Here is a 43255-nt window from a genome sequence, read left to right as displayed (position 1 = left end):
ATGATAGAAAAATCCCTAAAATTACTTTTTCTAAAACTAAACAATGAAATAGCTATATATATTTAACAATACCATCTTTTGTATCGACAATGATGGTTACGGGACCATCGTTCGATAAATGAACTTTCATATCCGCACCGAAAACACCCGTTTTTACTTCATGACCTAATTGTATTTCTACTTCCTTGCAAAACAACCCGTATAATGGAATCGCAATATCCGGTTTCGCGGCGCGAATATACGACGGACGATTTCCTTTTTTTGTCGAAGCATATAAAGTAAATTGGCTGACGATTAAAATTTCTCCCCCGATTTCAAATACAGAGCGATTCATAACACCTTCGTCATCATCGAAAATTCTCATATTTACGATCTTTTTCGCCATCCGGAGAATTTCTTTATCCGTATCCGAATCTTCAAAACCCACCAATATCAATAGACCTTTACCAATCTCAGACCGTATTGTTCCATCAATCGTAACCGACGCGTGTTGGACGCGTTGTATGATTGTTCTCATATCACAAAAAATTAAATTCTTCCGCCTATATTTACTCCGATTTTTTAAAACTGTTTATTAAGATTCCCGCCTTACTCTCTCCAATCAATTCGATGAGTTCGTCCATCGGAGCTTCCTTAATCCGTTTTACACTCTTGTACTTTTTCAATAGCGCCTCTTTCGTCTTTTCTCCGATACCTTTAATTTCATCCAATTCCGAAATAATTTGCTTCTTACTTCGCATTTTCCGATGAAATGTAATACCAAACCGATGGGCTTCGTCGCGGAGATGTTGAATAACTTTCAATGTTTCCGAATTCTTATCGAGTATGAGCGGTATCGGATCGCCCGGATAAAAAATCTCTTCCAACCGTTTTGCTAATCCAATAATCGATATTTTATCCAACAAATTCAATTGCCGAAGTACTTCCGTCGCGGCATTCAACTGCCCTTTTCCTCCATCGATAACAACCAGCTGCGGAAGAGGCGAACCTTCTTCCAATAATCTTGTGTAACGACGTGTAACAACTTCTATCATGGAAGCGAAGTCATCGGGACCTACAACAGTCTTTATATGAAAATGACGATAATCCTTCTTCGACGGTTTTCCTTTTTTAAATACGACGCAAGCCGCAACAGGGTTTGTACCTTGTATATTGGAATTATCGAAACATTCTATCTGCATCGGCAGAACAGGTAAATGTAAATCCTTTTGAATCGTAGTCAAGAGACGAGTCGATCGCTGTTCCGGATTAAATTTATCCGAACGTTTCAACTTATCGATTTTGTATTGCTTTACATTCTGAATAGACAAATCAAGTAATTTCTTCTTATCTCCTCGTTGTGGAACCGTAAAAATAATGCGTTTCGAAAATACGCCTTCAGGTATGAAAGGAACAATTATTTCGGAAGCATTACTCCGAAATCTCTCTCTCATTTCTACAATACCCAAACCTAAAAGCTCCTCTTTTGGTTCATCCAGCTTTTTCCGATACTCAATCGTATATACCTGCACAATCGCTCCGTTCCCTATATGCATGTAATTGATATAAACGGATTGTTCGCTTTCATCCAACGAAAATACATCTACATTATGCAACATGGGGACAACCGTCGACTTCGACCGAAAATTTTCAATCAAATCATATTGATGTTTGATTTCCTGAGCTTCCTCAAAACGCATTTCCTCCGAAAGTTTCCGCATCCGATTTAGAAGAAGTGCACTTACCCGCGAGCTATTTCCTTTCAATATTTCCTTTATTTCGGAAATATTCCGATTATATTCTTCTTTGTTTTGTAATCCGACGCAAGGAGCTTTACATCGTTTAATATGATATTCGAGACAAACTTTATACTTTCCCGAAGCAATAGATTCGGGTGTCAAGGCATGTTTGCATGTCCGAATCGGATACAATTCTTTTATCAGTTGCAGCATGACTTTCGCAGCATAAGCAGAAGCATACGGACCGAAATACAAAGAACCATCCCTTACAATGTTTCTTGTTTGAAATATGCGTGGAAAATACTCGTTTTTAATAACGATGGAAGGATACGTTTTGTCGTCCTTCAATAAGACATTGTAACGCGGACGATACTGTTTGATTAAATTATTTTCGAGTAACAGGGCATCTTCTTCCGAATCTACTACAATATATTTTAAATCGTAAATATGTTTGACTAAAACACGAGTTTTATTATTTTCATGCTCTTTCTGAAAATAAGAAGAAACTCGTTTGCGTAAATTCTTAGCTTTCCCTACATAAATAATCGTTCCTTTACGATCGAAATATTGATAACATCCCGGCTTCTCAGGTATAGTAGAAAGAATTTTTAATATGTAGCTAAGCCTGTCATCCATTCTTATTTTATAAAAAATCACGTTCCACGTGGAACATTTCTATATTATCTACCTAATAGTACTAAAAGAATATTGACGTCGCTCGGAGAAATTCCGGGAATACGACTTGCCTGCGCAATCGTTTCCGGATTTATTTTATGTAACTTCTGGCGAGCTTCCGTCGAAAGAGATTTAATCGATAAATAATCAAACTTATCTTTGATCCGAATATTTTCCAATCGAGATACCTTATCCGCAATCTGTCTTTCGCGTCGAATGTATCCGCTGTATTTTATTCTGATCTCAGCCGCTTCTAAAATTTCATCCCGACGAGAAATCGGAATCACATCTGTCAACTGATTAAACTCCGGTATCACTTCTTTGATATCGGAAAACGAAACTTGAGGTCGAGTTAATATATTGGCCAGTTTATACGCATGAGGAATAGGAGCTGTTCCTAAAGAAATTAATGTAGAATTAATTTGAGTAGGTGTGACGGAAAAAGAATGAATAAATTCTGTAATTCGATCAATCATTTCTTTTTTCGTTTCCAACAAACCGTAACGATAAGTATCGGCAAGTCCTAATTGGTAAGCTCGTTCGGTAAGACGCATATCAGCATCGTCTTGACGCAAAAGAATACGATACTCCGCACGCGAAGTAAACATACGATACGGTTCATCTACTCCTTTCGTCACTAAATCATCGATCAGTACTCCAATATATGCCTCATCACGATTTAAAATAAACGTATCTTCACCATGACAACGAAGATGCGCATTAATACCCGCTACGATCCCCTGCCCTGCCGCTTCTTCATAACCGGTAGTACCATTAATCTGACCGGCAAAAAATAAATTCAAAATTTTTTTTGTCTCTAAAGTATGTAACAACTGTGTAGGATCAAAAAAATCATATTCGATCGCATATCCTGGACGATACAATTGAATGTCACGAAAAGGCGATATTTTTTGTAAAGCTTTCAACTGAATTTCAAAAGGAAGAGACGAAGAAAATCCATTCAAATAATATTCCTGTGTTGATTCACCTTCGGGTTCCAAAAATAATTGGTGTTGTACTTTATCGGCAAAAGTGACGATTTTTGTTTCAATACTCGGACAATAACGAGGACCTATACTTTGTATCTGTCCATTATACAGAGGTGATTCCGATAATCCTTTACGTAAGATATTGTGACACTCCTCATTCGTATATAAAGTCCAACAGCTTAATTGTTTAAGTTCTCTTTTGACATTGTCTAAATAAGAAAATTTACGAAAATCATTTTCGCCCGGCTGTTCAGTAAGTTCTTCAAAATGAACGCTTCTAGCGTCTATTCGAACAGGAGTGCCTGTTTTCATCCGATCGGAAATAAAACCGAGTGAAATCAACTGTTCGGTTAATCCACCTACAGCCGGTTCCGAAATTCGTCCGCCCGAAAATTGTACACGACCGACATGCATCAATCCATTCAAAAAAGTGCCGTTCGTCAAAACAACCGAATTTGCTCTAAATTCGACCCCTAAAGCCGTCTTTACACCACAAACACGATTTCCATTTAAAAGTAACTCAGCGACGGTATCTTGCCATATCCACAAATTAGGGAGATTTTCAAGAATCTCGCGCCAAGTTTGAATAAATTTGACTCGATCGTTCTGTGCCCGAGGACTCCACATGGCAGGTCCCTTACTGCGATTCAGCATCCGAAACTGAATAGCGGTACGATCGGTTACGATTCCCATAAAACCTCCCAAAGCATCGATCTCACGAACAATCTGCCCCTTCGCAATTCCACCTACAGCAGGATTGCAACTCATCTGGGCAATTTTATTCATATCCATCGTAATCAGTAACGTGCGCGAACCTAAATTCGCAGCCGCAGCCGCAGCTTCACAGCCTGCATGGCCTGCTCCCACTACTATCACATCATAATCGAATCTCATCTATTACTTAGCTTGATTAAAAAGAGGTGCAAAGATAATCAAAGACATACACAAATAAAAAACTCTTTAAAAAATATAGTTTCAATCAATAAGTAAACATTTTAAAATAGATAATTGTTATACCACCGTAAAACAAATTCAATAGAGACAATTATTTATTATACTTAGCGACAGACATAAGGATGAAAACTATATACCATCTATTATTCATATTTAGCCTTTTCATATCGGTAAACAATGCTATGGCACAAGTAGAAAGTATTAATACAGACAGACCCGACCAAAGTGACGGAGTATATACAATTCCCAAAAATACATTTCAACTTGAAAACGGTATAACAGTAGCTAAACAGAAAGTTATAAATAACTTAATGTTACGTTACGGATTAACTCCTTCAACTGAAATACGTCTGTTATTAGATGTAGGCAAAGAATTTGAAAATAAAGGATTATTACCTATTTCACTTAGTTTTAAACAAAGAATCATAGAACAAAAAGAAATCATTCCGGCTATGACCTTAGTAGGTTACGTAGCATTCGAACAGCTTGCAAGTAAAGATTTCAAAGGAAACAGCATACCTTTTGAAATCAAAATGGCTTTTGAAAATGAAATCAATGACAAATTTTCGATCGGATATAATTTGGGAACTTCTAATCAATTTAAAGACTTAAACTTATCATCAGCTCTCGGATACAATATAACCGACAAAATATCTACCTTTATCGAATATTTTTCTACTCTTTCAAAAAACGGAAACGAACATAACATAGATGCAGGAATCTTGTATATCATCAATCCGAAACTACAAATAGATATCGCCTATGCGCAACCTATTTATGGTTTAGAAAATAAACCTTTCGGGACAATCGGAATAGCTTATTCCTTTCAATAAACCGGAAAACATAAAAATAAGTCCGTTGTAAACTATAAAAATAGTTACAACAGACTTATACCTATAAAAAAGTATTTCCGACCAGTTCCGAAATACCCCCTACTCTATTCAAAACTTACCTATAAATCTGCTACTTCATTTAACAGAGAAGATAAGCACTTAACATTTCATCGAGTCCTTCCCAAACACGTTCAGTCGTCAATAATTCAAAACGTTCTTCTTTTGTCATCGTTCCGTCATCAGGAAGAATATCATCCGGACTTATGCCTTGAAAACGTACATAATATCCCGGAAGCCAAAGGCTTTTACGTATTCCTGGAGGATAAATGGCAAAAGAAGGTACATCTAAAGCCTGAGCAATATGACGAGGACCTCCTTCGTTTCCAAAAAAGAAATCACAAAGCGACGTAAGCGCACGTAATTCTTGAAGCGAACTTGCTTCTATATTCATAAAAATATGAGGATCTTTGCCTAAATCCTCATATAACCGATTACAAATTTTTTTCTCACGTTCTCCAGCATAATTCAAAATAATCTGCGGATGATATCTTTCGATCATTTTTTCAATAATTACCTTCATACGTTCCATATCCCAGCCTTTCCCCACAATACGGGTAGCAACAGCCGCAAGGACTATGGGACGCTTAAAATCGATTCCCTGACGCTCCATATAGGAACGATAAACAGCTTTCTCTTCATCCGGAACAAATAAACTAAACGAAGTTTCATATTTAACATCGGCAATCTTTTCCAAAGGTTCCAACAATCTTAAATTACACTGTACCATATCTAACGAACTATCATCCCGATTAGGCACTCGATAATTATTCAGAAAAAGACTATAGGCCTTCTTTGTCCCTATGCGAAAAGGTGTACGTAACGAAAAAAGACTGAAAAATAGGGTCTTTACCGTAGCACGCATATCAATAATCACATCGTAATACGTCTCACGCATTAAACGACGGACACGTTTCAAATACTTAGGTAAATTATAGTTCTCTTCGTCACTGAAGGTAATGATCCGATCTATATCGGGATGACCTTCGTACAAAGAGGCTATATTGTCATTTAAAACAAAATCGACCTGAACTCCGGGAAATGTTTTTTTCAAACTCTTGCATACGGAAACAGCCAAAACAGAGTCTCCCACTCGTCGGAAACGAATCACCAATGCTCTTTTAACCGAAATTCGTGGTTTCATTGCCGAAGTTTTACTTCTTACCGTATAATACAGGATTAAGCGACGGATCGTTATACATCTTCATTTGTTTGTAAACTTTCATGTATTTCCGTCCCTCGCTGATATCGTTCAACAACTGATCTAACGCCGTCGAAAGGTCTTTCTTCTGTTCAAGCAATATATCCAGTTTACGGCGACAAGTCTCAAGATGATCAGTCTCAGCATCCGTACGATCGGCTTCAGCTTTCATGTGATAAATCTTCAATACCAAAATAGAAAGACGATCAATAGCCCATGCAGGGCTTTCGGTATTGATAGTTGCATCAGGTAAAATAGATACATCTTTATATTTATCAAGAAAATAACTATCAATTCGTTCGACTAAGTCCGTACGATCCTGATTGGATTTATCAATACGTCTTTTAATAACCAAAGCTTCGGAAGGATCTATATTTGGATCTCGAATAATATCTTCAAGATGCCACTGTACCGCATCAATCCAATTTTTTAAATAGAGATAACATTCAATTTTTTCTTGCGGGTAAGGGTTTCGAATCATGGCATCAACGTCGTCTGTTAAGTGGTAATCGTTCGTAGCCTGTTCAAAAATCGGATAACATAGTTCACTAAAACGTTCCATAAACATTAATTTTTAAAGTCGACAAATATACGTAACTCTTTCCAATATACCAATTGTCTATTTTAAATTACGGCAGATAAACCCAAAGCACAGAAAGATTTCAACCAATTTTTATGGATATATACATCAGATTAATTTTTAAAAATCTAAAATGATGTAGATGATAGGCTGTTTAAAGTGTTGATATTTTTTTCTATGATTTTTTGTATTTCATTCTTTCAAATAAAAGGATTATTTTTTGAGTAAGATATAAACAAGATAAGTTATTTATAAATAGTATTTAGAGGTAATTTATAAACAAAGTTTGAAAACTTTTTCAGGGGATATTTTAGCATCGTAAAAATCATTTTTTTTGTGGATTTTGTCGTTTGAAAAGTACATAAAAGAATTCGTATAATTTTTTCGGGAGATAAAATTTGATGCCTATTTAAAAATCGAACCAATTAATCAAATTCCTTTTTCAGTTTTTATAAACAACTTTTTCCTGAGTTTTCAGCTTCCTTCTTCTAAAGTAAAAGATAAAAAAATTCCCCGAAAATAAGAAGTTTCCGGGGAACTTAAATATTGATAAATTATTTAGATAATTAATTGAATATATAACGTAAACTTAGTTGCATATAATATGTCGAAGCATATCCTATATTAGGTCTATAAGTTTCTTTAAGTACTTCTTTTCCGTTTTTAAGAAAGTTGAAAGTTGGTTTTACTGATCCATTTCCTTCCACAACTTTTTTCATGTTTGCTACTTCTAAAATATTATTTTTATTTACGCTATTATGTGTTCCCCATTTGCTATTTAGAAGATTTCCTACATTTATGATATCTAAACCTATTTGTATTGTATTTCGTTTTCCACCAGCATTTATAAAGAAGTCCTGTAAAATTTTTACATCGAAAGTATTTATCCAAGGCATAAGTACACCATTACGTATTGCGTATTTTCCTTTGTTATTTCTTAAATAATTATCTTGTTCAATGTAATTCCAAAAATCAATTTCTTGTTGCGAAGCAGTGTAAATAACTTTACCATAATTGGGACTTTTTTTGTCTGTATCTAACATATCAACAAACGTTATTTCAGATTTATCTTTAGGAATATAAAGCATAGCATTACCTCCTCCGTCATTGTTTAAGTTATTAGGATATTTATTTAAATTAGTAGCAGCATATGTGTAAGAAAAGCGACCTTGTTCTCCTCCTTCATAAAATAAAGATATGGTTGTAGCAAAATATTTAGCATATTCTTTTCTATATGAAATAGATGCTATTAGACGATTGGGTAAAATATAATTCATATAGCCTATATCATGAGAATTTGAACCATAAGTGCGAGGATCATTGAACCAAGCAGAACCTACTTGATCACCGATTCCATCACCTGAACTTTTTCCATAACTACGTGTATATGCTATTGAAGCATCAAAACCGTTTTCAAATGATTTCTGTAATTTTGCTGTAACCGACCAATATTTATTTTCTCCTGCATTATTGAGTAAATATACATTTTTTAATTTGGATTGATAATATTGCTTTTTGGAGATAGGACGTTGATCAGGATATCCATTTATTCGGAAAGCATCAGGTTTTAATCCAACATTAGTTACTCCTACCGAATTTATATCTTTACTATAAATTCCTTCTAATGATGCATTCATATTCCACGGTAATTTAATGTCAATGGCAAGACTGCTTTTCCAATTTTGTGGTAATTTTAGATTATCATCAATTTTAACAATAGCAGAGTTAATAGAAGGTTCTGCCTTTAGGCCGTCTGGATATATTTCTTTTAATATTTCAGATACTGATGGTTTAAATGAAGGTATGGTTTTATTAGTATAAGTCGTTTGTAAAACACCTGCATCACTTGCTTGAGCTACAATCCAAACAAAAGGAATAGTTCCTGTAAAAAGACCTGTACCTCCTCTTAAAACAATAGAACGATCACCTTTTATGTCATAATTAAATCCTAAACGAGGAGAAAGTAGAATTTTAGCTGAAGGTAATTCTCCCGTATCAAATTTTTTACCATTAAAATCTAATTCAGCAACTTTAGGATTATACGTATCTATTTTTGGATAAATAGGTAGATCAGCTCGTATTCCAGCTAATATTTTTAGTTGTTTAGATATATTTATCTCATCTTGTGCGTATAAGGTGAATTGATTAAATTTAAAAGAAGGAAATGCTTGTGAAATAGAAAGATCGTTTGGATGTGTAATTGCAAATGATTTTGCAGGTTTATCAGATATAAAATCTTCCCACGAATTATAAGCATAATATCCCGTTCCAAAGCGTTGAAATCCATTTTTAGTATAGTTGTATTCATATTGTAAACCAGTTGTTATAGTATGTTTTCCAAAATTATAGATTACATCGTCATTAATAGTAAAAGAATTAACTTTTCGTAAATTTCCGTATGAAAATAGTTCAGTTCCAAAACTTACAAATGGAATTTTATCTTTTAGAATGTCTACAAAAGGAAATGCTTTACCAGAAGTAGAACGAGGTTCGTCTTGATTTGTATAAGTAAATCTAAATAAATTGTTTAATTTTCCAAATGAAGAATTTAGTTCGGCAGCAACAGATGAAAAATTTTGTTCTTGAAAATAGCCTGTATTTTTATACCACATTGCATACATTCCTCTTCTATTATAGCTTCTATCATAAGGTGAAGGGAAAATTTGTGATGAGGAAGTGCTTGGATATAAAGGTTCTTTGCTTTTTGTAATATTATATCGGATATTTAAACGATGATTATTATTTATATTCCAATCTACCCTAGCTAAAAATTTCATTCCTGTACTTTCATTTGAATAATCTTGATAGGGACCTGTTTCATAACCATATTTTTCAGATAAATATTTACTGATCATATCCATTTCGCTGGCAAGCGGACGAGCTATATTATTTGATCCGTCAGTATAAGGATTATTATCTGTTGCAGCTACTCTTGATGGGCCGGGAACAATCGTTTTTTCTGCTTCAAAGTTAACGAAAAAGAATAATTTATTTTTGATAATGGGGCCTCCGAAACGTATACCGTATAGATTGTATCTACTTTTTGTGCGCTTAAAAGTTTGATCTTTTACTTTATTCCCTTTAAATTTTTCGTTGTTTAAATAACTATAAACTGATCCTCTGAATTCATTATCTCCTGAACGAGTTACTGCATTTATAGAAGCTCCGAGAAATCCACTTTGTCGAACATCGTAAGGAGTAACGCTTACCGATATTTGTTCAATCGCATCTAACGAAATTGGAGAACCGTTCGCAGGCATGCTCTGCCCAATACCAAATTTATTATTAAAAGAAGCTCCATCGATTGTAATGTTATTTTGGCGATAAGTGCCTCCTCCAATAGCTGCTCCATTTGCTTGAGGAGTAAGTTTTGTAAAGTCTGTTAGATTTCTGCTAACTGAAGGTAATGTATTAATGAGTCTTGTATTAATATTGGTCACAGCACCAGCTCTGTCACTATTCATATTCGAACTTCCACCTTTTGCTATAACTTGGATTTCATCTAATCCCACGGCTTCTTCTGTAAGTTCAATGTTTAATACATAATTTTCACTTAATGAAAGTGTTATTCCTGTTGTTACTGATTTTTTATATCCAATATACGATACTTCTACTTTATATGGACCTCCTACACGCATTCCATTTAAGTTATATCGTCCATCTACATTCGTAATTGTTCCATACGTTGTTCCTGAAGGTTCGTGGGTAGCAACAATTGTTGCACCTATAACTGCTCCTTCTTTATCTGTAACATGCCCGCTCATACTTGCGGTCGTTATTTGTGCTTGTATTGCAGTAGTTGTCATAAGAAGAAACATTACTGCAAGAAATTTGATTTTTTTTACCATAAGTGCTTGTATTAATAGTTAAATAAATTTCTTTTTTACTTTGATAATCATGTTATTCTTGTATATTCGATAATCAAACGATTTTATCGTTACTTTTCAATAATTTCCGTACGAGGGTACTGTGGAACGATTTGTTTTTTGTTTCGGATATACTCCACAATTGTTTCCTCTGATGTTTTGTCGGTGATTTGGGGCGCTTTTTCATGATCGTATCTATAAGCCGATGCGAGATAATCATTGATTCCGACACGGTAATATTTGTTTTCATCGAGCGGCTTTCCGTTTGTCATCTTCATTTCGATGCGTTCCGCTTCACCGTCTTTCGTGAAAATTTTATACGTCATTCCCGAAACGAACAGATCGACACGCCTGTTTTTGCGTTTATGCGAATTTTTGATGAGCGAACGGATTTCGTCCGGTTTCATTTCAAGAATGACGATACGGTTGTTAAACGGGTCCAATTCATAAATTTTACCCATGGTAAGATCACCTTTTTCGATTTGTCCGATGCGTACTCCACCGGCATTTTGAAAGGCGAAATCCGTTTGATGTACGTTTACGATGGCATCGGTCATCAGGTTACCGAGCGCTTCTTTTCCGTCAAATTGTTTTCCTACTTCTCCAATCACCTCGTTCATCGGTGATTCGTCGCGGTATTTGGTGATTAATGCTTTGATGGCTTCATTTTCGTCATGCAGTTTAGCCAGATTAATCAATTCGTTTTTTCTATCGACTACTTTACCATTTCTGACCGTAATTGTTGTTTTGCCGATGTATTTCAGGTATTCATTTGCCTGTGTGATCAGGACGTTGTTTACGATGATTCCCGTGTCGAGTTTCGTATGTGTATGTCCTCCTACAATCAGATCAAGTTCGGGCATACGTTCGGCAATTTGTTTATCCGTGTCGAGTCCCGTATGTGTCAAAGCGATAAACAGGTTACATTTATTTCGCATCTCACGCAATGTCTGAAGCGCTTCGACAGGTTCTGTAAACGTGATACCTTTAACTTTGTCGGGATGTGTGGCGGGAATGAGTTGGCCGTTTACATTTTCGATCTGAATGGCCGAAATGATTCCGATTTTCACCCCGTCGATTTCGATTATGGCCGAAGCTTCGGGTTGTTTAATGCAAAGACTGTCGTTTACTGTCATATTCGCGCAAAGAAAGGGAAATTCGGCTTGGGCGATACGGTCGCATAAAATCTGTTGACCATAGTCGAATTCGTGGTTTCCGAATACCGTAAAATGGTATCCGATGCGGTTCATCAAGTCGATTATGGGGAAGCCGTTACCGTATTTTGGACAATAATCGACGATCGGATTACCCGAGAATAAATCGCCTGCACTTAATACCAATACATTCGGATTTTTTTGTCGTTCTTGTTCGACGTAAGCCGCTACTTTCGCGTAATCATCGATATGTGCGTGCATATCGTTTGTTGAAAGTACGACAATCTGCTTATCCTGTTCTTGACATGCCACGCAACAGAACAGTATGATCCAAAGAGTGAGTTTCTTCAACATAAATTCCGTTTTTTTATCTTTGGTGCAAAGGTAGTATATTTTATATTACATTAGTGTTGCTTTGCTGTTTTTTATTTTTTACGTTTTGTATCCTTCCGAAAAAACTTATCTTTGTGCGAGGTAGTTCTTTAACGGATAAGATGTATGAAGATTGGTATTCTTTCGTCGGGCGGAGATTGTCCCGGCATTAATGCGACCATTCGCGGGGTAGGCAAAACGGCTATTATGCACTATGGTATGGAGGTGATAGGCATCCATAACGGCTTTACAGGGTTGCTTAATCGGGATGTGGAGGTGTTCACCGAACGAACGCTTTCGGGTATTCTGAACCTGGGAGGGACGATTCTCGGGACTTCACGTGAGAAACCTTTCAAAAAGATTATTCAGTCCGGTGATAATAAGAAACCGGAAATCATTCGTCAGAATTATATGGATATGGGACTTGACTGTCTTATCTGCATCGGCGGGAACGGTACGCAAAAGACAGCGAACAAACTTTCCCAGATCGGTCTGAATGTGATAGGAGTACCTAAAACAATCGATAATGATATTTATGGAACGGATATCACGTTCGGGTTCGATACGGCCGTCAATATTGCAGCAGAAGCCATTGATCGGCTGCATTCGACAGCCAGCTCGCACAAGCGCGTGATGGTGGTCGAAGTGATGGGCCATAGCGCCGGATGGATCGCGCTCTATGCCGGTATGGCAGGTGGGGCAGATATAATTCTTATTCCCGAACTGGGTTTTGATATTCATAAAGTCAATGAAAAGATATTGCACCGTTTGCACCTCGGCAAACCGTATTCAATTATTGTCACGGCCGAAGGATTGAAGACAGACCGTCCCAGTCCGGCCGATTATATTTCGCATGCGGTAGAAGAGGCGACAGGCATTGAGGTACGTCAAACAGTGCTTGGATATATTCAGCGCGGTGGAAATCCCTCTCCTTTCGACCGAAATCTCGCTACACTCCTTGGGGGACATGCTACCGAGCTTGTCGCTCAAAAACAGTTCGGACGTATGGTCTGTTTAAAAGACGGGAAAATCGGTTCCGTGCCGCTCGCTGAAATTGCGGGAAAGACGAAACGCGTATCACCCGATAATGATCTTATTAAACAAGGGGAGCGTATGGGAATTTCGTTTGGAGTATAGGTGGTTGATTTTCGAGAGCATTCTTTGAGCAGATAAAAATAGTAAACGATAATTAATCCGTATTTCTTGTCGTTTTTTTCGCGGAAATTCAGCTTTTTTCTATGTTTGCAGTATGTGTAAGAAATATCTTCCTGTGGGTATGAAAGAGGCGGTGACTCATTGTCTGGATTCTTTCGTGCCGTTTTATTTATACCGTTTGCCCGAGCGGGAGGGAGGACGGCTGGGTTTCGGAGTTTCGCTGAGCGGACGAATAGAGCGTAAGCCGGCGGATTTTTCCGTTCCCGGTTTTATTGCGGTTCCTTTCGATTCGGAAGAAGAGGCTTACTTCATTCCGGGGGAATTCGAATGCGAGGGAGATTTGACGGATAAGGCGGTGCGGGATTTGAAGGATACCGTATTCTCCGGTATCCGTATGCCTTGTCCGGAATCCGGAGATATGGATAAGGAAGCTTACCGTACGGCTTTTGAGGAGATCATGCGCCGGATAGATTCCGGGGTATTGGAAAAGGTCGTTTTATCCCGCACCTTGACCCTTAAGAGGGGCGATTCCGGATTCTCCGACGTTTTTTCTTATTGGGAGTTGCTCCGAAAGGCTTATCCTCATGCTTTCGTTTTTCTCTATTTTATTCCGGGAAAGGGAGTATGGGCGGGAGCGAGTCCGGAACTCCTGTTGGATTATGCGGAAGGACGCGTAAAGACGATGGCTTTGGCCGGAACCAGGCCCGTATCTTTCGAAGGCGAGTTGCTTAAGCCGTGGACGCAAAAAGAGATAAAAGAGCAAGGAGTAGTCAGGGACTATATCCGGGAAGTGCTTGAGAACCATTGTCGCAGCGTAGAGATGTCGGAGACCCGCACCTTTATGGCCGGTAATATTTGCCATTTGTGTACGGATTTTACGGCATTGACCGGAGACGGCTTAGAAAGCTTGCTCAAAGCGCTTCATCCTACCCCGGCACTCGGCGGATTCCCCCGTAAGGAAGCTTTGGCGTGTATCCGGGAGGTCGAGGTGCATGAACGCAAATTTTACGGAGGATATTTGGGGCCTGTGGGTAAGGATGCTGCGAGATTGTATGTGAACATCCGTTCGATGGAATTGTTTCCCGGGGCATTCCGGCTTTATGTGGGAGGAGGTATAAACATAGATTCGGTATTCGAAGACGAATGGGAAGAGACCTCGGATAAGGCGGCTACTCTTTTGAATGTGCTTGGAATACATTCCGTCGGAGATAAGGCGGATTTTAAATGATAATGCAAGATGATGGATTCGGATTATTCGGATAAGAAAGGCGTAAGCGTATTGATGGATTTATTCGAGATGAAGGGCATACGTAAACTCGTTATGTCGCCCGGTTCGCGAAATGCTCCTCTTTTGTTTTCTTTCTCCCGGAATCCCGCTTTCGAGAAATACGTGATCGCGGATGAGCGTTCCGCCGGTTTTTTCGCTCTCGGATTGGCTTTGGCCTCGGGTGAAGCCGTAGGATTGGTTTGTACTTCCGGTACGGCCATGTTGAATTATGCTCCTGCCGTTGCCGAGGCTTTTTACAGGGGGATTCCTTTGGTTGCGGTGACGGCCGACCGTCCGGCCGAATGGATCGACCAGGACGAGGGACAGACGATTCGACAGGAGGGAGCTATGGCCGGTTTCGTTAAGTCGTATTGCAGCTTGAGAGCGGAATTCGATACTTCCGCCTCGGCATGGTATGCCAATCGTCGTTTGAATGAGGTGTTGAACCATGCCCTGATGCCCCGGCGAGGACCCGTGCACATCAATATGTCGTTTTGCGAACCGCTATACGGGACTTCCTCCGGATATTCCGGAAAAGAGCGGGCGATAACGTTGGTTAGGGAACGGCAAGAATTGCCGGAAGAGGTATGGGATATGCTCGTAAGGCGGTTTTTGGAAGCTCCCAGGGTGATGATCGTCGCCGGTTTTTATCCTCCCGACGAAGACGTGTCCGTCGCATTGCGGGATATATGCAAATTTCCCCATACGGTTTTGTTTGCCGAGAGTCTCTCCAATATCCGTACGGATACGGGGATATGTACGGTAGACCGGGTATTGGCTGCAGCCGGAGAAGACGAATCGCTTTATCCGGAACTCCTTATTTCTTTCGGAGGCTCATTGGTTTCCCGTATGTTGAAAACTTTTTTACGGAGGGCGAAACCTGCGGAGCATTGGGGGATAGACGAGAGGTTTCCGGCTCCGGACACTTTCTGTGCGCTTACCCATCATATATGTACGGGAGCTTCGGGCTTTTGGAAGGAATTCGCCGGACGGTTGAAAGACAAGGCACCGGACTCCCTCTCACCGGAAGGAGTTTCCTATGCCGGTTCGTGGCAGAAGATAAAACGGAAGGCAGACCTTCTGCACCGTACCTTTATGGCGGATGCGGGATGGAGCGACCTCAAGGCTTTCGAAGTGATTTTAAGGCATATTCCCCATGATGCTGCTTTGCATGCGGCTAATTCCACGCCCGTACGTTATCTCCAATTATTCGAACACACGCATTATGCGGGAGGAGAATGGAGCAATCGCGGAACCAACGGAATCGAGGGGGCCACTTCCACGGCAATGGGGTTTTCCGAAGTATATTCCGGGACCACCCTTTTGATTACGGGAGATCTGAGTTTTATGTACGATTCCAATGCTTTGTGGATGCCTTATGTAAACGGGCGGATACGGGTGATCGTGATGCGTAACGGAGGAGGGGGGATATTCCGTTTTATTCCCGGGCCGGATTCTTTGAAGGAATTGGAGACCTGTTTCGAGACTCCGCTCGAAGTTCCCGTAAGGGAAATGGCCGGAGCTTACGGATGGAGATATATGAAGGCCGCTTCCGCCGAAGAACTGGAAACGGTGTTACCTTCGTTTTTCGCATCCGGCGACAAGGCGGTCCTGCTCGAGGTGGAAACGCCGAGGTTTGAAAACGCCCCTGTATTGAAATCGTATTTTACATATATTTCGGGGGAGTCTTACCCCGTAAACCGATAGAACTTACAATTAAAACAGATGAATATGAGAGAATGGAAGGAAATAAAGAAATACGAGGATATTTTATTCGAGTATTTCGAGGGAATAGCCAAGATAACCATCAACCGGCCTAAGGTTTATAATGCTTTCCGGCCGCAGACGAATGCCGAAATTCTGGATGCCATGGATATATGCAGGGAGCGTCCGGATATAGGCGTAGTCGTTTTGACCGGAGCCGGCGATAAGGCTTTTTGTTCGGGAGGAGATCAGCATGTGAAAGGGATGGGAGGGTATATCGACGGAGGAGGAGTTCCCCGATTGAATGTATTGGATGTGCATAAGGCCATCCGTTCTCTGCCCAAGCCCGTCATTGCCATGGTCAACGGTTATGCCATAGGAGGAGGGCATGTGCTTCATGTGGTATGCGATTTGACGATAGCGGCCGAGCATGCCCGTTTCGGACAGACCGGCCCCAAGGTCGGGAGTTTCGACGGAGGTTTCGGTTCTTCTTATCTTGCCCGTTGTGTAGGTCAGAAGAAGACGAGGGAGATCTGGTTTTTATGCCGTCAGTATACCGCTGCGGAGGCCGAAGCTATGGGGATGGTAAACAAGGTGGTACCTGCCGCGAGGTTGGAGGACGAAACGGTGGACTGGTGCAAGACGATATTGAGCCGGAGTCCGATGGCGATCCGGATGATTAAACGGGCTTTGAATGCGGAGCTCGACGGCCAGAGAGGATTGATGGAGTTTGCAGGGGATGCTACCCTTATGTATTATCTTATGGAAGAAGCTCAGGAGGGGAAAAATGCCTTTTTGGAAAAACGGACTCCGGATTTCGACAAGTTCCCTAAATTCCCGGGTTGATGCTTAAGGCCGATTATATCCCCTATACCTTGAAATTCAAGGAGCCGGCAGGGACGTCGCGGGGCGTTTTGCATACCAGGCAGACTTATTTCGTGAGGGTATACGACGATGCTTTCCCCTCTCGGGCAGGTTACGGCGAGGCGGCTTTATTCCGGGGATTGAGTGCGGAAGAGGGAGCGGATTACGAAGAGCGGCTGGCGGAGGTTTGCAACGGCGTTTGCGGGTTTACTCCCGACGCCTGGCAGGCATATCCTTCTTTGTGTTTCGGGATGGAAACGGCGCTTGCCGACTTCGAGGGCGGGGGATTGCTTTTTCCCTCGGCTTTCACTTCCGGCGAGGCGGGGATTCCCATAAACGGTTTGATATGGATGGGGAGCTTCGAAGCTATGCGAAGGCGTGTGGAGGAGAAACGGGAGGAGGGTTTTTGCTGTATAAAACTTAAAATCGGGGCTATCGATTTCGAATCGGAACTCGCTTTGGTACGGATGGTCCGGGAGAAATTCGGGAAGGATGCCGTTATCCGTCTCGATGCGAACGGGGCTTTCGAAGAGGAGGAGGCTATGTATAAATTGGAACGTTTATCCGCCTTCGGCATCCATTCGGTGGAGCAGCCCGTCAGGGCCGGGAATTACGGGGCTATGCGCAGGATTGCTGCGAATGCCCCTGTTGCCGTGGCCTTGGATGAGGAATTGATAGGCTTATACGATGAAACTTCCAAACGGGAGATGTTAGCTTATATCCGTCCGGCCTGTATCGTACTCAAGCCTTCGCTTGTCGGAGGTTTTTACGGCACGGAACAATGGATAAGGATTGCCGAATCCATGGGGATAGCATGGTGGATCACTTCCGCTTTGGAGTCGAATATAGGCCTGAATGCCATTGCCCAGTGGACCTATATTCATGGGAATCCCCTGCCTCAGGGATTGGGTACGGGCGCTTTGTTTACGAATAATACGGATGCGCCTCTTTATACGGAAGGCGGTTATTTGAGATATGCCGCAGGGAAGAGACCTTCCCGTTGCGGTGTCGAGGCCTTGTTCCGGGAAAAATACGGGAACGGGGGATTGTAAACGGATATGGAAAGGGGGGCTTATGAAAATTCTGTATGAGGACAGGTATTTCGGTTTGCGGGAGATAGCCGCCGGAGCCTTGGGAGATGATGTTCCGTGGAAATCCGCATTGCGTGCATTCGTGTCGGAATGGTGCGATTCCCGGGATTTTATAGAGGTGCGTACTTCCGGCTCTACGGGTATGCCCAAGCTTATCCGTCTGCCTAAAAAAGCGATGGCGGCTTCGGCACGGCTGACCAATGCTTTTTTCGACATATCCCGGGATTCCGTACTGATGCTCTCTCTTCCGCTTTCTTATATAGCCGGTAAAATGATGGTGGTGAGGGCATTCGAAGCAGGGGCCGTTCTGTTGCCGGAACCTCCCTCTTCTTTGCCTCTTTCCTCCCTGCATACGAAGGTCAAACTCGGAGCGCTCGTACCCCTGCAAGTGGAGGACATCCTGTCTTCGGGGGAATACCACCGGTTCGAAAAGGTGGAAAATCTTTTGATAGGAGGAGGCCCCCTGGCACGGACTACGAGAGAGCGGTTGGCGGATATTCCCACCCGTTTTTTCGCTACTTACGGAATGACGGAAACGGCATCCCATACGGCTCTTATGCGATTGAACGGAGAGGGAGCTTCCGCTTGTTTCGAGGCTTTGGAAGGAGTGCGTTTCCGCCGGGACGAATCCGGATGTCTTTGCATATATGCTCCCCATATTCGGGAATCGGAGTTTTGCACCCGGGACATGGTAGAGCTCGTAGATGAGAGGCATTTCGTGTGGAAAGGGCGTTTGGATTACGTAATCAATAGCGGGGGGATCAAATTTTCCCCCGAGGAATTGGAAGACCTCGTTTTCCGGGAGATGAAAGTCCCTTTTTATATCGGTTCTCTGCCCGATAAACGTCTCGGGGAACGTATCGTTATGGTGGTGGAGGATATGGAGTGGTCGCCGGAAAAGCGCAGGAAGATGGATGCGGTTTTCAGGAGACTGTTGCCCCGTCATGCCATCCCCCGGGAGATTATATATAGGGAACGCATTCCGAGGACGAAATCCGGAAAACTTATCCGTTCCCGAAAGAATATCGACTCTTACCCCCCTTCTGATCTGCACACTACGAGACAATAAACCACCCATGCCGACCCTGACAGAAAGTCAGGTCGACCTAACCGGCCATTTAGGACGACCTAACAGAGCGATTAGGACGACCTAAAGCAGACGGAGGGTCGTCCTAACCGGAACGATACGTCGTCTCCGGCAAAATGGCAGGCTCGTCCTTGTTCTTTGTAAAATATCGTTCTTATCGGTGGAAAATGACGACTTGTTTTTGTATTTCCGTCGATGTATTCGGGGTATATTAACCCGACGGGACTATTTCGTGATTTTTGAAACTATTAAATATCTGACTAATATGTTTTTATCAAAATAAAAATAACGTTATATTATCGCCGTGTTAATATACGCTTTTCGGTCTTTTAAGTTCGGTTCTCTATGCTGACTGTGATAAAGATTATCCGGACAAAATAGAGTTCTATCCTCCTGTAGAATGTATAAAGGATTGGGAGAACGACTATGCTGCTTTACAGGAATCTTTTATTTACGGAAACAAAATTTCTTTCGGACAACTTTTGCTTCGCATTAAAGAATTACAGCAGCGATTCCGAAGTATCGGCACAACGAGTAAGTAGAAAGTTTTTGCAAAATATTCTACTTCCTAAGGGCGCAATCGTTTTCCATATTATCTCTCAAAAGGTCTTTCAAACCCTCGAAAGAGGAGACAATATAATCGGTGTAGGGGTTGGAAAGGTATTCCTTTCTGACCATCAGGACGGTTGTAAATCCCAACTCCCGTCCTGCTTTTATTTCGGAAGCGGGATCATCGCCTACCACATACGTCTTTTGGTCTTTTAGGTCCAATTCCCTGCTTAATTCACGGAAGATATCCAGTTTGCTCGAATTCGCATAGACGGGATCGTTGATGATTATCCGGTCGAAGTCTTGACTTATCTGCAGTTTTCTCAATTTTTCCTCTTGTAATCTTTTGAATCCGGCTGTTACCAACAATCTTATATGCCGGTATCGCTCTGAAAGCGGCATAGTCCTCATACGGCACCATGGCAGAATGCTCCAGAGAGATACCATTCAATTCATCCAAAACAGGTAATATCATTGATTTGGGCAATCCGTATTTCTCGCATACCCTGTCGAACGGATTGGATACGATGTCTTGAATGATCGAGAGGATGATTTCCGCGGTAAAGCGTCCTGATAAATACTCGGTTGCTTTGTGAAGCAACGACGCAAACAATTCGGGATCGATGCTCGAAGTATCGAATATCGTGTTGTCCAAGTCGCAAATGATAACCTGATCCTGCATCTTGTTCTTTGTGTTAATGCTTCAATAAAATAAGAGAGGATGCAAGGGAGCCGCATCCTCTCTCTACAGGAAAATGACTAAATCATTTGAGTTTGCCTTCCTTCTTCAATTGATTCAGGAATTTAGCCCATCCGGGAGCTCTTTTCTCCGCATTCCGGCGAGTACCCTCCGGGTCCCAATAATCCGGCCAATTATCGTTCAGGAAATAGGCATTCTTCTCCATGTCATAAAATAACACAAGATTGTTGTACGCCCGGTTGACAACATGACTTATATGAGCAACAATCGTAAAGACCGTTTCTTCCCCTACCTTCATCTCTATTCGTGCGTAGACCGGAATAGAGTTGATCTTTCTGAATCTAATTTCCCGTGTTCTCGGATTGAACCATTCGATATCGTCTCCCGTGAAAGCGAGCCTTGCAGAAATCGAACCATATTGTGATTCATCATCGGATGCTGTTTCATATTCCGAGACGATCCCTTCCACATTGCCGCTCCTTGTGACGGCCGTTATCAAAGATTTCCCTTCGGTAATCGGTTCATTGTCCGTTTGGCTGCAGCCGGCGAAAACGATCAGACATAAAATAAATACATACATTTTTTTCATCATACAATTCCTCCTATAATAATTTATTAAACAATCTTTTTGCGAACTTCTTCACGAACATTTCTGGAACCGGTGCGATATAAGCTCCCTTTTGATTGTACTGATTACGTCTCCAATCATTTTTTATCGCCTCGATTTCTGCACCATATTCTGAAAATATTACGCAAAACATATAGTGGGACACTGCCTTGGTGGCAGTCTCGCGACTATCGTTAAAATACAGGTTGATAAAGAATACCAGAGCCTCCTGTTGTTTTTCCCGGCAATATGCGATCAGGTTTTTCCCTTCCTGAATCTCCATAGGATCCATACACGTCGCAGTTGCCGTAATAAGCACCGAAAGCACCTACGGAAGATATCTCTGCCGTTATCTGCTTCACTTACGGCCGACCCTGACAGAAAGTCAGGTCGACCTAACCGGCCATTTAGGTCGACCTAACGGAGCGATTAGGACGACCTAAAACAGACGGAGGGTCGTCCTAACCGGAACAATACGTCGTCTCCGGCAAAATGGCAGGCTCGTCCCTGTTCTTTGTAAAATATCGTCTCAGCAATTTTCTCAATTTTTTCCTCTTGTAATCTTTTGAATCCGGCAGTTACCAAAATCTTATCAGGAACCGATACGATATAAGTGCTCCTTTCTGATTGTTCCTAAAACGAGTATTTCACTTTCAGATACGCATCTCCGTTTTTTCTTATGGGGTAAAACGGAGCATCTTTTCCGGTGAAGATGCAGTGTGCACCGGCCTTGAGTTCGACATTGTCGACCGGCTTATACGAAAGCTCCGGCAACCAGAACAATGTACACCCTTCTTTGAGGTTATTGAAATCGGCAACCTGAAAAGCTCCGTTCAACAATGATAATTTCAGTTTTTCATCGGCCGATTTCCATTCGCATGTCCACGCCAGCCAGTCGGTCAGGTTCTTCCTCCCTTCCTCGTGAAAGAACCCATGTACGTATTGTACATTCAGATAGATATTAGCCGGAAAAGTGTAATCGAATCCGAGTGTATATTTCAAATACGGATTGCCGTCAAAGATTGTACTGTCGGGAAGAACCGGATTAAATGTTCCCATAGGACTTTCTATAGAGACCGAACGCGTGAGTATCGTTTTTTCAGGAATAAATAAAGCCGCCTCTCCCCATACGCCCACACTTCCGAGGGAACCGGACAAATCGGCACTCACGACGTTGCGCAACGAGTATGAGAGCATTGCATCGACCGTCGTATTCATCGGAACAGGCATATCAGGGGAAGTGGGCAGGCTCGTTATTTTTCCCTGAACGGATAAACGGGTCAATACCGGAATCGGTGCATATTGGCGCAACCATCCGAACGAAACGGTATAATTACGTATATCCCGGGCTATTTTGACGGCATAAGTCGATGCTTTCAGTTTCCGTTCGGGCAGATTTTCCATCCGGGAAACAGAAAGAGGCTGAAGCCATATATCCGTCATCGTCCCGTCTGGTAACGGAATTTGCCAGCGATCGGGAACTTCAGGCATAAACGCTGCTTTCCAACTTTGGTCGGGAAGTAAGGATGGAGAAAACCGGGGCGTGAATACAGCCGTAAGTGTGAACCCATTCCAATAGTATTTGGCAAGAAGACTATTGGTAGGTGTATGCCGTCCGAAATCCCAAAAGTCCTCCAGCTCCCAAGGGTTGATATTATCCGAAGGGTTGAGCCGGTCGGCCGTTCCCCAGGCAATGCGCTGTCGGCCGATACGGACATCGATATGCTCACTTAAAAAGCCGTATAAATCGACGTATGCCTCTCGAAGCTGTACATTCTCGACCGGTTGGTCAAAAGGTGAAGCTGTGATAAGTTTGCGAATCCAAATATCGGCATGGAGCCGTGCCTTATCGTTTACCTTATACACGGGTTGCAGGCTCATCCGGTATTCCTGCCAGTCAAGCCCTCCGCTTTTCAGGCGGATACGGTCATCGAGTTGCAGACTGCCATTCAGCTCGAAAGGTTTATCTTCGACGGTTTGAGCGTGCACCTTGGCAAATATCGTCAGACATGCCATCAGGATAAACAGAAGAAATCTCATGGTTCAATGGTTTATTTCATCAGATTCCGTTCGGTGAAAACATCGTCTTTTAAGCCTGTATTCAGTTCCACATGCTGAAGATGCGTTTGTGTCGAACTGCCTCCTGAAAGGTCTTTCATTTCAGATGTTTTGGCAATAAGAAAACCTTTGTGATTGGAGATTTCCGAGACGGTCATCCGTTTGGAAGCCACTCCTTTCTTGTTGTAGAAAACAACTTCCACGGGGAAATAGGTATCCGCTTTTATCCGGATATCCATCTTGGCATAATCTGTCTTGACCCCCTTTTTCGGAGTAAGCGACAATGTGTATTCGCCGGCTGACCGACTTTTCAGTTCTGCATCCCATTTATCGGCATAACGTTTGGCCTCCAGATCTTCATAGGTGTAATCCGTTCCGGCAAAACGGGTGTTCTTTACGTGCGAAGCTATCCGACGCGTTTTTCCGAAAGCCGGCAAATAAAGAATCTGATTGTCGTTGGGGAGCGAGAGAAAAGCGATGCCCTTCTGATCTGCAGGCGAGAGGAACCGAACCAACCGTTTGTCGGTTCCTTTCTGAAAGACCTGCATGGTGCGGACACTCCGACTGCCGTTTTTGGCAGTGATTGTCATCGTGCTGGTTGCTGTCACATCTTTAGGTGCATTCAGCACACTGTCTGCTTTTTCTAAAATGGTTGTGGCATTTTGAGCCAATGCTGCCGAATACGAAAGCAGAAAGGCAGCCATGAAGAAGAAAGATAATTTTTTCATTGTTTCTGAGTTTTATTAAGATTGATATGAAAACATAGAATCATCGAAGGCAGGAGGAGAGTTGCCGCCAAGCCGGATACGAACATGGTGGCAAACATGATCAGACCGAACTCTTTCAATGGTACGAGGTCTGCAAACACCAAAACCAGAAAACCGAATGCAACAGCCGTTACATTGAACAGGATGCCCTTTCCGGAAGTCTGAAGTGTTTGGATGACAGCCTCATTACATTCTTTCCCCGATACGAGCGCATTTCGGTAACCGGAAATAAAGTGGATGGAATAGTCTACCCCAATCCCTACGGCAACTCCGGCAATCAGCACAGTCGCGAGGTTAAGGGCGATGCCGAGATAGCCCATCAGTCCGAAGATGAAAAGGATGGCGCTCATAAGCGGTACAAATCCGACAAGGGCGCTTTTAAGCGATTTGACCAGAAATGTCATACAGATAAATACCAATACGCAGGCTAACAGCAGACTCCAGAAGAGATTCTGCATCAAATTATAGTCAAAATTCGAATAGATGGAAGGCAATCCGGTTGTTTCGAATTGCACCGTACCGGATGAATGTGCGGCGGCATATTCGTCGATTTTCCGGCTTACCGCATGATAATCTCCGGTCGGTGCATTACACATGGTAGCATGGATCATGCCTTCACTTTTGTCGGTATTGCAGAGCTGCTCCATTACGGGTTCTCCTTCGAGCAGGAACCAGAGGTTTTGTATTTTCTCTTGTGTGTCGGGTATTTGCTTGCCTTCCCCCATAGCCTGATTCATTTCTTTGATAAGCTCCGTTACCGATTGCGGATTATGCACATGCGGAAGTCCGGAAAGGAAATCTTCGAAATCTTGCATGGCTGCCAGCGTTTCGGGACGTGTCAGGTCAGCAGTCACCTTGATCTGAATTGGGAGGGTTCCTCCGAATTCCCGGTTGAGAAAGGCTGCGGATTGTCTTAACGGATGCTTTTCTGGGAAATAATAGAGTACGTCAATATTACTTTTTAGTCGGAAAAGGCCGGCTCCCATCAGAAGAATCAAGCCACCGGCACAGTAAAGAACCATTTTGTTGCGGTGTATGGAAACTCCGGCAAGCCATTGCAAAACATCGGAAAGAACGTGTTTCTTCTGTTTTTTCTCCTGATGTTTCAAGGGTGGAAGATAGGACTCGACAGCCGGAATAACGGTGAGTGACAAAAGCAGGCAAAAGAATGTACCCAATGCCATAAAAATGCCGAAATCACGAATGATGCTCAGGTATGTTCCCGGAATAAATGAAAGGAAACCGACAATGGTCGTCAGTCCGGCCAGCATTACGGGAACCCCTATAATCGTTATTCCCCTTACGACGATTTCCTTATGATTTTCGCCGTTTTCAAGCAATTTGAAAAAGTTCAGAACATGTATTGTGTAAGCCGATCCTACGGCAAAAAGGACAACCGGAATCGAGCCGGATATGGGAGAAAGTTGAACATGGAACAGTCCCATCGCCCCCATACTCCAAATGCTGCCCATCGCCACGGAAAGCAGCGGAAGGAATATGCCTCGCAACGAATGCAGTGTCAATGCGAGAATAAGAGCAATCAGCAGGCAGACAAGGGGAACAAGCCGGATCAGATCCTTTTCCGTTGATTCCGTAAGGCTTTGTTGCTGCATCGGCAAACCGTCGCAATAAACAGTTAATTCGGGATGCGATCGCCTGACTTCATCAAGCAGGTCATTTACCTCCCGGGCAGCTTTTTCCTTGTCGGCAGCTGTTCCGACAAAAACAATGATTGCCGTACTTCGCCCGTCTTCCGACAACAGTCGGCCACGATACATCTCTTTATTCAAAATATACGACTGTAAGGAGGGTAAAGAGTCGGAAATTATCTCTTCATCCATCAATCGGCCTATTTCCACTCCGTCGTTACGATGCCTGATATCGATTACATTGGCCAGGCCGGTTACCTTCTCCACTCCTTCTATTTCGGAGACGGAGTCGGTAACCTGCCGTATAACCGATATTCCTTCTGGCGTTATAATGGTATTTTCCGTATTGCTTATCCCGATTACAATAATATTTCCTGTGGCATATAAGCTGTCCGTTCGCTCAAACAGCATAACTTTCCGATCATCATCGGGTAAGTAGGACATAAAATTGGAGTTGATGGTCAGCTTGGTCGAAAAATAGCCGAGTATCAATGTAACTGCTACGCCGGCCGTAATGATGGCAAGACGTTTTTTGACGATAAATTCTGCAATACGGTTCATATACGATATAATTTGAAATTTACTTATACAACTGTGAGTAACGCCACTGAATAGGAGAATCGACTACTTTCGGGTACGATAAGTAAAACCCGGTGCCCTTGCTTGAGTTTACCCGAATGGAATAATTCGTCGAGCATTAAATAAATAGAAGCCGACCCGACATTTCCCACATAAGGCAAATTGAGGAACCATTGTTCATCCGCCACCGGATAACCTTTCATCTCAAAGCCTTTTTTCAACTTATCGAAAAAGTACATTGAGGATATATGGGGAAGCACATAGTCTATTTCATTGAAGCCGATATCATGTTTGCAAAGATTCTCACAAACGAAGTCGACTCCTTTTTCTATGACATGGGCACCGAGAAGTCTCGTATCCTGTTTAACAGCGAAATAAGATTCTCGTCCCCATTCCAGGGGATCGGCTTCTTTCCAGCTTTTGAAACGCTCGTTCTCGAAAATGGCTCCTGCATACATGCAGACCTCCAGTTCATTTGCGTAAGAGATGGATTCGAGCCAATCGATTCTCAAAGACAAATCTCCTCTGCATCTGTTTTCGAATAAGAATGCTCCGGCACCGTCCGATAACATCCAACGGAGAAAGTCTTTCTCAAAAGCAATAATCGGCTTTTCTTCGACCAGACTCAGCATTTTATATTCTTCTTCAAAATTATCGGCACGAAGTACAGGTGAGACCAGTTCCGAGCCTGTCGATACGGCATTCTGAGACATGCCGGAAAGAACGGATAAATAAGCATGTTTGAAAGCATTCATGCCCGCACAACAGACACCCGAAGGAGAAAGCAGATCTATCGGCTTATTCCCCAAAAGACCATGTGTCATAACGGCATGTGATGGGAAAAGTTGATCCGGAAGCGACGTTCCGCAGGCTAATAAACCTATGTCCTTAAACGAAATAGCCTGATCGAATAACTTGTTTACGGCAATAGCGGTCAATTCTGCGTTTGTGTAAACAATCTTTCCCTCTCTGTCAAGAGAATAATAGCGTTTCTTAATCCCGTTTTGACGAAGAATGATACTGCGGACTCTGGAAGGATGACCACCGACCATCCCCAGGATTTGTTCCATGTTGTCATTCTCAACGGCTTCGTTAGGAAGGAAAGAAGATGTTCTTGTAATAAAGACTTCATTCATAACTGTTCTTTGTTTTTTTTGATTTGATTATACGGTTCATGATTGGTGAAACAAATATCAATGCCATTAAAATCCATATTTGAAACAGCAATAAACGAAAGCGATATATTTTGTCTGCAGGCTGAATAAAATGTGCCCATCTTTGAAATTTCCCAAGTATATATTGTTCTTTCAGAAGTTGTTTTTCTTGATATTGAATTCTGATTCGGTTCGACTTATGCAATACTTCATCTAAAACATTCCAAACTTTTTCCTGCTGCTTTTCCATGTTTCTAAACGGGTTATTCTTTCCTGTAAAGAACCATCTGACAAATCGGAAAGCGCTTGACCGCTCTTTGGATTGATCCGAGATTTCCAGCTCGGCAACTATATGCCCGCCACGACTTTCTACATGCGCCGCCATTTGTCTTCTTGCCATGGCTCCGGTATTGCGATAGCAGGTAAAGAGAATAACTTCTCTATCTTTCACGATCCGACCGAACTGCGTAGAGTTTAAGAAAGACTGTATGGGTAATGAAAGATGAAGGAACCACGGCTGAAAACCAAGTAAAATCATATCATCTTTCTCAATCTTTATTTCGTCGCATACAATCCGGCATCCTTTCTGTAAAACAGAGTCGCAGAAGACACTAAAGAAACGTTTCCTGTTCCAAGGAAAAGGAAATGGTTTCACACAATGAATGGGATTCCAGATAAGGACGTAATCTCCCAGATAAGGACGCATCGATTCTTCTATCAAGTATTTCAAAGAACCCGATTGCGAATAATAGACTATTTGTATCCTTCTTTTTTCCATATCCTTTGCAGGATACCGACCGCTCGGTTTGTATTGGAGTAAAAAAATTATTCTTTCAATGTCCGATAAAATTTTTCATATATCTCCTTCAGTGAGTCGGTCGAAATACCGGAAGAAAATGCCATACTCAATCCCAATCCTCGTGGGATAAGCATAAGAAGAGACAGTGTTAAATCAATATCCGTATTTTTACGGATTTCTCCCTTTTGAACAGCCATTTGCAGCACTTCTCTCCATTCATTTTCTTCTTCTGAAAATGTATTTTCAACTTTGCTCTTAAAATCCGGATAAAATTCTTCTACCTGAAAGGCCAGCTTGAAAAAATAAAAGTCATCAACTTTGAAATCGGTCATTTCCCGCAATTTATCAATATGTCCTTTTCTATGTTCAATAGCTTCATTAAGTGCATTTTTCAATGGAGTGTTTGTTTCATCATCAGAATAATGAAAACTTCTGAGAGCCGGGAAAAAGAACAAATCCATTGCTTTGGCAAAGATTTCTTCCTTGCCTTGGAAATGATGATAGATAGCCCCTTTTGATAAGCGGGTTTCTTCTTGGATATTTCTGATTGAAACACCATTATAGCCTTTTTGAAGAAAAAGGCCGAACGACTTTTCTAAAATAAAGTTCTTTGTTGCATTCATATCATTATCCTTTGTCGCAAACAAGACCGAGCGGTCGGTTTACAGATGCAAAAGTAAGAAAGATTTTAAGAGATGCAAAAAATACAGCATAAAAAAATCGTCCGTGTTGAATAATCCAATGTAGAGTTGACTCACATATATGAAAACAGCAGGCTGATTTTTAATACCTAAGCTCTTCTCACCACCTTCCGGGCTTTATGCTGGGTTTGATTTTTTCATCCTCCCGTATTTCTTTCCAATCGGTATGATTCCGCTCGGAAGACCGTTCCCTTTTTAGCTCCTCCCGTAAGGGCGCATCGACTGCGATGGTCGCATCGGGAGCGACCGTTTCTTCCGGTTTCACTTCGCTGTTGTCCTCTTTTTTGAGCGAAAGGGCGATCTTGCGATCCAGCTCCGCGGCTTGTCTCTTCAGCTCCTGCAATTCCTCCTCTTTCTTCCATACGGCAGAAACCATCAGATTGTAAGGTGCACAATTCTGATCATTTTATATTGTCTTTCCCTAGCGGACACTTTCCGAATATTTTATTGTAGGTCATTGATTTGTAAACGCTTGTTGGAGGAGATAGGCAAGCTGATAAGTGTTCTTTATGTGTTTAACTTATCTTGCGCTTCTACTTCTTGCATGGAGGAAGGTGGTGATTGCTTCAGTTCCGCGATTAGGTTTTGCACGTTTTTATCCGAGCGAATTCTCCGGATCGCTTTCTTGGCTGCTGCTTGTTGCGACTCCTTCTTGGTGTAGCCCGTGCCTGTGCCTAAGGGGTTACCTCCGACCGATACGGCGGTACGGAATATTTGATTTTTATTTTTGTCTGAGTATATACTTGTCAGTTCGAAATCGATTTTCAGCTTTTCTTTTTGCCCCCACTCCAACAGATTCGATTTAAAATTCATCTCTTTGCGGGCTATTTTTTCCAGCGACAGATAATGACCGATCATCCGTTCTTTGACGAACTTGAAGCATTTCCGATAGCCGTGATCCAGATAGATCGCGCCGATCAATGCTTCGAGTGCATTGCCATACACATAATTGTTATGGGCATGCTGACGGATCGAAGCGATGGTCATCTTGTCGAGCCCCATTTCGAGGGCGATACGGTTCAAGGTCTCGCGTTGTACGATTTTAGAGCGTACACTGGTCAGAAAACCTTCTTTTTTGTTCGGAAAATGCTTGTATAGGATATCGGCGACGGCCGCTCCGAGGATGGCATCGCCGAGAAATTCGAGTCGTTCGTTATTGCACGGCCGTTTGCCGTCGGGTAAGTGGGACGAGCGATGTGTAAGTGCCTGTTCGTAGAGTTTCACATCATTCGGATGGAAGCCCAACAGTTGATATAAGGACAAATAAGGCTCTTTATTCCGAAGAACAAAGAGCCTTTTTAATTGTTGTAAAAACAAACGCACGTTTATTTCTCAAATTTCTTCACAATTACACTGGCATTGTGTCCGCCAAATCCGAACGTGTTGGATAATGCAGCCCGTACCACGCGTTTTTGTGCTTTGTTAAACGTAAAGTTCAGTTTATAATCGATCTCCGGATCATCGTCGCCATCGGCATGGTTGATCGTCGGAGGAACGATATCGTCGCGCACGGCCAACACAGCGGCTGTGGCTTCCAACGCGCCGGCGGCACCGAGCAGGTGACCGGTCATCGATTTCGTTGAGCTGATGTTCAGCTTATACGCATGTTCACCGAATACATCTTTGATGGCTTTTACTTCGGATATGTCGCCCACAGGAGTAGACGTGCCATGTACGTTGATATAGTCGATTTCTTCCGGTTTCATTTCTGCGTCTTCCAGAGCATTCAGCATCACCAGTTTCGCACCTAATCCTTCGGGATGGCTTGCCGTGAGATGGTGAGCGTCTGCCGAGAGACCGGCTCCTGCTACTTCGGCGTAAATCTTCGCACCGCGTGCCAGAGCATGTTCCATTTCTTCGAGTACCAGACAGGCTGCTCCTTCTCCGATGACGAATCCGTCACGGCTTTGGCTAAACGGACGGGAAGCCGTCTGTGGCGAATCATTGCGTGTCGAGAGCGCGTTCATGGCGTTGAAACCTCCTACGCCCACGATGGCGATGGCAGCTTCGGCACCTCCGGCCACGATCACGTTGGCTTTACCCAAACGGATATAGTTGAACGCATCGGCAATGGCATTCGTCGAAGAGGCACATGCCGAAACTGTTGCAAAGTTGGGGCCTCTGAAACCATATTTCATCGAGATATGACCGGCGGCAATATCTGCGATAATTTTAGGTATAAAGAACGGATTAAAGCGTGGTCCGCGTTCCGGATCGTAGTCCCGTACTTCATCTTCGAACGAACGGATACCTCCGATACCGGCGGCAAAGATCACTCCAATCCGGTTCAAGTCTTCCTTTTCCAAGTCTAATGCCGAGTCTGTCACGGCTTCGGTCGCTGCTACGAGCGAGAGTTGTGCATACCGGTCGTACTTACGTACTTCTTTCCGGTCGAAGTACTGCAACGGATCGAATCCTTTGACTTCGCAGGCAAATTGTGTTTTGAACTTGGATGCATCAAATTGAGTAATAGGCCCTGCGCCACTTACTCCCTTCTGCAAGGACTCCCACGTTTCCGCGGTGTTGTTGCCGACAGGAGTAAGAGCACCGAGACCCGTTACTACTACTCTTTTTAATTCCATACTGAATAAAAAGCAGATTACTTCGCGTTTGCTTCGATATAAGCAATGGCGTCTCCTACCGTAGAGATTTTTTCAGCCTGGTCATCCGGAATAGAAAGGCCAAACTCTTTTTCAAATTCCATGATCAACTCCACCGTGTCAAGAGAGTCTGCTCCCAAATCATTCGTGAAGCTTGCTTCGTTTGTTACTTCCGATTCTTCAACACTCAATTTGTCAACAATAATCGCTTTTACGCGAGATGCTACATCAGACATAATTTTTTAATTTAAATGAATACTGTTTTTGCAATCCTTTTTATTTTTGCAGTGCAAAGGAAAGAATTTTTTATCTTACAGAACAAATTTTTAAGGCAAAAAAAGCCGAGTATTGCACATTTTTATGTTTTTTGTGCATTTCTCGTTTTTGAAAAGGCTATGAAAAGGATCGTTATTTTCGCTTCGGGCGATGGAACAAATGCAGAGAATATCATACGGTATTTTCATGATAGTGAAATGGTTGAAGTGGCTTCGGTGTATTCTGAAAATGCTTCTGCGGGGGTACATCATCGTGCAAAACGGTTGGGAATTCCTTCCGTGACTTTTCCAAAAGAGAATTTTGCGGATGGCGCCCCTGTTTTGAAGAAATTGGCCGAAGATGGTGTCGATTTTATTGTGTTGGCGGGTTTCCTGAAGAAGATTCCGGACGTCATTTTACATGCTTATCCGGAAAAAATTCTCAATATTCACCCGGCTTTGCTCCCCAAACATGGCGGAAAAGGTATGTACGGCATGCGCGTGCATCAAGCTGTCGTGGCTGCCGGCGATACGGAATCGGGGATTACCATCCATTATATCAATGACCGGTATGATGAGGGGCAAGCTCTTTTTCAAGCGCGTTGTCCGGTTGCGCCGACCGATACACCCGAAGATGTGGCGGCCAAAGTGCATGCCCTCGAATACGCGCATTACCCTGTCGTAATCGAGCGTGTGCTGCGCGGTGAAAACTTGCACGAGTCGATTTAGTATCGTACCTTTGTGCTGAGCGTATGATTTTCGACACAAGAGAATGGCAAAAGTATTGATCATAAGATTATCGGCAATCGGTGACGTGGCGATGACAGTCCCTGTCATTTATTCGGTGGCGCGGGCAAATCCTCAGGATTCGTTCACTGTACTGACGCAATCGTTCCTGATCCCTATTTTCATCCATCGTCCCGAAAATGTACGGATTATCGGTCTCAATACTCAAAGCTCGGAGAAAACGTTGTGGGGTATATTGCGCTTCTCCTTTGCTCTGACCGGCTATAAGTTCGATAAGATTCTCGATCTGCACAACGTCATCCGCAGCAAGGTGATCGATTTTACTTTTCGATTGCAGCGTAAGCCGGTGTATCGAGTCGATAAGATGAGGGAAGAACGGAGATACCTCACCGGAAGACCTCCGAAGACCATTCGTCCCCTGCGCCCCGTGTCGGCCCGTTATGCCGATGTGTTTCGGGCTGCCGGATTCCATTTTACCGACACGTTTGTTTCTTTGTACGAGCAACATCCTGTTGATTATGCATTGATCGCATCCATGGCCGGTGAGAAGAAAAGTAAATGGATCGGTATCGCTCCCTTTGCCAAGCATCGCGGAAAGATTTATCCCACCGACGAGATGGAGGAAGTGGTTAAAGCCCTGTCAGAACAAAATGATATGACGATTTTTCTGTTCGGTGGAAAAGGCTATGAAGAGGCCATTCTCGACCAGTGGGAATTTCAATATCCCAATACCCGAAATATGGCAGGAAAGCATACACTTGATCAGGAACTCGCACTGATCAGTCGTTTGGACATCTTTCTGTGTATGGATTCAGCGAATATGCATTTTGCCTCGCTCGTCGGGACGAAGGTCGTCTCCATTTGGGGGGCAACTCATCCCTATGCAGGTTTTTACGGATACAAACAACCGTACGATTTGGCGATACAGGTCGACTTGCCTTGTCGGCCATGCTCAACGTACGGAAATAAACCTTGTCATCGTGGCGATTGGGCTTGTATGTCGCAAATTACGGCCGAGCAAATTGTTCGAAAGGTAAACGACTATCTGGCACAAGTATGAAGACAGGTATTCATCCTGCTTATTCCGGAAGAGAGATCGAAGCTTTCCTGAAGCGACTGCCGACGGTGTTCGATGATGAAGGAGAGATGCTTTACGATAAACGCAACCAGGTAAAACGTTTCGTGTTGCCTTCGGGTCGTCCTGTCGTCGTGAAGCGTTTCAAAAAACCGAATCTGATCCAGCGTATTGTATACAGCTTTTTCAAGAAGACAAAGGCTAAGCGTGCTTTTCTGCATGCCGCCGTTTTACGTGATCGCGGCTTTGGTACGCCGCACGAAATTGCTTATCTTGAGGAACGCCGGACAAGACTGCTTTCTTACTGCTACTTTCTTTCGGAAGAAGATGGTGCGCCGGCTGTCTACGAGCGTCTCGTCGCACAGCAGCCTTTCGACCGTGTTATGGCCGACGATTTTGCGGCGCTGGTGGCGGCGTTGCATCAAAAGAGCATCCTTCACGGTGATCTGAACCCGACGAATGTGCTGTTTCGTGAGCGTGGCGACGGACATTATACTTTTTCGCTCATCGATACGAACCGGATGCGTGTCAAATCGTTGGGTGGGAAATTTACCCCAAGTGAATGCTTCGATAACCTCACCCGGTTTTCGGCGCAGGGTGAGCTGTACGATTTTGTGTTGACGAAATATATCGAATACAGGGGATGGGATATCGAAACGTCTTTTGCTCGTGCAATAAAGATTAAGCGACGTCATGATGCTTGTTGGGACAGGCGGAAAGCTTTTCTGAAGAGATTTAAATAATGTAAGCGATATGTACACCATCAAATTTACACCATATAGGAGAGAGCTTGGAGAGATCATGTTTCGTCAAACGGCAGGCGGTCGTGGTTTATCGGATGACGGAAAATACCGTTTTGTTGTGTCCGACGATACGGAGGAGGCGGATTTCTGGGTGGTTCAAGGTAAGGGACTGCGTCATCCGCAATCGTGTCATGTGGCGCCGGAGAATACATTATTGTTGACTACCGAACCCAAATCCGTACTTACATATCCGAAGCCGTATATTCGTCAGTTCGGAGCTGTCTGCTCGTGCCAATCTGACATGAAGCATGAACGTTTGATTCTTTCGCAACCCGTATTGCCTTGGTTCGTCGGTTACAAGGAATCGGCCGATGGGAAATGTACGGCTACGCTCACTTACGACGATCTGAAAGACTCGCTTACGCCTCCTAAGACAAAGCTGCTGTCTGTCATTACGAGCAATAAGGCTTTTACGAAAGGTCATTTGGAGCGGATTGCCTTTGTCGAGAAAATGAAAGCGCATTATGGCGACAAACTCGATGTGTTCGGACGTGGCTATAAGGATTTCGACGATAAATGGGATGTGCTTTCTTCTTACCAATATCATATTGTCCTTGAAAATTCGTCGCAAGATTATTATTGGACGGAAAAGATTTCGGATTGTTTTTTGGCGGAGGCTTTCCCCTTTTATTACGGTTGCACCGACTTGGAGCGTTATTTCGCCGAAGATGCTTTTATCCGTATTGATATCCGTCGGCCGCAGGAAGCAATCGAGATCATTGACCGTGCCATTTCTTCGCGTGTGTACGAAAGGCGCCGTGCTGCCCTGCACGACTGTAAGATGAAGGTGCTCGGAGAGTTCAATATGTTCAATTATATCGCATCCCTGTGCGACAGGATGAATCCCGATGCCCCGAAGCAACGCGTGGAAATACATCCGTGCCATTCGATGCAAAGTTGGCATAATCTCTACAATTACTTTATCCGCAGGAACATTTTTAAACTGCAACAACGCGTGAAGGACGTGTTCTGTGGAAAACCGAAGTTCGGATAGAGACGTTTTTGTTTCGCTTCGAATCATGCCTGAATCGTTGCTGGGCAACCGAATCAAAGGCCTTAGCAGGTCTTTAAGGTCGCTTGTCTTCAGCCCCCTTTTGAATAATTATTTCCTATTGTTCTATCAATCAGTTTTATGTTCGCAGCGATCGACTGTATGTGGATTCAATGTGTTCAACAAGGTATTAAGGGCTTTCATATATTGAAGACAGGGTTATTTTGATGTGGCTCTCCTATTTTTTTATAAGGACGAGCAGTGCGAGATTTAAAGAAAATCCTTTAATTTTGCAGCAAAATTAAGAATTATATAAAAAACGTTTAATGATCGGTTACGAGTCGTATGAGTTGATATGGCAAACAGTTAACCGAATCGAACAGTGAAAGTATGGATTATACATTCAGGGAAATCGAGAAGAAATGGCAGGCACGGTGGGTCGCAGATAAGACTTACGAAGTAAAAGAAGATGATCGTAAGCCTAAATATTATGTATTGGATATGTTTCCTTACCCTTCGGGTGCGGGGTTGCACGTAGGACATCCGCTGGGATACATCGCCTCGGATATTTACGCGCGTTACAAACGTCTACAAGGGTTTAACGTACTTCACCCGATGGGGTATGACGCGTACGGGCTCCCGGCCGAACAATACGCCATTCAGACCGGTCAACATCCGGAAGTGACGACGGAGAAAAACATCAACCGTTATCGCGAACAACTGGATAAGATCGGGTTCTCGTTCGATTGGAACCGCGAAGTGCGCACCTGCGAACCCGGTTATTACCACTGGACGCAGTGGGCTTTCCTGCGGATGTTCGGCAGTTACTACTGTAACCGCACCCAGCAGGCTCGCCCCATCGAAGACCTTGTGAAAGCTTTCGAAACGAGCGGTACGGAAGATCTGGATGTAGCCTGTACGGAAGTGCTGACCTTCACGGCTGCCGATTGGAAAGCGATGAGCCGGAAAGAACAACAGGAGACCCTGATGAATTATCGTCTGGCTTACCTCGGAGATACGATGGTCAACTGGTGTCCGAAGCTCGGCACGGTATTGGCCAATGATGAGGTGAGCGAAGGTCTTTCGATACGCGGCGGCTATCCGGTCGAACAGAAAGTGATGCGTCAATGGTGCCTGCGCGTGTCGGCCTATGCGCAACGTCTGCTCGACGGAATGGAACGGATCGACTGGACCGAATCGCTGAAAGAGACGCAACGAAACTGGATCGGACGAAGCGAAGGAGCTCAGATGTATTTCTCCATTGCAGAAAGCGACCAAAAGATAGAGATTTTTACGACGCGTGCCGATACGGTCTTCGGAGTCACCTTTATGGTCCTTGCTCCCGAAAGCGAATATGTATCTGTACTTACGACCGACGGACAGAAGGCGGAAGTAGAAGCCTATCTCGAATCCGTCAAACGACGCACCGAACGCGAACGCATCTCCGACCGACGCATGACGGGCGTTTTCTCCGGTTCATACGCCATCAACCCGATGACGAACGAGCCGATCCCGGTCTGGATTAGCGATTATGTGTTGGCCGGATACGGTACCGGTGCGATCATGGCCGTTCCGGCGCACGACGGCCGCGACTATGCCTTTGCCAAACAGTTCGGTCTCCCGATTGTCCCGTTGATCGAAGGGTGCGATGTCTCCGAAGAGAGCTTCGACGCCAAAGAAGGCAAAATGATGAACTCGCCGATGGCGGGTAAAGAGCTGCCCGACGGTTTAGTCCTCAACGGACTGAATGTGCCCGACGCCATTGCAAAGACCAAGCGGTATATCGAAGACAAAAAAATGGGTTACGTCAAAACCAACTACCGCCTGCGCGACGCAATTTTCAGTCGCCAGCGTTACTGGGGGGAGCCGTTCCCGATCTATTACGATGCCGAGGGGATGCCGCAACCGATACCCGAAGAGTGTTTACCCCTCAGACTGCCCGATGTCGATAAATTTCTGCCGACCGAGACCGGCGAACCTCCGCTCGGACGCGCAACGACATGGGCTTGGGACTGCGAAAAGCGGCAAGTCGTAGAAAACACGAAAATCGACCATCGTACCGTGTTCCCGCTCGAACTGTGTACCATGCCCGGGTTCGCAGGCTCATCGGCCTACTATCTCCGTTATATGGATCCGCACAACGACAAAGCCCTCGTCTCACGGCAAGCCGGCGAATACTGGCGCAATGTCGACTTGTACATCGGAGGAACGGAGCATGCCACGGGGCACCTTATTTACAGTCGCTTCTGGAATAAATTCCTGTACGACCTCGGCGTTTCGTGCGAAGAGGAACCGTATAAAAAGTTGATCAATCAAGGTATGATACAAGGACGGTCCAACTTCGTCTATCGCATTGTCGGGACGAATCGATTCGTCTCGCTCCATCTGAAAGATAATTACGAAGTAACGCCGATCCACGTAGACGTGAACATCGTCGAAAACGATCACCTCGATATCGAAGCTTTCCGAAACTGGAATCCCGAATATAAAGACGCCGAGTTTGTGCTTGAAGACGGCCGGTATATCTGCGGATGGGCGATTGAAAAGATGTCGAAATCGATGTTTAACGTCGTCAACCCCGATGTTATCGTCGAGAAGTTCGGCGCCGATACGCTGCGTCTCTACGAAATGTTCCTTGGCCCTCTCGAACAATCGAAACCGTGGGACACGAACGGTATCGACGGGGTTCATCGCTTCCTGAAAAGACTCTGGGGGCTTTTCTACTGCCAAGCCGGCGAATGGGGAGTTACTACCGACGAGCCGACGGCCGACGAGCTGAAAGCGCTCCATAAACTGATCAAAAAGGTAACGTACGACATCGAACATTTTTCGTACAACACTTCCGTCAGCGCGTTTATGATTTGTCTGAACGAGCTGACAAGCCTGAAATGTCACAAGCGCGCTATCCTCGAACCGCTGTTGATCGTCCTCGCACCGTTTGCTCCGCATATCGCCGAAGAGCTCTGGCATGCGCTCGGCTACACAACGACCATCTGCGATGCTCAATGGCCGTCGCACGACGAACAGTACCTGATCGAAAGCTCGGTGACATACGCGATTTCGTTCAACGGCAAGACGAGGTTCAGCCTCGAACTGCCGGCCGATCTGTCGCGCGAAGAAGTCGAGAAGGCCGCTTTAACGCATGAAAATTCCGCACGATGGATCGAAGGGAAAACACCCAAAAAGATCATTGTTGTACCTCATAAAATTGTAAATATCGTACTATGAAAGATTCGATTCGAAAAGTTTATTATCCTTTGAAGGACTATCTCCTGATCTGTCTCGGCACAGCCATGTACGGATTCGGATTCAATGGTTTCATTCTCTCTAATCAAGTAGTTACCGGAGGGCTGAGCGGTATCGGCGCTTTGATCTACTTTGCCACGGGGATACCGGTTTCCACCTCTTATTTCGTGATCAACCTCCTGTTGCTCGCGATCGCGTTCAAAGTGCTGGGGCTTAAATTTCTGCTAAAAACGATTTTCGGTGTAGTAGCTCTGTCATTCTGGTTCTGGTTTTTCGAACAGTTGTTGGGTGGTAAACCCATCATGGAGAGCGGCGAAGTATTTATGTCGATCATCATCGGAGCTTTGATCTGCGGTACCGGTATGGGGCTCGTGTTCTCGGCTGGCGGCAGTACGGGAGGAACCGATATCATCGCCGCTATCATCAACAAATATAAGCATGTGTCCATTGGTGCGGGGATGGTCTTATTAGACCTTGTGATTGTGAGTTGTTCGTATTTTATTTTCCATAATGTCGATAAGATTGTGCTCGGGTTCGTGGAGATGGGAATCAATTCGTATATGCTCGACCGTATTCTCAATGCCAATACACAATCGGTGCAGTTCCTGATCTTTTCACGCAAGTATGACGAAATCGTGGAGCGCATCATCAAAGACCTCGGGCGCGGATGTACCATCCTCAACGGCGAAGGCGGGTATTCGCACAAACCAATGAAAGTGATTGTGCTGATTGCCAAACGCCGCGAGAGTGTGACCATCTTCCGTCTGATTAAATCGGTCGATACCCAGGCATTCATTTCACAGAGCGTCGTACGTGGCGTATACGGTGAAGGTTTCGATCCGATAAAAGCATAGCCACACAATTTTACGGCTTGAATTGCGTTCTTTTGACATTGAACCTTTGCCGAACATCGAATGTTTTAAAAAGAAAAAAGAAACGCAGTGAAAACATTGGTATTTGCTACAAATAACGAACATAAACTTCGGGAGGTACGCGCCATCATGCCTCCCGACATGGAGATTCTGAGCCTCTCCGATATAAAATGCTCCGACGAACTGCCCGAAACGTCTCCTTCGCTCGAAGGCAATGCGATGCAGAAGGCGCGCTACGTGAAAATGAAGTTCGGATACGATTGCTTCGCCGACGATACCGGACTCGAGGTCGATGCGTTGCGCGGTGAGCCGGGGGTCTATTCGGCACGCTATGCCGGGCCGGAGTGCGACAGTACCGCCAACATTCGCAAGTTGCTCGGCAACCTTACGGGGAAAGCCAATCGCAACGCGCGCTTTCGTACGGTGATCGCATTAATTATGGACGGCAGTGAATACCTGTTCGAAGGAATGATTTACGGACGTATCACGCAGACCATGCGCGGATCGAACGGCTTCGGATACGATCCGGTCTTTGTACCCGACGGATACAAGCAAACATTTGCCGAGCTGGACGAGAGTGTCAAAAACGGAATCAGTCATCGGGCACGAGCCATTCGTAAACTGACCGGTTTCTTGAGCGGAATGTGAAACGGCAAGCCGTTACTGCAAGCAAGAAAGAGCGAACCCAACCCTTTTAACGAATACAAAACAATCAACAGCAATGAACATCCGATATTTGATTATTTGCTTGCTGGTTATCAGCACCTCCATCCACTCACAACAGTATGAGAGATGGCGTACGCATCTGGCGAGTTACAACACGACGGCCGTAGCCGAAGCGGAAAACGACGTATACGCCATGGCCGACGGTACGATCTACAGCTACGGCAAGAACGACAACAACGTGAAGATGTACACGAAGTTGAACGGATTGAGCGATTCCGACGTCAAACTGATCCGTTACAACATGGCCGTTCACACGTTGATGATCGTTTATTCAAACGGCAACATCGACCTGATGAGCCGCGACGGGATGTATAACCTGCCTTATCTCAAGAATGCGGGCAACATTCAGGACAAGACTCCGAACGAAATCAACTTCGTCGGAGATCGGGCGTATTTATCCACCCACTTCGGCATTGTCGTGATTGATATGAAGAAAAAAGAAGTCTCCGAGACGTATAAACTGGGCATGAAAGTATATTCTTCCTGCCTGCACGGAGAAATGATCTACGCTTCTACCGAACGAGGTCTTTACGCCGCTTCCACAAAAGACAACTTGATGGATTTCAATAACTGGAAGCAGCTCCCGACTCATGGCGCGGACTTTGACAGCAAGAAAATCGTTCGCATCGGTATCTTTCAAAACAAACTCTGCCTCTGTATTCCCGGCGCCGGGCTCTACTATCGCAACGACGGCGGGCAATTCATTCCCTTTCTGAAGCAGATATACATCGAAGGGATGACGATTCAGGGCGACCGATTGCTGGCTCATACGGGCGAAAATCTTTACATCTACACGTCGCTCGAAAGCCCTGCCGAGATCGTCTCGCCCGGAGTGGTCAAGGATGTATCCGCGCTCAAAAACACAAATACATACTGGGTGGCATCCGGCACGAAAGGGCTGATCGGCATCCGGCGTAAGAATGCGAATACGTTCGAAACGTTTGTTTCGGGACTGAATATCGAAGGACCTAAACGAAACTTCTGTACTTTCATGACGATACAAGGCGGCAAGCTGCTCGTTACCGGCGGAGATCGATGGACGGACCGCTTCAACCGTCCGGGGACATTAATGACCTACGAAGGAGGTAAATGGACAAACTTTGACGAAACGACCGTCAATAAGGCTGTCGGATACGCTTGCCGCGACTATACCGGAGTAGCCGTCGACCCCGACGATGCCGGGCATTATTTTGTCTCCACCTTTGGCGAAGGCGTCATCGAAATAAAAGATAATAAGTACGTACAATTATATAATCACAAGAATACGCCGCTCGTTTCCGCGATCGATCCTTCGCCCAATTATGTGCGTGTGGGAGGCGTATCGTTCGATAAGCAAAAGAATTTATGGATGACGAACTCGGGCGTCCAAAACGGAATCGTTGTCCGAACAGCCGACGGGAAATGGAAATCGCTCTTTTATAAAGGGGTGAGCGGTGTCCCGCTGGTCGATAAGATTCTGGTTACCTCGAAAGGACATAAATGGGTCAATGTGCCGCGCGGCACGCCGGGCCTTCTGGTGTTTGACGACAACGGCACGCCGACAGACAATACCGACGATAAATCCAATTTCTTTACCCTGCTCAGGAACGCTCGCGGCGAAGCGCTTAACGTCAGCGCGTTCTACTGCATGGCCGAAGACCTGAACGGCGAGGTATGGCTCGGCACGGATCATGGACCGGTGATTTGTTCATCACCCGAAGCAGCGATCAAAGACCCGCAAAAGTTCTTCGGAAGTGTGATTGTACGTCCCAACGACGACGGCTCGAATGGCGTCTTTCTGGACAGTGAACAAATCAAAGCCATCGCCGTAGACGGAGGAAACCGCAAATGGCTCGGCACCGGAAGTTCCGGAATCTTCCTCGTTAATCCCACAGGAACGGAAACCATCCAACATTTTACAACCGAAAATTCTCCGCTTCTGTCGAATCATATCCAGAGCATTGCCATCGATCATAAAACGGGCGAAGTCTTTATCGGCACGGACAAGGGCATCATCTCCTATCTCGGCGACGCTACGCAAGGCAGCCCCGATTATTCCGATGTGTACGCCTTCCCGAACCCTGTTCGCCCCGATTTCGACGGCAGCGTCACGATTACGGGGCTGATCGCCGACTCGAACGTCAAAATTACCGATCTGAACGGGAACCTGATTTATCAGGCCAAATCGGCCGGCGGGCAGGTGACGTGGAACTGTCGCTCACACAAAGGACAACGCGTGGCTACCGGCATCTACCTCGTTCTGGCCTCCACCGCGCAAGGCGCCGAAAGTGTGGTGACGAAAATCGCCGTCGTCAAATAAACCCAGATTCCGCAATAGAAAATATAAGCATGAATCTCATTCAGGCCTTCAGCCCTTGTATGCCCTGCCGGCGTTGAGGTGTTGAGGTGTTGGTCGGTGAACATCCCCCCTTTCCCCCCTTCGAAGGGGGAAGAGCGAAGCGAAGGGGGAATTCGTGGTACACGCATAACCATTGACAATTAAATTCGCGTCTATTTGCGTCATTTGCGTTCTGAACATCGTAATTCGTAATTTGTCATTCAGAGCGTGAGCGATGAATCTTTCTTCTTTCGGCGTGAGATACCTCACTATGTTCGGAATGACATATTAATGTTAATTGTCAATTGTCATGCGTGGTACACGCCGAACCATGTACCCGGTATGACAATTAACATTAAACAAGAGCCCTGAAAGGGTGCCTTAATTCAGCCCAATGCGAAGCGTTGGGGGAAAAAAGGGGCTCTATGTTGATTTGAGTGGGTAATGGAAATTCCTTCCTCCGTTTATGTAGTATACCATATCCATAAAGTTAT

At 44.2% G+C, this 43255-nt stretch carries 36 protein-coding genes; 15 read left to right on the top strand and 21 right to left on the bottom strand.

The window, feature by feature from the left end; translation table 11 throughout:
* Positions 1-52 precede the first annotated feature (52 nt).
* The 3 genes from dtd to mnmG are packed head-to-tail and all read right to left on the bottom strand — an operon-like array spanning position 53 to position 4276.
* Positions 53-517 (bottom strand): D-aminoacyl-tRNA deacylase, encoded by a 465-nt coding sequence (gene dtd, locus EII41_RS07745; protein ID WP_124790112.1) that lies wholly within the window; start codon positions 515-517, stop codon positions 53-55.
* 31 nt (positions 518-548) lie between these two features.
* Positions 549-2354, bottom strand: coding sequence for an excinuclease ABC subunit UvrC (gene uvrC / locus EII41_RS07740; protein ID WP_124790111.1), 1806 nt, complete (start codon positions 2352-2354; stop codon positions 549-551).
* Between the two features lie 44 nt (positions 2355-2398).
* Positions 2399-4276, bottom strand: a complete 1878-nt coding sequence (gene mnmG / locus EII41_RS07735) for a tRNA uridine-5-carboxymethylaminomethyl(34) synthesis enzyme MnmG (RefSeq protein WP_124790110.1) — start codon at positions 4274-4276, stop codon at positions 2399-2401.
* Positions 4277-4518: 242 nt separating this feature from the next.
* Between mnmG and EII41_RS07730 the strand changes: the two genes are divergently transcribed.
* Positions 4519-5169: a transporter gene (locus EII41_RS07730; RefSeq protein ID WP_185711866.1), complete on the top strand. Its 651-nt coding sequence runs from the start codon at positions 4519-4521 to the stop codon at positions 5167-5169.
* 139 nt (positions 5170-5308) lie between these two features.
* Here the strand turns inward: EII41_RS07730 and EII41_RS07725 are convergent, their stop codons facing one another.
* The 4 genes from EII41_RS07725 to EII41_RS07710 all read right to left on the bottom strand — a co-directional run bounded on the left by EII41_RS07725 (position 5309) and on the right by EII41_RS07710 (position 12381).
* Positions 5309-6370: a glycosyltransferase family 9 protein gene (locus EII41_RS07725; protein WP_124790108.1), complete on the bottom strand. Its 1062-nt coding sequence runs from the start codon at positions 6368-6370 to the stop codon at positions 5309-5311.
* A 10-nt stretch (positions 6371-6380) separates the two neighbouring features.
* Positions 6381-6995, bottom strand: coding sequence for a DUF4254 domain-containing protein (locus EII41_RS07720; protein WP_185711545.1), 615 nt, complete (start codon positions 6993-6995; stop codon positions 6381-6383).
* Positions 6996-7573: 578 nt separating this feature from the next.
* Positions 7574-10855, bottom strand: a complete 3282-nt coding sequence (locus tag EII41_RS07715) for a carboxypeptidase regulatory-like domain-containing protein (protein ID WP_124790107.1) — start codon at positions 10853-10855, stop codon at positions 7574-7576.
* 89 nt (positions 10856-10944) lie between these two features.
* Positions 10945-12381: a bifunctional metallophosphatase/5'-nucleotidase gene (locus EII41_RS07710; protein ID WP_124790106.1), complete on the bottom strand. Its 1437-nt coding sequence runs from the start codon at positions 12379-12381 to the stop codon at positions 10945-10947.
* Positions 12382-12525: 144 nt separating this feature from the next.
* Between EII41_RS07710 and EII41_RS07705 the strand changes: the two genes are divergently transcribed.
* The 6 genes from EII41_RS07705 (at position 12526) to EII41_RS07680 (ending at position 19549) form a co-directional block, all read left to right on the top strand.
* Positions 12526-13536: an ATP-dependent 6-phosphofructokinase gene (locus EII41_RS07705; protein ID WP_124752334.1), complete on the top strand. Its 1011-nt coding sequence runs from the start codon at positions 12526-12528 to the stop codon at positions 13534-13536.
* Positions 13537-13648: 112 nt separating this feature from the next.
* On the top strand, positions 13649-14782 hold the full coding sequence (locus EII41_RS07700; protein WP_260425523.1) for an isochorismate synthase: 1134 nt from the start codon (positions 13649-13651) through the stop codon (positions 14780-14782).
* 9 nt (positions 14783-14791) lie between these two features.
* Positions 14792-16528: a 2-succinyl-5-enolpyruvyl-6-hydroxy-3-cyclohexene-1-carboxylic-acid synthase gene (menD, locus tag EII41_RS07695; RefSeq protein ID WP_260425522.1), complete on the top strand. Its 1737-nt coding sequence runs from the start codon at positions 14792-14794 to the stop codon at positions 16526-16528.
* Between the two features lie 18 nt (positions 16529-16546).
* Positions 16547-17371 carry a 1,4-dihydroxy-2-naphthoyl-CoA synthase gene (gene menB, locus EII41_RS07690; RefSeq protein ID WP_039423008.1) on the top strand — a complete coding sequence of 275 codons (825 nt, stop codon included), beginning with the start codon at positions 16547-16549 and terminating at the stop codon, positions 17369-17371.
* Positions 17371-18441 (top strand): o-succinylbenzoate synthase, encoded by a 1071-nt coding sequence (locus EII41_RS07685; RefSeq protein WP_124790105.1) that lies wholly within the window; start codon positions 17371-17373, stop codon positions 18439-18441. Before menB ends, EII41_RS07685 begins: the two co-directional genes overlap by 1 nt.
* Positions 18442-18463: 22 nt before the next feature.
* Positions 18464-19549: an AMP-binding protein gene (locus EII41_RS07680; RefSeq protein WP_124790104.1), complete on the top strand. Its 1086-nt coding sequence runs from the start codon at positions 18464-18466 to the stop codon at positions 19547-19549.
* A gap of 579 nt (positions 19550-20128) precedes the next feature.
* Here EII41_RS07680 and EII41_RS14555 read toward each other — a convergent pair.
* The 14 genes from EII41_RS14555 to EII41_RS07615 all read right to left on the bottom strand — a co-directional run bounded on the left by EII41_RS14555 (position 20129) and on the right by EII41_RS07615 (position 31966).
* The gene (locus EII41_RS14555; RefSeq protein WP_260425521.1) at positions 20129-20443 is read right to left on the bottom strand and encodes an HAD hydrolase-like protein; all 315 of its coding nucleotides are present in this window, start codon (positions 20441-20443) and stop codon (positions 20129-20131) included.
* The gene (locus EII41_RS07675) at positions 20352-20798 is read right to left on the bottom strand and encodes a hypothetical protein (protein WP_260425524.1); all 447 of its coding nucleotides are present in this window, start codon (positions 20796-20798) and stop codon (positions 20352-20354) included. The genes EII41_RS14555 and EII41_RS07675 overlap by 92 nt, the downstream gene beginning before the upstream one ends.
* 82 nt (positions 20799-20880) lie before the next feature.
* Positions 20881-21408 (bottom strand): hypothetical protein, encoded by a 528-nt coding sequence (locus tag EII41_RS07670; RefSeq protein WP_124790103.1) that lies wholly within the window; start codon positions 21406-21408, stop codon positions 20881-20883.
* Positions 21409-21418: 10 nt separating this feature from the next.
* Positions 21419-21715 carry a hypothetical protein gene (locus EII41_RS07665; protein WP_021644791.1) on the bottom strand — a complete coding sequence of 99 codons (297 nt, stop codon included), beginning with the start codon at positions 21713-21715 and terminating at the stop codon, positions 21419-21421.
* A 341-nt stretch (positions 21716-22056) separates the two neighbouring features.
* Positions 22057-23463, bottom strand: a complete 1407-nt coding sequence (locus EII41_RS07660) for a hypothetical protein (RefSeq protein WP_124790102.1) — start codon at positions 23461-23463, stop codon at positions 22057-22059.
* Positions 23464-23474: 11 nt separating this feature from the next.
* On the bottom strand, positions 23475-24209 hold the full coding sequence (locus tag EII41_RS07655; RefSeq protein WP_124790101.1) for an outer membrane lipoprotein-sorting protein: 735 nt from the start codon (positions 24207-24209) through the stop codon (positions 23475-23477).
* The gene (locus tag EII41_RS07650) at positions 24206-26458 is read right to left on the bottom strand and encodes an efflux RND transporter permease subunit (RefSeq protein WP_124790100.1); all 2253 of its coding nucleotides are present in this window, start codon (positions 26456-26458) and stop codon (positions 24206-24208) included. The genes EII41_RS07655 and EII41_RS07650 overlap by 4 nt, the downstream gene beginning before the upstream one ends.
* Before the next feature lie 23 nt (positions 26459-26481).
* Positions 26482-27612, bottom strand: a complete 1131-nt coding sequence (locus EII41_RS07645; RefSeq protein WP_124790099.1) for a beta-ketoacyl-ACP synthase III — start codon at positions 27610-27612, stop codon at positions 26482-26484.
* A complete protein-coding gene (locus EII41_RS07640) occupies positions 27605-28408 on the bottom strand; it encodes a hypothetical protein (RefSeq protein ID WP_124790098.1) in 804 nt (267 codons plus the stop codon). The genes EII41_RS07645 and EII41_RS07640 overlap by 8 nt, the downstream gene beginning before the upstream one ends.
* A 47-nt stretch (positions 28409-28455) precedes the next feature.
* Complete coding sequence (locus EII41_RS07635) at positions 28456-29052, bottom strand: TetR/AcrR family transcriptional regulator (RefSeq protein WP_097531559.1); 597 nt, start codon at positions 29050-29052, stop codon at positions 28456-28458.
* Positions 29053-29230: 178 nt separating this feature from the next.
* Positions 29231-29506: a hypothetical protein gene (locus EII41_RS07630; protein ID WP_232523479.1), complete on the bottom strand. Its 276-nt coding sequence runs from the start codon at positions 29504-29506 to the stop codon at positions 29231-29233.
* A 131-nt stretch (positions 29507-29637) separates the two neighbouring features.
* Positions 29638-30393, bottom strand: coding sequence for a ribonuclease III (rnc, locus tag EII41_RS07625; RefSeq protein WP_260425520.1), 756 nt, complete (start codon positions 30391-30393; stop codon positions 29638-29640).
* 62 nt (positions 30394-30455) lie between these two features.
* A complete protein-coding gene (gene fabF, locus EII41_RS07620; RefSeq protein ID WP_124751418.1) occupies positions 30456-31712 on the bottom strand; it encodes a beta-ketoacyl-ACP synthase II in 1257 nt (418 codons plus the stop codon).
* A 17-nt stretch (positions 31713-31729) separates the two neighbouring features.
* Positions 31730-31966 (bottom strand): acyl carrier protein, encoded by a 237-nt coding sequence (locus EII41_RS07615; protein WP_014224504.1) that lies wholly within the window; start codon positions 31964-31966, stop codon positions 31730-31732.
* A 159-nt stretch (positions 31967-32125) separates the two neighbouring features.
* Here EII41_RS07615 and EII41_RS07610 point away from each other — a divergent pair, with 159 nt between their 5' ends.
* From EII41_RS07610 to EII41_RS07575, 8 genes are all read left to right on the top strand, one after another.
* Positions 32126-32713 carry a phosphoribosylglycinamide formyltransferase gene (locus EII41_RS07610; protein WP_124790097.1) on the top strand — a complete coding sequence of 196 codons (588 nt, stop codon included), beginning with the start codon at positions 32126-32128 and terminating at the stop codon, positions 32711-32713.
* 43 nt (positions 32714-32756) lie between these two features.
* The gene (locus EII41_RS07605) at positions 32757-33791 is read left to right on the top strand and encodes a glycosyltransferase family 9 protein (protein WP_124790096.1); all 1035 of its coding nucleotides are present in this window, start codon (positions 32757-32759) and stop codon (positions 33789-33791) included.
* Positions 33788-34549 carry a lipopolysaccharide kinase InaA family protein gene (locus EII41_RS07600; protein WP_124790095.1) on the top strand — a complete coding sequence of 254 codons (762 nt, stop codon included), beginning with the start codon at positions 33788-33790 and terminating at the stop codon, positions 34547-34549. The genes EII41_RS07605 and EII41_RS07600 overlap by 4 nt, the downstream gene beginning before the upstream one ends.
* Positions 34550-34607: 58 nt before the next feature.
* Complete coding sequence (locus EII41_RS07595) at positions 34608-35603, top strand: glycosyltransferase family 10 domain-containing protein (RefSeq protein ID WP_221620706.1); 996 nt, start codon at positions 34608-34610, stop codon at positions 35601-35603.
* 387 nt (positions 35604-35990) lie between these two features.
* Positions 35991-38828 carry a leucine--tRNA ligase gene (gene leuS, locus EII41_RS07590; RefSeq protein WP_124790093.1) on the top strand — a complete coding sequence of 946 codons (2838 nt, stop codon included), beginning with the start codon at positions 35991-35993 and terminating at the stop codon, positions 38826-38828.
* Positions 38825-39700, top strand: a complete 876-nt coding sequence (locus EII41_RS07585; RefSeq protein ID WP_124751413.1) for a YitT family protein — start codon at positions 38825-38827, stop codon at positions 39698-39700. The genes leuS and EII41_RS07585 overlap by 4 nt, the downstream gene beginning before the upstream one ends.
* 87 nt (positions 39701-39787) lie before the next feature.
* Positions 39788-40366: a non-canonical purine NTP diphosphatase gene (locus EII41_RS07580; RefSeq protein WP_124751412.1), complete on the top strand. Its 579-nt coding sequence runs from the start codon at positions 39788-39790 to the stop codon at positions 40364-40366.
* A gap of 73 nt (positions 40367-40439) precedes the next feature.
* Complete coding sequence (locus EII41_RS07575; protein WP_124790092.1) at positions 40440-42743, top strand: hypothetical protein; 2304 nt, start codon at positions 40440-40442, stop codon at positions 42741-42743.
* Positions 42744-43255: the final 512 nt, after the last annotated feature.

The sequence above is a fragment of the Tannerella forsythia genome (genome assembly GCF_003860135.1).
In the GTDB taxonomy this organism is placed as follows: Bacteria; Bacteroidota; Bacteroidia; order Bacteroidales; family Tannerellaceae; genus Tannerella; species Tannerella forsythia_A.
This window is presented reverse-complemented; position numbering and strand designations above follow the sequence as displayed.

Excerpts from the sequence above, each read along its gene's own strand:
- dtd (WP_124790112.1), bottom strand. The coding sequence starts at position 517 with ATGAGAACAATCATACAACGCGTCCAACACGCGTCGGTTACGATTGAT.
- uvrC (WP_124790111.1), bottom strand. The coding sequence starts at position 2,354 with ATGGATGACAGGCTTAGCTACATATTAAAAATTCTTTCTACTATACCT.
- mnmG (WP_124790110.1), bottom strand. The coding sequence starts at position 4,276 with ATGAGATTCGATTATGATGTGATAGTAGTGGGAGCAGGCCATGCAGGC.
- EII41_RS07730 (WP_185711866.1), top strand. The coding sequence starts at position 4,519 with ATGGCACAAGTAGAAAGTATTAATACAGACAGACCCGACCAAAGTGAC.
- EII41_RS07725 (WP_124790108.1), bottom strand. The coding sequence starts at position 6,370 with ATGAAACCACGAATTTCGGTTAAAAGAGCATTGGTGATTCGTTTCCGA.
- EII41_RS07720 (WP_185711545.1), bottom strand. The coding sequence starts at position 6,995 with ATGTTTATGGAACGTTTTAGTGAACTATGTTATCCGATTTTTGAACAG.
- EII41_RS07715 (WP_124790107.1), bottom strand. The coding sequence starts at position 10,855 with ATGGTAAAAAAAATCAAATTTCTTGCAGTAATGTTTCTTCTTATGACA.
- EII41_RS07710 (WP_124790106.1), bottom strand. The coding sequence starts at position 12,381 with ATGTTGAAGAAACTCACTCTTTGGATCATACTGTTCTGTTGCGTGGCA.
- EII41_RS07705 (WP_124752334.1), top strand. The coding sequence starts at position 12,526 with ATGAAGATTGGTATTCTTTCGTCGGGCGGAGATTGTCCCGGCATTAAT.
- EII41_RS07700 (WP_260425523.1), top strand. The coding sequence starts at position 13,649 with ATGTGTAAGAAATATCTTCCTGTGGGTATGAAAGAGGCGGTGACTCAT.
- menD (WP_260425522.1), top strand. The coding sequence starts at position 14,792 with ATGATGGATTCGGATTATTCGGATAAGAAAGGCGTAAGCGTATTGATG.
- menB (WP_039423008.1), top strand. The coding sequence starts at position 16,547 with ATGAATATGAGAGAATGGAAGGAAATAAAGAAATACGAGGATATTTTA.
- EII41_RS07685 (WP_124790105.1), top strand. The coding sequence starts at position 17,371 with ATGCTTAAGGCCGATTATATCCCCTATACCTTGAAATTCAAGGAGCCG.
- EII41_RS07680 (WP_124790104.1), top strand. The coding sequence starts at position 18,464 with ATGAAAATTCTGTATGAGGACAGGTATTTCGGTTTGCGGGAGATAGCC.
- EII41_RS07675 (WP_260425524.1), bottom strand. The coding sequence starts at position 20,798 with ATGCAGGATCAGGTTATCATTTGCGACTTGGACAACACGATATTCGAT.
- EII41_RS07670 (WP_124790103.1), bottom strand. The coding sequence starts at position 21,408 with ATGATGAAAAAAATGTATGTATTTATTTTATGTCTGATCGTTTTCGCC.
- EII41_RS07665 (WP_021644791.1), bottom strand. The coding sequence starts at position 21,715 with ATGGATCCTATGGAGATTCAGGAAGGGAAAAACCTGATCGCATATTGC.
- EII41_RS07660 (WP_124790102.1), bottom strand. The coding sequence starts at position 23,463 with ATGAGATTTCTTCTGTTTATCCTGATGGCATGTCTGACGATATTTGCC.
- EII41_RS07655 (WP_124790101.1), bottom strand. The coding sequence starts at position 24,209 with ATGAAAAAATTATCTTTCTTCTTCATGGCTGCCTTTCTGCTTTCGTAT.
- EII41_RS07650 (WP_124790100.1), bottom strand. The coding sequence starts at position 26,458 with ATGAACCGTATTGCAGAATTTATCGTCAAAAAACGTCTTGCCATCATT.
- EII41_RS07645 (WP_124790099.1), bottom strand. The coding sequence starts at position 27,612 with ATGAATGAAGTCTTTATTACAAGAACATCTTCTTTCCTTCCTAACGAA.
- EII41_RS07640 (WP_124790098.1), bottom strand. The coding sequence starts at position 28,408 with ATGGAAAAAAGAAGGATACAAATAGTCTATTATTCGCAATCGGGTTCT.
- EII41_RS07635 (WP_097531559.1), bottom strand. The coding sequence starts at position 29,052 with ATGAATGCAACAAAGAACTTTATTTTAGAAAAGTCGTTCGGCCTTTTT.
- EII41_RS07630 (WP_232523479.1), bottom strand. The coding sequence starts at position 29,506 with ATGGTTTCTGCCGTATGGAAGAAAGAGGAGGAATTGCAGGAGCTGAAG.
- fabF (WP_124751418.1), bottom strand. The coding sequence starts at position 31,712 with ATGGAATTAAAAAGAGTAGTAGTAACGGGTCTCGGTGCTCTTACTCCT.
- EII41_RS07615 (WP_014224504.1), bottom strand. The coding sequence starts at position 31,966 with ATGTCTGATGTAGCATCTCGCGTAAAAGCGATTATTGTTGACAAATTG.
- EII41_RS07610 (WP_124790097.1), top strand. The coding sequence starts at position 32,126 with ATGAAAAGGATCGTTATTTTCGCTTCGGGCGATGGAACAAATGCAGAG.
- EII41_RS07605 (WP_124790096.1), top strand. The coding sequence starts at position 32,757 with ATGGCAAAAGTATTGATCATAAGATTATCGGCAATCGGTGACGTGGCG.
- EII41_RS07600 (WP_124790095.1), top strand. The coding sequence starts at position 33,788 with ATGAAGACAGGTATTCATCCTGCTTATTCCGGAAGAGAGATCGAAGCT.
- EII41_RS07595 (WP_221620706.1), top strand. The coding sequence starts at position 34,608 with ATGTTTCGTCAAACGGCAGGCGGTCGTGGTTTATCGGATGACGGAAAA.
- leuS (WP_124790093.1), top strand. The coding sequence starts at position 35,991 with ATGGATTATACATTCAGGGAAATCGAGAAGAAATGGCAGGCACGGTGG.
- EII41_RS07585 (WP_124751413.1), top strand. The coding sequence starts at position 38,825 with ATGAAAGATTCGATTCGAAAAGTTTATTATCCTTTGAAGGACTATCTC.
- EII41_RS07575 (WP_124790092.1), top strand. The coding sequence starts at position 40,440 with ATGAACATCCGATATTTGATTATTTGCTTGCTGGTTATCAGCACCTCC.